Origin of the sequence: Paraburkholderia sp. EB58 (assembly GCF_050436665.1) — a bacterium.
In the GTDB taxonomy this organism is placed as follows: Bacteria; Pseudomonadota; Gammaproteobacteria; order Burkholderiales; family Burkholderiaceae; genus Paraburkholderia.
In genome coordinates, this window is record NZ_JBNDMQ010000006.1 from 284852 (window position 1) to 342522 (window position 57671).

51 protein-coding genes and 1 pseudogene (2 of these 52 running past the window's edge) are annotated in these 57671 nt (G+C 62.5%); 22 read left to right on the forward strand and 30 right to left on the reverse strand.

Translation table 11 applies throughout. From position 1 onward, the window contains the following. From P3T40_RS11870 to P3T40_RS11880, 3 genes are all read right to left on the reverse strand, one after another. Window positions 1-315: the 5' portion of an EAL domain-containing protein gene (locus P3T40_RS11870; RefSeq protein ID WP_429267938.1), read on the reverse strand. The gene continues 960 nt to the left of window position 1, outside the view; only the first 315 of its 1275 coding nucleotides appear in the window; its start codon is at window positions 313-315; its stop codon lies off the left edge, out of view. A 262-nt stretch (window positions 316-577) separates the two neighbouring features. Further along, a complete protein-coding gene (gene mdtD / locus P3T40_RS11875; protein WP_429267877.1) occupies window positions 578-2038 on the reverse strand; it encodes a multidrug transporter subunit MdtD in 1461 nt (486 codons plus the stop codon). Between the two features lie 172 nt (window positions 2039-2210). Beyond that, window positions 2211-3623 carry a PLP-dependent aminotransferase family protein gene (locus P3T40_RS11880; protein ID WP_429267878.1) on the reverse strand — a complete coding sequence of 471 codons (1413 nt, stop codon included), beginning with the start codon at window positions 3621-3623 and terminating at the stop codon, window positions 2211-2213. A 185-nt stretch (window positions 3624-3808) separates the two neighbouring features. On the opposite strand from P3T40_RS11880, the gene P3T40_RS11885 reads away from it, so the two are divergent. Then, a complete protein-coding gene (locus P3T40_RS11885) occupies window positions 3809-4132 on the forward strand; it encodes a DUF2917 domain-containing protein (RefSeq protein WP_429267879.1) in 324 nt (107 codons plus the stop codon). Between the two features lie 14 nt (window positions 4133-4146). Here P3T40_RS11885 and P3T40_RS11890 read toward each other — a convergent pair whose 3' ends face one another. Further along, a complete protein-coding gene (locus P3T40_RS11890) occupies window positions 4147-5391 on the reverse strand; it encodes a citrate synthase family protein (RefSeq protein ID WP_429267880.1) in 1245 nt (414 codons plus the stop codon). A gap of 221 nt (window positions 5392-5612) precedes the next feature. Here P3T40_RS11890 and P3T40_RS11895 point away from each other — a divergent pair, with 221 nt between their 5' ends. Then, complete coding sequence (locus tag P3T40_RS11895; protein ID WP_429267881.1) at window positions 5613-7007, forward strand: CoA transferase; 1395 nt, start codon at window positions 5613-5615, stop codon at window positions 7005-7007. A 94-nt stretch (window positions 7008-7101) separates the two neighbouring features. Here the strand turns inward: P3T40_RS11895 and P3T40_RS11900 are convergent, their stop codons facing one another. Then, a complete protein-coding gene (locus P3T40_RS11900; protein WP_429267882.1) occupies window positions 7102-7848 on the reverse strand; it encodes a GntR family transcriptional regulator in 747 nt (248 codons plus the stop codon). A gap of 158 nt (window positions 7849-8006) precedes the next feature. Between P3T40_RS11900 and P3T40_RS11905 the strand changes: the two genes are divergently transcribed. Beyond that, on the forward strand, window positions 8007-8852 hold the full coding sequence (locus P3T40_RS11905; RefSeq protein ID WP_429267883.1) for an aldo/keto reductase: 846 nt from the start codon (window positions 8007-8009) through the stop codon (window positions 8850-8852). Window positions 8853-8864: 12 nt separating this feature from the next. On the opposite strand, the gene P3T40_RS11910 is transcribed toward P3T40_RS11905, so the two are convergent. From P3T40_RS11910 to P3T40_RS11960, 11 genes are all read right to left on the reverse strand, one after another. Further along, window positions 8865-9329 carry a hypothetical protein gene (locus P3T40_RS11910; protein WP_429267884.1) on the reverse strand — a complete coding sequence of 155 codons (465 nt, stop codon included), beginning with the start codon at window positions 9327-9329 and terminating at the stop codon, window positions 8865-8867. A 259-nt stretch (window positions 9330-9588) separates the two neighbouring features. Next, on the reverse strand, window positions 9589-10368 hold the full coding sequence (locus P3T40_RS11915; protein WP_429267885.1) for a hypothetical protein: 780 nt from the start codon (window positions 10366-10368) through the stop codon (window positions 9589-9591). Window positions 10369-10943: 575 nt separating this feature from the next. Continuing rightward, window positions 10944-13049, reverse strand: coding sequence for an ABC transporter ATP-binding protein (locus P3T40_RS11920; RefSeq protein WP_429267886.1), 2106 nt, complete (start codon window positions 13047-13049; stop codon window positions 10944-10946). Next, window positions 13046-13909, reverse strand: a complete 864-nt coding sequence (locus P3T40_RS11925; protein ID WP_429267887.1) for an ABC transporter permease — start codon at window positions 13907-13909, stop codon at window positions 13046-13048. The genes P3T40_RS11920 and P3T40_RS11925 overlap by 4 nt, the downstream gene beginning before the upstream one ends. Continuing rightward, window positions 13906-14916: an ABC transporter permease gene (locus P3T40_RS11930; protein WP_429267888.1), complete on the reverse strand. Its 1011-nt coding sequence runs from the start codon at window positions 14914-14916 to the stop codon at window positions 13906-13908. Before P3T40_RS11930 ends, P3T40_RS11925 begins: the two co-directional genes overlap by 4 nt. Before the next feature lie 28 nt (window positions 14917-14944). Continuing rightward, complete coding sequence (locus tag P3T40_RS11935) at window positions 14945-16609, reverse strand: ABC transporter substrate-binding protein (protein ID WP_429267889.1); 1665 nt, start codon at window positions 16607-16609, stop codon at window positions 14945-14947. A gap of 259 nt (window positions 16610-16868) precedes the next feature. Beyond that, a complete protein-coding gene (locus tag P3T40_RS11940) occupies window positions 16869-17411 on the reverse strand; it encodes a cupin domain-containing protein (protein ID WP_429267890.1) in 543 nt (180 codons plus the stop codon). Between the two features lie 175 nt (window positions 17412-17586). Next, the gene (gene fusA / locus P3T40_RS11945; protein WP_429267891.1) at window positions 17587-19692 is read right to left on the reverse strand and encodes an elongation factor G; all 2106 of its coding nucleotides are present in this window, start codon (window positions 19690-19692) and stop codon (window positions 17587-17589) included. A 309-nt stretch (window positions 19693-20001) separates the two neighbouring features. Then, complete coding sequence (locus P3T40_RS11950) at window positions 20002-20508, reverse strand: DUF192 domain-containing protein (RefSeq protein WP_429267892.1); 507 nt, start codon at window positions 20506-20508, stop codon at window positions 20002-20004. Window positions 20509-20664: 156 nt separating this feature from the next. Next, on the reverse strand, window positions 20665-20865 hold the full coding sequence (locus P3T40_RS11955; protein WP_429267893.1) for a hypothetical protein: 201 nt from the start codon (window positions 20863-20865) through the stop codon (window positions 20665-20667). Window positions 20866-21248: 383 nt separating this feature from the next. Then, window positions 21249-21818: a pseudouridine synthase gene (locus tag P3T40_RS11960; protein ID WP_429267894.1), complete on the reverse strand. Its 570-nt coding sequence runs from the start codon at window positions 21816-21818 to the stop codon at window positions 21249-21251. 366 nt (window positions 21819-22184) lie between these two features. Between P3T40_RS11960 and icd the strand changes: the two genes are divergently transcribed. The 3 genes from icd (at window position 22185) to P3T40_RS11975 (ending at window position 26480) form a co-directional block, all read left to right on the forward strand. Beyond that, the gene (icd, locus tag P3T40_RS11965; protein WP_429267895.1) at window positions 22185-23441 is read left to right on the forward strand and encodes an NADP-dependent isocitrate dehydrogenase; all 1257 of its coding nucleotides are present in this window, start codon (window positions 22185-22187) and stop codon (window positions 23439-23441) included. 482 nt (window positions 23442-23923) lie between these two features. Beyond that, a complete protein-coding gene (locus P3T40_RS11970) occupies window positions 23924-24733 on the forward strand; it encodes a hypothetical protein (RefSeq protein WP_429267896.1) in 810 nt (269 codons plus the stop codon). A gap of 334 nt (window positions 24734-25067) precedes the next feature. Continuing rightward, window positions 25068-26480 carry a multicopper oxidase family protein gene (locus P3T40_RS11975; RefSeq protein WP_429267897.1) on the forward strand — a complete coding sequence of 471 codons (1413 nt, stop codon included), beginning with the start codon at window positions 25068-25070 and terminating at the stop codon, window positions 26478-26480. A 121-nt stretch (window positions 26481-26601) separates the two neighbouring features. Here P3T40_RS11975 and cspD read toward each other — a convergent pair whose 3' ends face one another. Further along, complete coding sequence (cspD, locus tag P3T40_RS11980) at window positions 26602-26808, reverse strand: cold shock domain-containing protein CspD (RefSeq protein WP_017776809.1); 207 nt, start codon at window positions 26806-26808, stop codon at window positions 26602-26604. A gap of 648 nt (window positions 26809-27456) precedes the next feature. Between cspD and clpS the strand changes: the two genes are divergently transcribed. Both clpS and clpA read left to right on the forward strand, forming a co-directional pair. After that, complete coding sequence (gene clpS, locus P3T40_RS11985) at window positions 27457-27771, forward strand: ATP-dependent Clp protease adapter ClpS (RefSeq protein WP_144163064.1); 315 nt, start codon at window positions 27457-27459, stop codon at window positions 27769-27771. Continuing rightward, a complete protein-coding gene (clpA, locus tag P3T40_RS11990) occupies window positions 27768-30065 on the forward strand; it encodes an ATP-dependent Clp protease ATP-binding subunit ClpA (RefSeq protein ID WP_429267898.1) in 2298 nt (765 codons plus the stop codon). Before clpS ends, clpA begins: the two co-directional genes overlap by 4 nt. A 168-nt stretch (window positions 30066-30233) precedes the next feature. Here clpA and dut read toward each other — a convergent pair whose 3' ends face one another. The 6 genes from dut to P3T40_RS12020 form a co-directional block, all read right to left on the reverse strand. Then, entirely contained in the window at window positions 30234-30680 is a 447-nt protein-coding gene (dut, locus tag P3T40_RS11995) for a dUTP diphosphatase (protein ID WP_429267899.1), read from the reverse strand. Between the two features lie 47 nt (window positions 30681-30727). Beyond that, on the reverse strand, window positions 30728-31729 hold the full coding sequence (locus P3T40_RS12000) for an LLM class flavin-dependent oxidoreductase (RefSeq protein ID WP_429267900.1): 1002 nt from the start codon (window positions 31727-31729) through the stop codon (window positions 30728-30730). 61 nt (window positions 31730-31790) lie between these two features. After that, window positions 31791-33005 carry a bifunctional phosphopantothenoylcysteine decarboxylase/phosphopantothenate--cysteine ligase CoaBC gene (gene coaBC, locus P3T40_RS12005; RefSeq protein ID WP_429267901.1) on the reverse strand — a complete coding sequence of 405 codons (1215 nt, stop codon included), beginning with the start codon at window positions 33003-33005 and terminating at the stop codon, window positions 31791-31793. 62 nt (window positions 33006-33067) lie between these two features. Beyond that, on the reverse strand, window positions 33068-33571 hold the full coding sequence (lspA, locus tag P3T40_RS12010; protein WP_429267902.1) for a signal peptidase II: 504 nt from the start codon (window positions 33569-33571) through the stop codon (window positions 33068-33070). Further along, window positions 33571-36408 (reverse strand): isoleucine--tRNA ligase, encoded by a 2838-nt coding sequence (gene ileS, locus P3T40_RS12015; RefSeq protein WP_429267903.1) that lies wholly within the window; start codon window positions 36406-36408, stop codon window positions 33571-33573. Before ileS ends, lspA begins: the two co-directional genes overlap by 1 nt. Before the next feature lie 165 nt (window positions 36409-36573). Next, window positions 36574-37569, reverse strand: coding sequence for a bifunctional riboflavin kinase/FAD synthetase (locus P3T40_RS12020; RefSeq protein WP_429267904.1), 996 nt, complete (start codon window positions 37567-37569; stop codon window positions 36574-36576). Between the two features lie 142 nt (window positions 37570-37711). Between P3T40_RS12020 and purN the strand changes: the two genes are divergently transcribed. The 6 genes and pseudogenes from purN to P3T40_RS12050 all read left to right on the forward strand — a co-directional run. After that, the gene (gene purN / locus P3T40_RS12025; RefSeq protein ID WP_429267905.1) at window positions 37712-38377 is read left to right on the forward strand and encodes a phosphoribosylglycinamide formyltransferase; all 666 of its coding nucleotides are present in this window, start codon (window positions 37712-37714) and stop codon (window positions 38375-38377) included. Next, window positions 38374-39633 carry an RsmB/NOP family class I SAM-dependent RNA methyltransferase gene (locus P3T40_RS12030; RefSeq protein ID WP_429267906.1) on the forward strand — a complete coding sequence of 420 codons (1260 nt, stop codon included), beginning with the start codon at window positions 38374-38376 and terminating at the stop codon, window positions 39631-39633. The genes purN and P3T40_RS12030 overlap by 4 nt, the downstream gene beginning before the upstream one ends. 64 nt (window positions 39634-39697) lie before the next feature. Beyond that, window positions 39698-41050: a mechanosensitive ion channel family protein gene (locus P3T40_RS12035; protein ID WP_429267907.1), complete on the forward strand. Its 1353-nt coding sequence runs from the start codon at window positions 39698-39700 to the stop codon at window positions 41048-41050. A gap of 239 nt (window positions 41051-41289) precedes the next feature. Beyond that, the gene (locus P3T40_RS12040) at window positions 41290-42486 is read left to right on the forward strand and encodes a DesA family fatty acid desaturase (protein WP_429267908.1); all 1197 of its coding nucleotides are present in this window, start codon (window positions 41290-41292) and stop codon (window positions 42484-42486) included. Between the two features lie 165 nt (window positions 42487-42651). Continuing rightward, complete coding sequence (gene nadA, locus P3T40_RS12045) at window positions 42652-43791, forward strand: quinolinate synthase NadA (protein WP_429267909.1); 1140 nt, start codon at window positions 42652-42654, stop codon at window positions 43789-43791. A gap of 77 nt (window positions 43792-43868) precedes the next feature. Continuing rightward, window positions 43869-43961 (forward strand): annotated as a pseudogene (locus P3T40_RS12050) (nicotinate-nucleotide diphosphorylase (carboxylating)); the annotation flags it as partial. Window positions 43962-44103: 142 nt separating this feature from the next. On the opposite strand, the gene nadB reads toward P3T40_RS12050, so the two are convergent. The 4 genes from nadB to radC all read right to left on the reverse strand — a co-directional run bounded on the left by nadB (window position 44104) and on the right by radC (window position 47396). Continuing rightward, window positions 44104-45702, reverse strand: coding sequence for an L-aspartate oxidase (nadB, locus tag P3T40_RS12055; RefSeq protein WP_429267910.1), 1599 nt, complete (start codon window positions 45700-45702; stop codon window positions 44104-44106). A gap of 282 nt (window positions 45703-45984) precedes the next feature. Beyond that, window positions 45985-46152 carry a 50S ribosomal protein L33 gene (gene rpmG / locus P3T40_RS12060; RefSeq protein ID WP_074263557.1) on the reverse strand — a complete coding sequence of 56 codons (168 nt, stop codon included), beginning with the start codon at window positions 46150-46152 and terminating at the stop codon, window positions 45985-45987. Between the two features lie 10 nt (window positions 46153-46162). Continuing rightward, window positions 46163-46396: a 50S ribosomal protein L28 gene (gene rpmB / locus P3T40_RS12065; protein WP_007180631.1), complete on the reverse strand. Its 234-nt coding sequence runs from the start codon at window positions 46394-46396 to the stop codon at window positions 46163-46165. Between the two features lie 277 nt (window positions 46397-46673). Further along, window positions 46674-47396: a RadC family protein gene (gene radC / locus P3T40_RS12070; RefSeq protein WP_429267939.1), complete on the reverse strand. Its 723-nt coding sequence runs from the start codon at window positions 47394-47396 to the stop codon at window positions 46674-46676. A 398-nt stretch (window positions 47397-47794) separates the two neighbouring features. On the opposite strand from radC, the gene P3T40_RS12075 reads away from it, so the two are divergent. The 7 genes from P3T40_RS12075 (at window position 47795) to P3T40_RS12105 (ending at window position 54375) form a co-directional block, all read left to right on the forward strand. After that, complete coding sequence (locus tag P3T40_RS12075) at window positions 47795-48250, forward strand: FKBP-type peptidyl-prolyl cis-trans isomerase (protein ID WP_429267911.1); 456 nt, start codon at window positions 47795-47797, stop codon at window positions 48248-48250. Between the two features lie 2 nt (window positions 48251-48252). Beyond that, window positions 48253-49212, forward strand: coding sequence for a 4-hydroxy-3-methylbut-2-enyl diphosphate reductase (gene ispH, locus P3T40_RS12080; protein ID WP_429267912.1), 960 nt, complete (start codon window positions 48253-48255; stop codon window positions 49210-49212). A gap of 542 nt (window positions 49213-49754) precedes the next feature. After that, entirely contained in the window at window positions 49755-50504 is a 750-nt protein-coding gene (locus P3T40_RS12085; RefSeq protein ID WP_429267913.1) for a hypothetical protein, read from the forward strand. A 227-nt stretch (window positions 50505-50731) separates the two neighbouring features. Then, a complete protein-coding gene (locus tag P3T40_RS12090) occupies window positions 50732-51682 on the forward strand; it encodes a branched-chain amino acid ABC transporter permease (protein WP_429267914.1) in 951 nt (316 codons plus the stop codon). A gap of 13 nt (window positions 51683-51695) precedes the next feature. Then, window positions 51696-52862: an ABC transporter permease subunit gene (locus tag P3T40_RS12095; RefSeq protein WP_429267915.1), complete on the forward strand. Its 1167-nt coding sequence runs from the start codon at window positions 51696-51698 to the stop codon at window positions 52860-52862. Window positions 52863-52882: 20 nt separating this feature from the next. Beyond that, window positions 52883-53659: an ABC transporter ATP-binding protein gene (locus P3T40_RS12100; RefSeq protein ID WP_429267916.1), complete on the forward strand. Its 777-nt coding sequence runs from the start codon at window positions 52883-52885 to the stop codon at window positions 53657-53659. Beyond that, window positions 53659-54375, forward strand: coding sequence for an ABC transporter ATP-binding protein (locus tag P3T40_RS12105; RefSeq protein WP_429267917.1), 717 nt, complete (start codon window positions 53659-53661; stop codon window positions 54373-54375). The genes P3T40_RS12100 and P3T40_RS12105 overlap by 1 nt, the downstream gene beginning before the upstream one ends. A 151-nt stretch (window positions 54376-54526) precedes the next feature. Here the strand turns inward: P3T40_RS12105 and P3T40_RS12110 are convergent, their stop codons facing one another. From P3T40_RS12110 to P3T40_RS12120, 3 genes are all read right to left on the reverse strand, one after another. Next, window positions 54527-55027: a GNAT family acetyltransferase gene (locus tag P3T40_RS12110; protein WP_429267940.1), complete on the reverse strand. Its 501-nt coding sequence runs from the start codon at window positions 55025-55027 to the stop codon at window positions 54527-54529. A 22-nt stretch (window positions 55028-55049) separates the two neighbouring features. Then, window positions 55050-56234 carry an acetylornithine transaminase gene (locus tag P3T40_RS12115; RefSeq protein ID WP_429267918.1) on the reverse strand — a complete coding sequence of 395 codons (1185 nt, stop codon included), beginning with the start codon at window positions 56232-56234 and terminating at the stop codon, window positions 55050-55052. Window positions 56235-56565: 331 nt separating this feature from the next. Next, window positions 56566-57597 carry a CDP-6-deoxy-delta-3,4-glucoseen reductase gene (locus P3T40_RS12120; protein WP_429267919.1) on the reverse strand — a complete coding sequence of 344 codons (1032 nt, stop codon included), beginning with the start codon at window positions 57595-57597 and terminating at the stop codon, window positions 56566-56568. 67 nt (window positions 57598-57664) lie between these two features. On the opposite strand from P3T40_RS12120, the gene P3T40_RS12125 reads away from it, so the two are divergent. Beyond that, on the forward strand, window positions 57665-57671 hold the start of the coding sequence (locus P3T40_RS12125; RefSeq protein WP_429267920.1) for an NAD-binding protein. The gene runs 1025 nt beyond the window's last position; 7 of the gene's 1032 nt are visible here — the first part of the coding sequence; the start codon lies at window positions 57665-57667; its stop codon lies off the right edge, out of view.

Below are 57671 nucleotides of genomic sequence, written 5' to 3' on the forward strand. Positions count from 1 at the left end.
CCATTCGTCGTGGCTGTCGAACGCATTGAAGTTGCCCAGATGCAGCGATTCCGCAAGCCGCCCGAGTTCCAGCAGGTCGCCGCGCCGTGCGGCCTGGGTGAACACCTCGTGCGACGGCACCTGCAGAGCATGTTCGTCATGGGCACGCAGCGAGGCGTGATAACCGATCGCGCGCCGGTGTGAAACGGAAAACACCGGCTGAAACACGCTGAACACCGTGTAGCCGCCGTACAGGACGGTGCGCCGGGAGCCTTCGTCGCCCGCCATCGGGCGCGGTGGCTGGAAGCCGGGAGGATCGAGTTCGATCATGCTCATCATGTGTCAGTCTTTTGAAGGGTGGCGTAGTAGCTGGCACGCATAAGCGCAAGTTTACAGGATAGACGAGCAAGAACCGTGCGCGCGCCGGAATCGTGCTTCGCGCGTTGTCAACCGCTCATTGTGCGCCGGGATGCGCGCTGCGGCCACGCGGCGCACAGACGTGGTGCGCCGTGCGCCCTGTTGCGGGTCGGACGGGCGGTGCGGCAGGGGTGCTGGGATTTCTGAACAGTGCTGTAGCGACTTATACCAGCTGCAGGTTTCAGGTCCGTTCGGATGGATCGGTTTTCTTCGCCGTGGTGCGGATATCCGCCGACAGTTGCGCGAAGATCCACGCCGAGCAGGCCGTGATGATCCCAACGCACAGGAAGGTCGCATGGAATGCGGGCAGCGAATTGGCTTCCGTCACCTTGTGGATCAGCCCGGTGAAGGTCGTCAGCAAAGCGCCTGCAACGGTGACGCCGAGGCTCATCGAGAGCATCTGCACCAGCGAAAACAGGCTGTTGCCGCTGCTCGCGCCGCCCGTGCCGAGATCTTTCAGCGTGAGCGTGTTCATTGCGGTGAACTGCATCGAGTTCACGCCGCCGAAGAACGCGAGTTGCACGAGCCGCAGCCAGAGCGGCTGGCCCGCACTCGTCAGTGAGAAGCTGGCCATGGCGAGGCCGACCAGCACCGTGTTGGTCACCAGCACGCTGCGATAGCCGTATTTCGTGATCAACCTGGTCGCCAGACGTTTGGAGGTCATGCCGGCCGCGGCCACCGGCAGCATCATCAGTCCGGCTTCGAAGGCGCTGTATCCGAGGCTCACCTGCAGCAGCAGCGGAATCAGATAGGGCATCGCGCCGCTGCCGATGCGCGCGAACAGATTGCCGAGCAGACCGACGCTAAACGTATTGATCTTGAACAGATCGAGCGAGAACAGCGGGTGCGGCTCGCGCACCGCGTGCAGTCCATACGCGACGAAGCAGGCGAGACTCAGAATCAGCAGCACGAGCACGGTGGCTTGCTGGATGCCGAGCTCAGTGCGGCCGTCGAGCGCAAATGAGATCGCCACCATGCCTATCACCAGCAACACATAGCCTTTGAGGTCGAACCTCGCCGTGTCGGGGTCGCGGCTGTCCCGCATGAAGATGAAGGTCGCAATGCAGCCGATGATGCCCACCGGCACGTTGATCAGAAAGATCCAGTGCCACGAGGCGATCTTGACGAGCCAGCCGCCGAGCGTTGGGCCGATCAGCGGTCCGATCAGGCCAGGAATGGCGACGAACGCCAGGGCGGGCAGATAACGTTCGGCTGGGAAGGTCCGCAGGACGGCGAGTCGCCCGACCGGCAGCAGCATGGCTCCGCCCACACCCTGCATTACGCGATACAGCACTAGCTGGGTGAGCGTGTGCGAGTTTGCGCACAGCAGCGAGCCGATTGTGAACACCAGGATCGCGCTGAAGAACACCTTGCGCGTGCCGAGTTTATCCGCGAGCCAGCCGGACACTGGAATCATCACCGCCATCGTCAGCGAGTAGGCAATCACCACCGATTGCATGCGAAGCGGCAGTTCGCCGAGACTCGTCGCCATCGCCGGCAGCGCCGTATTGACGATGGTCGAGTCGAGCGTCTGCATGAAAAAGCCGGTGGCGACGATCCACAGCATCACGGTGAGTGAGCGTGCAGTGGGCTGGGCGGTGGTGGAGGCGGGTGTTGATGCGTCGGTCGGCGGATTGGACATGGAGGGCGGCTGCTCACGCGCACCGGACGGGCTGGGGAGTCCACATTCTAGGGAAATCCCCGTGGCTGTGCAGTGTGGTTTTCACGCCCAAGGCTTGCCTTGCGTTGTGCGACGTCGCGCGTTGGCTTGTGAGAGCGAGCGGTGTACCGGCGATGTTGCGCTGACAGGGCTCTCACGGGGCGAGCTTCGCCGCCGCCTCGAAGAACGCCTGTGCTCGCGGATCGCCGGCATACGCGACGTTGATGCGGATCCACGGGCTGACTTCGGCGTTAGGCCGGAAATAGCTGCCCGGTGCGACAGTGACGCCGAGCGGTACCCCGCATTCGACGAGCCGCGCCGAGTCCTCGATATGCGGCACGCGCGCCCACACGAACTTGCCGCCGAGCGGCGTTTCGAACACCTCCCAGCCGCTCGCTTCGAGTGCCTGGACGGTCGCACCGAGGGCATCGCGCATGCGCCGGCGCAGCCGCTCCAGGTACTTGCGGTAGGTGCCGCGCTCGAGCATGGCCACGGCAACGGCTTCTGCAAAGCGCGATCCGCCGATGCTCGTCAGCATCTTGATGTCGGCCAGATCCTTGATGGTCGCGTGGTCGGCGACCACGATGCCGATCCGCAGAGACGACGACAGCGTCTTCGACAAACCGCCGACATAGATCACGTGTTCGAGCTGGTCGAGGGTCGCAAGGCGGTCGGTGAGCTCGGTCTGGAAGTCGGCATAGATGTCGTCTTCGATGATCTTGAAGTTGTGTTCGCGGGCGAGTTGCAGCAGCCGGAACGCGACGGGCGGCGAGACGATCGTGCCGGTCGGGTTGTGAAACGGCGTGTTGATGAAGAACAGCTTCGGCCGGTGCAGGCGCAATTGAGCCTGCAGCACTTCGAGATCCGGGCCGTTGCGGGTCCGTGGAATGCCCACCAGCTTCACGCCGTGCAGCTTCAGGAGACCAAACAGGTTGTAGTAGCCGGGATCTTCGACAAACATCGTGTCGCCCGCTTTGAGCATGTAGCGCATCAGCAGGTCGAGCCCCTGGCTCGCGCCATTGGTGATGAGGATCTGCGATGCGTCGGCCTCGATGCCGAGTTGCGCGAGGCGGCTTTGCAGGTGTTCGCGCAGGATCGGGTTGCCGTACGGCGTCGTATAGTCGACAAGGCTCGCGGGGTCCGCCCGCGACACGTGGCGGATTGCTTGACCGAGGCCGTCCATGTCGCGCCATGCTTCCGGGATAAAGCCGCTGCCGAGCTTGAGCGTCTCTCCAGGGTGGTTGAACTGCTGCAGGATGTGGACCGCTTCTTCTTCGGCCCGGCGCGGGTCCGAAGTGCCTTGAGCACCGTTCAGGCTGCGATGCCGCTCGGCAACGAAAAATCCCGAGCCGTGGCGCGAATCGAGGTAGCCGAGCGAGACCAGCCGGTCGTACGCCTCGATCACCGGGAAGCGGCTCACACCGTAGTCGGCGGAGAACTGGCGGATCGACGGCAGCTTGGCGCCCGGATGGGCAGCGCGCGAGCGGATCCAGGAGGTCACGCCGGTGACGATCTGCTCGGTCAACGGCACGCCGTTTTCGCGGTTGAGTTCGATATCGAGTTTCATGAGGTCTCCGCCTAAAAGGCCTGCCAACCGCGCCTCTGGGCTACGCCTGGGAATCGCGGTGCGGGCAACTGTCAGGTTTTTCGACTGCACAGTTTCGCAGAAACTGTTCGTAACTGTGCATGGGGTTTACATGATCGCACGGCAATAATGAGTCAACCAGTAAAGCCGTTCAAAGGAGCAATGCGATGCGTGAAATCCGTACTTTCGAACTCGATCATGGCGAGCCGGCCGCCGCATGGCGTGTCACGCAGGCGCTCACTCTGCAGGTGATGGCGGGCGAGGTCTGGCTGACGGTGCAGGGCGACCTGCGCGATTACTGGCTGTCCGCGGGCGAGACGTTCGAGCTGAACCGCGGCGAGCGGGCGTGGGTGAGCGCGGGGCCGGGCGGCGCAAGGCTCGCCCTTGCTTTCGGGAGCGACACGCACGGCGCGCGGGTTCACCCTTCTGCAAAGGGTGTGGGGCAGTCGTCCGTCCGGAACCTGGTGCCGCGTTGGCTGCAGACCATCTGACGCTTATCTGATGCTTATTTGACGGGTAAGGACGGCGGAGCTTCGTACTCCCCAATGTAGCGTGCGCGCGGCCGGATCAAGCGGCCGTCCGCGCTCTGTTCCATCGCATGCGCGATCCAGCCCACCACCCGGCCGACCGCGAACAGCGTAAACGCGGCGCCTGCGGGCAAGCCCAGCACGCGTTCAATGGAGGCCAGCGCGTAGTCCAGATTCGGCTCCGTGCCGGTCGTCTCGCGCACTGAGCGGGCCAGTGCGTGCACCTCCGCAATCGCCGAGCGCGCCGGCGCACATTCCGTCAGCAAATCCAGCAAGACGCGCGCACGTGGATCGCCGTTTGGGTACAGCGGATGTCCGAAGCCGGACAGCACCGCGCCGTAGATGCCATCCTCACCGGAGTTGAGACGGGTTGCCAGATAGCGGTCGAGATCAGGCGCGCGGGCGGCTTCGTCGAGCACGGCGGCGGCGCGGATCGATTCGCCGCCATGACGCGGGCCCGATAACGCCGCGAGACCGCCCACCACGGCGCCAAACAGATGGGTTCCCGTCGACGTAATGCAGCGGACCGTGAAGGTCGACGCGTTCAGTTCATGATCCGCGCAGGCGACCAGCGCTGCGCGCAACACGCCCATTTGCTGCCGGTTGCGGATGCCCCATGCGGCAGCAAGTTGCCGGTGCAGTGGCTCGTTCGATGGCGCTGCCGAGATCAGCGCCGCCGCCAGCAGACGCATCACCGCGCAGGCCGTATCGAGTTGTGCATCGCGGCCTTGCGCCCAGACGCGCGGCATTTGCGCTGCGGCGGCGGGCAGCAGCACGAGCGCCCGGTCGAGCGGCGCGCTGTCGCTCCACAGCTTGAGCCATGCGGACCATTGCGCCGCGCCAAGCGGCGACGGCGCCGCCTCAGTCAGGCGTCGCGGGCTGCATTCCCATAACAGCGTCGCCACTTCCTCGAGCGATGCCGTGCGCGCCAGTTCAACCGCGTCGTGGCCGCGATAGAGCAGACGGCCGTCGGCGATCAGCGTAATGGACGATTCGAGCACCGGTACGCCCCAGTCGAGCACCTTCTGCGCCACCTTGCCGGCGCGCTTGCCGTCTGCCTTGCGGCGCGCGAGCCGCCGCACTTCGGCCGCGTCATACAGCCGGTGCTTGCCGTGCGCATCCGGCGACGAATGCAGCATGCCGCGGCTCACATAGGCATAGAGCGTCGGCACGCTGATGCCGAGCAGGGAGGCCGCTTCGGTGGCGGTGAGATGGGTCGACATGGATATAAGCGCGCGAGAAAACCGGAGAAATCAATATATATTGATTATCTTAATCAAGATTGATTGGGAGCGGTTGGAATTCTAGACTGGCTTGGCAAGACAACAGCCGGGCGGTCCCAGTTTTGCTGTCCTTCCGTTGGCGGTGGATACCGTGCAAGACGCAGCCGATCCACGGATGCCCGGACTCTCTTCACCTTCGTTGCGAAACTTTGCGAATTGCCATGACACCTCAGCTCGCACTCGATCATCTCTGGACCGCGGCCGGATGCGATTCCGCCGCTCTCGACGCCGTTTCGCTGACCGGCGAGGATCCGGGCCTGCCTTCGATCTACCGTGTCGGCACGCTCGCCACCGCCACGATCGCTGCGACGGGCCTCGCTGCCGCCGAATGCTTTCGGCTGCGTACCGGTTGCCGGCAACGCGTCGAGGTGGAGATGCGGCGCGCGCTGGCGGCGTTTCGCAGCGAGCGCTATCTGCGCGTGAACGACGGGCCGCCGCCGGCCTTGCGCGATCCTGTGATGGGCTTCTACGCGACACGCGATGGCCGCTGGATTCAGTTGCACACCAATTTCCCGCATCATCTGGCGGGCATCCTGAAGGTGCTGGGTTGCGCCAACGACCGTGTGGCCGTGGCCGAGGCGATTCGCGGCTGGGACGGCGCGGTGCTCGATCAGACTCTCGCCGATGCGGGTCTGTGCGCGGCGCTGATCCGCTCGCCGCGCGAATGGGCGGCGCTCGAGCAGGCGCGGGCGATTGCCAATCTGCCGCTGTTCGAAATCATCCGAATCGACGCCGCGCCGCCCGAACCCGCCGGGCGCGGCGGCGCCGATCGGCCGCTGGCCGGCGTGAGGGTACTGGACCTGTCGCGGATCATTGCAGGGCCGGTGGCCGGGCGTGCGCTCGCGCAGCACGGTGCGCAGGTGCTGATGATCAATGGCCCGCATCTGCCGAATATCGCGCCGCTCGTGATCGATAACGGCCGCGGCAAGCGCTCGGCGACGCTCGATCTGCGAGACGCCGCGGAGTGCGAGCAGTTGCGCGGGCTGGTGGGCGACGCCGATATCTTCCTGCAGGCCTACCGTCCGGGTGCGCTCGCCGCGCGCGGTTTCTCACCGGAGGCGCTGGCCCAGATTCGCCCCGGAATCGTCTACGTGTCCATTTCTGCGTATGGGCACACCGGGCCGTGGGCACAGCGCCGTGGCTTCGACAGTCTGGTGCAGTCCGCGAGCGGCATTGCGTGGACCGAGAGCCGCGCGGCGCAGAGTGACGAGCCGAAGCATCTGCCGTGTCAGGCACTCGATCACGCCACCGGCTATCTCGCGGCATTCGGTGCGATGGTCGCACTGGCGCGCCGGGCCACCGAAGGCGGTAGCTGGCACGTGCGCGTGTCGTTGGCGCAGACGGGGCGCTGGCTGCAATCGATGGGGCAGATCGAGGACGGTTGGCGCTGGCCCGAGGTCACGTCCGAGGACGTGCAGGATTGCATGGAAACCGTCGATTCGCCGTTCGGGCGGATTCGCGGGACCTTGCCCGCGGAACGTCTGACGGAGACGCCCGCGTTCTACAGCCGGCCACCCGTGCCGATCGGCACTGACGCGGCCGCCTGGGCCGAGTGATCACGGCCGGTATGCAGGAGCAGGGCCGCGCTGCGAGGCTTCGAATCAGCAGTTGCCTGAGCCCCCTGCGCGGCGTGCCCGATGACCGGGCGAACTACTTGCGTAACTCAGCAACGAAATCGTAGTAGTCGTTGCGGCAATAGGTGTCGGTCAATTCGATTGCGCGCTGCTCGGCGGTATAGCCGACACGCGTGATCAGCAACAGTGCCTCGTTCGGCGCAATGCTCATCTGCTGCGCAATCTCGTCGCTCGCATTGACGGCGCGGAAATGCTGCAACGCGCGCACGATCCCGAGGCCACGCTGCTCGAGGTAGCTGTACAGCGAATCGCCGATCGCCTGCGGATCGGGAATCACCGCGGCCGGGAAGGTCGAGTTCTCGACCGCCATCACGATGCCGTCGGCAAGACGCAGGCGCCGCAGTCGGGTCACCGCGGCCGCCGGCGACAAGCCGAGTTGAATGACTTCATCGCGATTGGCGGGCACGATCTCGCGCGAGATCCATTGCGAACTTGGACTGAAGCCGCGCCGCCGCAGCATTTCGCTGAAGCTCGACAGGCGCGAGAGGGGGTCTTCATAGCGCGGCGTGATAAAGCTGCCCGCTCCCTGGGTCCGGCGGATCAAACCCTGTTCGACGAGTAGGGCGATCGCCTTGCGCGCGGTGATCCGCGAAACGCCGAGCGCGTCCGACAGCACGCGTTCGGACGGCAGCGCCTCGCCTGCGTTCCAGCGGTTTTCATGAATCGCGTTGCCGAGCTTGCGAGCGAGTTGCAGATAAAGCGGCGTATCGTTTTCCGGGTCCGGACGCAGGTCGCGCCAGCGGTCTTCCGAGGCAGAGTTCATGTGGCAGACGCAAGAAGGGCAAGCGGCAATTCTATGACATTGGCGCGCGGTGTTATAGCGGGCTTTTGCCTGGGGGCCGATTTGACAATTCGCGAGCGGATAAACTGGAGAGGCAATCGGTTATTGGCCACGGCCATTCGCACCTCAAAGGAGAAACCATGACGACCGCCATCGCCACTGTGAGCTTGCCCGACGGCGAGCGTATTCCGACGCTCGGCCAGGGCACCTGGGAGATGGGTGAGCAGCCCGCGCGCCGCGCCACGGAGATCGCGGCGTTGCGCGCCGGCGTCGAACTCGGCATGACGCTCATCGATACCGCCGAAATGTACGGCGACGGCGCGACCGAATCCCTGCTCGGCGAAGCCCTTGCTGGACTGCGCGAGCGCGTTTTCCTTGTCAGCAAAGTCTATCCGCACAATGCCAGCCGGCGCGGAGTGCAGGCCGCCTGCGAGCAGAGCCTCAAACGCCTGAAGACTGACCGGCTCGACCTGTATCTGCTGCACTGGCGCGGTTCGGTGCCGCTGGAAGAGACGGTCGCAGGCTTCGAGGCCTTGCGGCGGGCGGGCAAAATCCGCCATTGGGGCGTCAGCAACTTCGACACCGACGATATGGAGGAGTTGATCTCCGTGCCAGGCGGCGACGCGTGTGCGACCAATCAGATTCTCTATAACGTCGCGCGGCGTGGTCCGGAGTTCGATCTCTTGCCATGGCTCGCCGAACGGGACATGCCTGCCATGGCGTATAGCCCGGTGGATCACGCGCGCCTACCGAAGCGCTCGCCGCTCGACGATATTGCCGATGCGCGTGGCGTCTCGGTGTTTCAGGTGGCGCTGGCGTGGGTGCTGCGGCAGCCAGGCGTGTTCGCGATTCCGAAAGCAGGTCGCGTCGAGCATGTGCGCGACAATCATCGCGCGCTGGATCTTCAACTGAGTGATGATGAGCGCGCGACTATCGACACTTACTTCAGGCCGCCGCGCAGCAAGCGGCCACTCGAGATGCTCTGATGCGGACCGCGCTCAGGTGCAGGCGTGATGCAGATGGACGGAGCCGAGCACCGCGACTTCGGCGGGCGTGCGCTTGAGCGAATCTTCGCTGACCTGAGCAGCGTCGCCGACGAAGTCATCGACGATCGACGAGACCGGCACATTACGCAGACACAAGGACACGCGCTGGGTTTCGTTGGCCGGCAGCGAGGCGCGCTGACCGAGGAACAGCACGCCGTATTGATAGCCGTGGATGATGCCGCGTACCGCGCCGACGCATTGCGCCTCCGCCACGTTATCGGCTTTCTGCTTGCAGACCTGCATCAGCGACCAGGCGGAAAAGGACGGATCGACGGGAGGGGCGGCCTGCTGTTGCGCGGCTTGTTGTGCCGGCTGGTCGGCCGTCTGCGCGTGTGCCAGTGCGGCGAAGCCGAGTGCTGCTGCCATCAGCAGCCCGGTGGCTGCTCGCGCTGCGGTGCGGGGGACATTTGATCGCATGTTGTGTTGCCCTCATATCGAACGTTGAATCTGATATGAGGGGATTGTCGCTGTTTGGTTCCAGCCGGTTTGGGATGCATCCGGCTTGCGTCAATCTGGATGTACGTTGCTGAGGTTACTGATCGCCATCTGTCCCGGCCCGGGCGGTGACGTTCGACCGGGGGATCGAGACGCCACCGCCTGCTCTTGCCGGGAGGGGCTGCCGCGACGAAGCACGGCGTGCGGAGAGGAACGGCTCGGGGGCGCCGTTCCCGTGGATCTAATGTCCGTTACCGCCGCCGTGACCACCGCCATTGCCGCTTCCACCCTTGCCTCCGTGACCGCCGCTGCCGAAACCGCCGCCAAAGCCGCCAGGACCGCCACCGAAGCCACCGCCAGGACCGCTACCAAAGCCACCACCAGGACCGCTGCCGCAACCGCAGCCGCTGCCCATGCCACCGCCAAACCCGCCGCCGAAACCACCGCCCGGACCGCCGCCCGGACCGCCGCCCGGACCGCCACCGCCAGGGCCACCACCGCCAGGGCCGCCACCGCTAGGACCACCGCCGCTAGGGCCGCCACCGCTAGGACCACCACCGCTAGGACCACCACCGCTAGGACCGCTACCACCGCCCTTACTGCTGCCACTTGGACCGCTGCCGGCACTAGCCGCACCAGCGTTCGACCCTGAGCTGCCCACACCGGCGTTTGCTCCCGCACTCGCAGCGCCTGAACTTGCGCCGCCACGTGGGTGAGGCGTGCAGCTTCCAGACTCGGTGGCATGACATTGCTCAACCGAGAAGATCGTTGCGACATCATCAGCCATGGTGGCTGCATAGGCCGCTTCGCCCGTCGCGGAAGGATCGTCCTGATCGAGTTGGGTCGCGGAGGCCGCGCCACCGGCGGACAACGGAGCGCCCGCTGCAACCACCAGCTTCACGCCGTTATCGGACGAGTCCGCGTACGCCGCATGAGAAGCAAGCAACCACGCGCCAGCGGCCAATACCGCCACTCCCCTGGCAATCCCGTAGCAGTACTGATTTAATCTTCTGGTTTTCATTGCTTCTCTCCCGAGGAGGCGTCAGCTGCTCGTTCGCCGCCGTCTCGCAAGCTGTGTCGTCCGCGAATGGCCTGTCGCGTTGCGGGCCTCATCGCGTCCTTCGTTCGCTTTGCGCGCCGCGTGCCACTACATAACGCACGCGATGTGCGCGGAACGCTGTCACCGTTCTGCCGATCGTTGGTGGTTCCGGCTCGCGTGATTGACTCCCCCTCCCCTCGCGCAGTCCGGCAAACGCCAGTCGACCAGTCGTTTGCCGCGCGCGATGTCGACCGTGCGCGGGGTGCCGCGGCGCTGATCTGATCCGTTCGGATGGCGCTCAGCGCGACGGTTCGCGCACGCGACTGGATCGTTCATCGCGGGCCGGATACCGCTCGTTCTGTAGCGATATCCATGCCATTGCCCGCTGAGGCCCGTCCGATGTGGCCTCTTTGTGGTGGGTGCGGCGCGGAGCGGGGCGAATTGACGGAAAACGTTTCGGACGTGAAACGCACCCGAATTCTTTTGTTAAACCAGCGGCAGTCGTAGCGAGGATCGTCGCGCCGCACGTGGCACCGCGCGTACCGCCGGTCGCCGCGCTACGCGTTGCGCGGCGCGCATTGCAGTGTGCGCAGGTCCTGAATGGGGATGTGGCAGCGGATCCTGTGCCCGTCACCGGCATCGATGAAGGGTGGGTCCTGCTGTTCGCAGACAGCACCGAGCTTGCGCGGACAGCGTGTATGGAACACGCAGCCCGAAGGCGGTGCGGCCGCGCTCGGCACTTCGCCGGACAGGCGGATCCGTTCGCCGTGCGGAGCGGCGTCGAGCGCGGGGGCCGAGGACAGCAGCGCTTCGGTATAGGGGTGATGTGGTCCGTCGAAAACGGCGGCGGCCGGCCCTATCTCGAGCAGGCGTCCCAGGTAGAGCACGGCAATGCGATCGGACAAGTAGCGCACCACGTGCAGATCGTGTGAGATGAACACGTAGCTCGTGCCACGCTCGCGCTGCAGATCGGCGAGCAGGTTGAGGATCGACGCCTGCACCGAGACGTCGAGTGCGGAAGTGGGCTCGTCGCAGACCACCACCCGCGGTTCGCCCGCAAACGCGCGCGCAATCGCGACGCGCTGCTTGAGGCCGCCCGACAATTGCCGTGTGCGTGCGCCCAGATAGCGATTCGGCAGGCGCACTGCCGCAGTGAGCGCGGCGAGCCGTTCATCCTGCGCGGCGCCGCGCAACGCGGCGAGCCGCGACAGCGCCCGGCCGATCAGGCGCTTCACCGAGTGCGACCGGTTGAGCGCCGAGTCGGGATTCTGGAACACGATCTGCAGCGACTTGACCTGCTCGTCGTTGCGCCTTGTGACGCGTGCCGGCAGGGGCATGCCGTCGAGTTCGAGGATACTGCCTGCGTCGGGTGAGAGCAGGCCGAGCATCAGCTTGGCGAGCGTCGTCTTGCCGCTGCCCGATTCGCCGACGAGGCCCAAGGTCTCGCCGGTGGCGAGATCGAGCGAGACGTCGTCGACCGCCTTCAGTGCGACGCCTGAGACGTGGAAGGTCTTCGAGACCCGCTCGGCACGCAGCACGAGTGTGCCCGGGGCGGCGGCCTGCGCGGGCGCGGCGTCGCCGACGCTGGCGCGTGGCGAGGGCGTGTCGGCGGTTGCGCGCGGCAATTCCATCGCACGTTCGTGATAGTGGCAGCGCGACATCTGATCGCCGTGTGCCGCAGCGACCCGGTGCGGCGGCGGCGCATCGCGGCGGCAGCGGTCGTCGGCAAGACGGCAGCGGTCCGCATAGATGCAGCCTTGCGTGATCGAGCCGGGGGCGGGCAGTTGACCTGCTATCGTGTCGAGCCGCTCAAGCGTCTTGCTGCGCCCGGAGGTCGGCAAACAGCGCAGCAGCCCGACGGTGTACGGATGACGCGGCCGCGCAAAGACGTCTTGCGTGGCGCCTTCTTCGACCAGCTTGCCCGCATACAGCACGCCTACGCGTTCGCACATGCGCCCGATCACCGCGAGGTTGTGGCTGATGAACAGCACCGCCGTGCCGAGTTCCTTGCGCAGTTGTGCGACGAGGTCCAGCACTTCGGCTTCGACCGTGGCATCGAGGCCGGTGGTGGGCTCATCGAGAATCAGCAGGGCGGGGTTGGAGGCCAGCGCCATTGCAATGACCACACGCTGCTGCATGCCGCCGGACAATTGATGAGGATAACTGTCCATCACCCGTTCAGGCGCCGCGATTCGAACGCGCCGCAGCATCTCGAGCGTGCGCGTGAGCGCGTCGCTGCGGGTGGCGCCGGCCGCCTCGAAGGCCTCGGCGACCTGGCGCGCAATCGTCATGGACGGATTCAGCGCCCGCCCCGGATCCTGGTAGACCATCGAGATCGCGGTGGCGCGCATGGTGCGCAACGCGTCGGCATCGAGCGCCTGCACGTCCTGTCCGGCGATCAGGATTTTGCCTGCTTTCACCTTGCCGTTGCGCGGCAGGTAGCGCAGCGTCGCCATTGCCATGGTCGACTTGCCGCAACCGGATTCGCCCACGAGTCCATAGGCCTCGCCGCGTCGCACGCGCAATGAGATGTCGTGCAGGACTTCGCGATCGCGTCCGCGAATCCGGTAGGTGACCGTCAGGCCGACGACGGTCAGGGCGTCCGTGCGTTCGCTCTTCGAGACGTCGAAGGCGGGAAACGAGGCGGGCGGCGGGCCGTTCATCGGTCTAGTACGCCTTGTACACTGTCGGCGATCAGGTTCACGCCGACCACCAGCGAAGCGATTGCTACCGCGTCGAAGACGACGGTCCACCACGCACCGCCCGCCATTAGCGTGTACGACTCGGACAACGCCAGACCCCAGTCGGCGGAAGGTGGCTGGATGCCGAAGCCGAGAAACGACAGCGTCGCCACCGCGAAGATCGCGTAACCGAGGCGCACGGTAGCTTCGACGATGATCGGCGGCAGCACGTTCGGCAGGATCTCCACAAACATGATGTACGGCGCCCGTTCGCCGCGTAGTTGAGCCGCGGCAACGTAGTCGAGATGGCGTTCGGCGAACACCGCGGCGCGTACCGTGCGCGCGGTGATTGGCGTGAAGGTGATGCCGATTACGAGGATGACTGTGAAGTTCGACGCACCGACTGCGGCCAACGCCAGCAGCGCGACGATCACGAGGGGCAGCGCCAGCACCGCGTCGATGGCGCGTCCGACCACGTTGTCGACCCAGCCCTCGAAGTAACCCACGACGAGGCCAAGCGCGGTGCCCGCCAAGGTACCGAGCAGCGTGGCGAGCGGCGCAATGGTGAGGATGTCGCGCGCGCCGACAATCACGCGCGAGAACACGTCGCGGCCGAGCTGATCGGTGCCGAACCAGTGCGCATGATCGGGCGGCATCAGCGAATTGAGCGGGTCGGACGCATAGGCATCTTGCGGCGCGATCCACCGTCCGGCAATCGCGCAGGCGACCCACCAGACGACGATCACCACACCGACCACGAAGGTCGGCGAGCGCAGCAGCACGCGCAACTGGTCGAAGCGCGGTTCTCGCGCGACAGGCGTGGCCGGGATAATCGTGCTCATTCGCCGCTCCTTACGCGCAGGCGTGGATTGAGCAGCACCTGCAAGGCGTCGGCGACGAGATTGGCCACCGTATACACGACACCAATCGTCAGCACGCCCGCTTCGAGCATCGGAAAGTCCTTTGCTTTGGCGGCGTTGTAAATCAGCGAGCCGATGCCCTGGTAGTGAAACAGCGTCTCCACCACGACAAGGCCGCCGATCATGTAGCCGAGCTGCGTCGCGGCGACGGTGATGGTGGGCAGCAGCGCATTGCGCAACACGTGTCGCCAGATCACAACGTGTTGCGGCAGGCCCTTGAGAATCGCGGTGCGGGTGTAATCGGAGTCGAGCGCTTCGACGGTGCCGGCCCGCGCCATGCGCGCGATATAGCCGAAGAACACCAGCACGAGCGGCAGCACCGGCAGGATCAGATGCTTCAGTTGTTCGAGTGCACCGGCGCCCGGCGGATAGGTGGCTTCGATGGGCAACCAGCGCAACCACACGCCAAAGATCAGGATCAACGCGATCGACGACACGAATTCCGGCACCACGGTCGCCGACAAACCGGCGATGCTGATCGTGCGGTCAAGCCAGCGTCCCGCATGCATCGCGGCCCACACGCCGCCCGCAATACCTAAAGGTACGACGACGATGAACGCGAGCAGGCCGAGCTTTGCGGAGTGGGCGAGCGCATCGGCGATGAACGGCCCGACCGGCTCACGATACGCGTAGGACAGCCCCATATCGCCGCGCACGAAATGCGTTATCCACTCGACGTATTGCGTCAGAAGCGGCCGGTCCGCGCCGAGCTGATGATTGAGTGCGGCGACCGCGCGCGCATCGGCCAGCGGTCCGAGAATCGAGCGGCCGATGTCGCCGGGCAGCAACTGGCCGCCCGCAAACACGATCACCGACAACAGCCATAGCGTGGTCAGCGACAGCGCAAGACGTGTGGCGAGAAAACGCGCGACCCGTCCCGCGTTGCCGGAAGCAACGCGAGGAGTGGAGGGCGTGAGCGCGGTCGACATGATGGGCGGGTGGCGAACGGTGCCGTAATCAGGCAGCGAGCGTCACGCGGTCAAAATACAACTGCGCAAGCGCAGTAAAGCGCATGCCGTTGACACCCGAACGCATCGCAATCAGTTGATCGTAGAAGAACGGAATGATGATCGGCGTCTCGTCGAGCAGCAGCGTCTGGATCTGACCGGACAGCTTGCGCTGTGAGCCGATGTCGATCGCCGCGACGAACTGCGCGACCAGTTGGTCATACTGAGGATTCTTGAAGTGCGCGGCGTTCCATGTGCCGTTGCTCGTCAGCGGCGCGTTCAGGAACACGTTCGGCACGCCACGATGGCCGTAGTCAGTGATGCCGAGCGGTGAGTCGAGCCAGTCCGATTTGCCAGGCGTGCCCGCGCCGTAATAGAGCGACTGGCTTTCCACCTTCAGATTGATGCGCACGCCGATTGCCTTCGCCGCGTTCTGCACGACCACGGCGAGATCGGGAATCTCCATGTACTTCTCAGTGGTGAGCGTGACGTCGAAACCGTTGGCGACTCCCGCCTGCGCGAGCAGTTGCTTCGCTTTGGCAACGTCGATCTTGCGTTGCGGCACACCCGCGTCCGACGACGGAAACACCGGCGCGAACGGGCTATCGTTGCCGAGTTGCGCCTTGCCACGAAACAGGCCACGCACGATCACATCGCGATCCAGTGACAGCGCCATGGCCTGGCGCACGCACTTGTCCTTGAAGAGCGGATCGTCGTTGCGCATGTGGATCTGGCGATGCGCACTCGACTTCACGGCTATCGTCTTGAACTCGGGGTTGTTCATGAGACCCGCGCCGCCCTGCACGGTGAACGTGCCCATCACGTCAGCCTGACGTCCTTGCAGCGCGAGAATCTGCGCCTGTTCGTCGGCGTAGAACGAAAACTGCACGCGTTGTGGCAACGCTTTTTCGCCCCAGTAGTCGGGATTGCGTACGAACGAGGCGCCGACCTTCGGTGTGTACTTCTCGAGCTTGAACGGACCGGTGCCGATAAAGCTCTTTTCGTAATTGCCCGCATAGTTTGCTGGCAACAGGATGGCGTTGTAATTGTCCGAGGAAACGTAATATGGGAAGTTGCCGTTCGGCGCGTCGAGATGGAATGCCACCGTGTGATCGTCCACGGCCTGGGTGCCGCCCTTGGACAGCACACCCTTCAATACGGAGAGCGCCGCCGAGCCGCTTGCCGGATCGGCGAGGCGGTCGAAGGTGGCAACGACGTCTTTGGCCGTGAACGGCTGGCCGTCGCTGAACTTCACGTTCGGGCGCAGCTTGAAGGTCCAGACGTCGCCCTTGTCGTTCGGCTTCCATGACAGCGCGAGCGCCGGCTTCAGGACCAGGTGTTCGCCGTCGTCGTCGATCAGGAATTCGCCGGTCTGAACCAGCAGCGCGAGACCGCCGGCGTCGGTGACGGTGAGCGGGTCGATCGCGCCGGCGGGCGTCAAATGGGCCACGCGGATGGTGGCGTTGGCTCCGCCCGCTGCGCCCTGCGCGCGCGCTTGCGGCGTGGCGAACAGGCCGCCGCCGGCAAGCGAGAGTCCAATGACGCTTGCGTAGCGCAGCAACTCGCGGCGCGACAGACGGCCGGCGAGGAATTCGTCGATCGCGTGATTGCCGTAGTTATCGGCGCTGCGGCGTGCAGTTTCGAGCGCGAGGAGTCGATCCGCGGAAGTCTTCATCGATGGGGTGTCCAGTCCGTTCTGATTGGTGCCGGGCGGCTGACGCACGGCAGGGGCGACGGTATTGCGATGGCGAAAAGCGGTTTCAGTGTAAGCGATTGCCTACCGATTCGGAACGTTTGCGGCGGCCACGGGCCAGCGAGGCGCGCTTAAAGGGGTCAACCTGTATCGCGCTGACAACGCCCTGCGGGCGCCGTATAACACTTGCCGATGCAGCGGCAGAAGAACCGCCGCGGCGACGACATCTTTACCGGTTGGCTTAGTGCTCGTGCGGATGCTTGTGAATCGGATCGACCCAATACACGGTTTCCGGTGCTTCGACGGCGTCGATGTTCAGATTGACCACGACCGCTTCGTTGTCGCTGCGCACCAGCACGCATTCGAGCGGGTCGTCGGTGCTGGCGTTGATTTCCTGGTGCGGCACGTAGGGCGGCACGAAAATGAAGTCGCCGGGACCGGCCTCCGCGGTGAATTCGAGGTGCTCACCCCAGCGCATGCGTGCCTGGCCACGTACCACGTAGATCACACTTTCGAGCGCGCCGTGATGATGCGCGCCGGTCTTCGCATTCGGATGAATCGTCACCGTGCCCGCCCAGATTTTCTGCGCACCGACGCGCGCCGCATTGATTGCGGCTGCGCGATTCATGCCGGGGGTTTGCGCGGTGTTTGAGTCGAGCTGGTCGCCGCGGATGACCTTGACGCCGTGCTCGCGCCAGTCGATGGGTGCGCTTGCGGCGGAGGGCGCAGCGTCGGATTCATGAGCGTGAGGGTGGTCGTGGTCGTGCGGATGGTCGTGGCTCATGGCGTGTCTCCTTTGGCCAAGGTGGGCATCCCAGGCGGGCCTGTCGCCATTCTTGCATGTTCACGGATTGCGCGCGCAGCGTGTGGGCGTGTGGGAAACGATCGCGGCGCAAATGGTCCGGGCGAAAAAAAGCCCGCTCACATGAACGGGCTTCTTCCACACGAACCTACAGCGCTTACTTCTGCTTCGCGTTGATCACGGCTTCGGCGACGTTGTTCGGCGTTTCAGCGTAGTGCTTGAACTCCATCGTGTAGGTCGCACGGCCTTGAGTTGCCGAACGCAGCGAGGTCGAATAGCCGAACATCTCCGCGAGCGGCACTTCGGCGCGCACCAGCTTGCCGCCGCCACCTGCGATGTCCTCCATGCCTTGCACGAGTCCGCGACGGCTCGACAGGTCGCCCATCACGTTACCCATGAAGTCTTCGGGCGTTTCCACCTCCACGGCCATCATCGGCTCAAGCAGCACCGGCTTGGCCTTGCGCATCGCTTCCTTGAACGCGATCGAACCGGCCATGCGGAACGCGTTTTCGTTCGAATCGACGTCGTGGTACGAACCGAAGGTCAGCGTCACCTTCACGTCGACCACCGGATAGCCCGCCAGCACGCCGGCCTTCAGCGTTTCCACAATACCCTTGTCGACCGCCGGGATGTATTCGCGCGGAATCACGCCGCCCTTGATGGCGTCGACAAATTCGTAGCCCTTGCCTTGCGCCGCCGGCTCCAGCGTGATCACTGCGTGACCGTACTGACCGCGGCCGCCCGATTGCTTGACGAACTTGCCTTCCACATCCTCGACCTTGTTGCGCACCGTTTCGCGGTAAGCAACCTGCGGCTTGCCGACCGTGGCTTCCACGCCGAACTCGCGCTTCATTCGGTCGACCAGAATTTCCAGGTGCAGCTCGCCCATCCCGGAGATGATGGTCTGGCCGGATTCTTCGTCGGTCTGCACGCGGAACGACGGATCTTCCTGGGCGAGGCGATTGAGCGCAATGCCCATCTTTTCCTGGTCGACCTTGGTCTTCGGCTCGACGGCCTGGGAAATCACCGGTTCCGGGAAGATCATCTTTTCAAGGATGATGATGTGGTTCGGATCGCACAGCGTGTCGCCCGTGGTGGCTTCTTTCAGGCCGACTGCCGCGGCAATGTCACCGGCGTAGACTTCCTTGATTTCCTTGCGCTCGTTCGCATGCATCTGCAGGATCCGGCCGAGGCGTTCCTTCTTTTCCTTGGCCGAGTTGTAGACGGTATCGCCCGAATTCACCACGCCCGAATACACGCGGAAGAAAATCAGCTGGCCGACGAACGGGTCGGTCATGATCTTGAAGGCAAGGGCGGAGAAAGGATCGTCGTCCTTCGGATGACGCTCGATTTCGTTATCGTCCTCGTCGTGACCGGTGATCGCGGGAATGTCCAGCGGCGACGGCAGATAGTCGATCACCGCGTCGAGCATCGCCTGCACGCCCTTGTTCTTGAACGCGCTGCCGCATAGCATCGGCACGATCTCGTTGGCAATCGTACGCACACGGATGCCGTGCTTGATTTCCTCTTCGGTCAGCGTTTCGCCGCCCAGATATTTGTCGAGCAATTCCTCGCTCGCTTCAGCGGCGGCCTCGACCATCTTGTCGTGCCATTCCTTCGCGGTATCTGCGAGTTCCGGCGGGATGTCCCGATACTCGAACTTGATGCCCTGGTTCTCTTCATCCCAGTAGATCGCCTTCATCTTGACGAGGTCGACCACGCCCTGGAAATGATCTTCCGCGCCGACCGGAATCTGGATCGGTACCGCGTTGCCCTTCAGGCGGTCGCCAATCTGCCGCTGCACGCGGAAGAAGTCGGCGCCGACCCGGTCCATCTTGTTGACGAACGCGATGCGCGGCACCTTGTACTTGTTCGCCTGGCGCCATACGGTTTCGGACTGCGGCTGCACGCCGCCGACCGAGTCGTACACCATGCACGCGCCGTCGAGCACGCGCATCGAGCGCTCAACTTCAATAGTGAAGTCGACGTGACCCGGGGTGTCGATGATGTTGATGCGGTGTTCCGGATAGTTGCCGGCCATGCCTTTCCAGAAAGCGGTCGTGGCAGCCGATGTGATCGTGATGCCGCGCTCCTGCTCCTGCTCCATCCAGTCCATCGTCGCCGCACCGTCGTGAACTTCACCGATCTTGTGAGTCACGCCGGTGTAGAACAGGATGCGTTCGGTGGTGGTAGTTTTGCCGGCATCGATGTGAGCGCTAATGCCGATGTTCCGGTAGCGCTCGATGGGAGTCTTGCGGGGCACGTGAACCTCCTTGGAGTGTTTCTCTCGCCGGTGACGGGCGTCGCGCGGCGCGCGACGCCGCCCGGACGATCTCGGTGCTGCTGTAAGACTATAAGCATAGCGCGTGACACCCGCTTTTGCAGGAATCTTGCCAGGCGGGCGTAACGGCCAGCCAGTGGGCGTTGCAGCGGCGTGTGCAGGTGCAAAAAAGCCGGTGGCCTCGGGAGGGCACCGGCTTCGCGGGATGTGGGGACTGTAAGACGGGAAGCCGGTGGCCGCTGGTCCGGCGACCGCATACCACTATAGCTTACCGCTGGCGCACGCTCGCGCTTATTGCGCCGCCGGCAACCCCTGCATCACCATCCCCGGCTTGATGCCCTTCGACTCGAACCAGTTCTTGCTCATTTCCAGCGCATACACACCGTTGTTGCGCGGGCAATGGTTGTTGGTCGTCTCGGCATCCATTTCGTCGATGTCGGTGATCGTGCCGTCGGCGCGCATGAAGGCGATCGACAGCGGGATCAGCGTATTCTTCATCCAGAAGCAGTGCACGGCGTTCTCGCCGAACACGAACAGCATGCCTTCGTTCGGCGCGAGCTGCGTGCGATACATCAGACCTTGCTCACGATCCGCATCGGTGCTGGCGACGGCGGCGTCGATGACGAACATGCCGACCGTCAGCTTGGTGCGCGGGAAGTCGCCGGGCTGCTTCGCGCCGGGCGGCATCTGTTGTGCGTAGGCGTTGTGAACAGGGGCAAGCGTGAACGAGGCGGCAGCCAACGGCAACGCAACGGCAATCGCAAAACGCGCAAACAATGAGCGCAGGGAAATTCGCACGGCAAGACTCCAGGCAGGAAATTAACCCGCGCATGTTACGCGAGCGCGTCAGAGCACGTCAAAAACAAAAAGGCAGATCGCCTTGCGGTGATCTGCCTTTCAACGCCGTAAGAACGGCAAGTGCTGCTTGTTCTTGACTGCGTTTTTACGACAAACTTACTCCGAAGCGCCCGAAGCTGCAGCAGCTGCTGCTGCCTTCTTCTTCGATGCCTTCTTGTGCGTTGCCTTCTTCGTGGTCTTCTTTGCCGACGAAGCTGCTGCCATCGGAGCTGCCGAAGCTGCGACCGGTGCCGAAGCTTGTGCGAATGCTGCCGTTGCGAAGAGGCCAGCGACCAGAGCGGCGATCAGTTTGTTCATTTTGTGAATCCTCAGCTTTAGTTAATTAACCAAATGACCCGGTTATGTATGAGTCATGTCGGTAAACGTGCCATCCACCTTTCGGTTGACAGCCGCATCAACAAATTTTCGTGACGCGTCTGCTAGCGCTCGGGCTCCCTGCACTGACCGCAAGAACGGCTTGTACAAAGGCCCTCAAGGCTGAATGCCGGATAGCTTCGGGCGGCATCTGCGTCGAATAACGCGTGAGCTTGCGACGCGGTTGACGTAAATTTTCGGGAATATTTATTCCGGCGTTATGAAAAGGCCAAAGGCCCTTGGCGAATTGCGGCAATGAATATTCACTGCATAAAAAACGCTTGCGGATACAACGGTTTAGCTGGCGTTTGCTTAAACCTTGAGCATCATCGGATACCGTCCCACGGTGCGCGTGGAGAGAGTTCGAGCGAGGCGCCCGGTTCGAGTCCCAGCGAAAAAATATCTAGCGCGCCGATGCCTACGCGCACGAGGCGCAGGGTAGGGAAGCCGACTGCCGCCGTCATGCGGCGCACCTGCCGGTTCTTGCCTTCGGTGATGAACAGTTCGACCCATGCCGTGGGGATCGCCGCACGATATCGAATGGGCGGATTGCGCGGCCACAGGGTCTCGGGTGGTTCGATTAGTTGCGCGTGACACGGGCGTGTCACATAGTCGCCAAGATCGACGCCGCTTGCGAGCCTCGTGATTGCTGCGTGATCCGGTGCGCCTTCGACCTGCGCCCAGTAACGTTTGACGAGCTTGTGGCGCGGTTCGGCGATGCGCGCCTGCAGCGTGCCGTCATCGGTGAGCAGCAGCAGGCCTTCGCTATCCGAATCGAGGCGGCCGGCCGGGTAGACGCCGGGCACCTTGACCCAATCGGCCAGCGATGCGCGCGTTTCGTGCGGTGAGAACTGGCAGATGGTGCCGAACGGCTTATTGAGAGCAAGGAGGCGCATGCGGAATCCGGCGAACACCGGCCTTTATGGGCGCTTGAGCCGGCGCCGGTTGGCACCCGCTCGACGCCCGGCTGGACAAGTTCTGTGGCAAACGGCGGGATAATAATGCATAATCCATCGCAGCAGATCTTATGTCTTATATAAGACATAAGACGCGCATGTGATTGCCCGAAGCGGCAAGATACTGCCACCATTGCTTTGCCCTCCCGCAAAACCCGCGCCCGGTTGCCGGCGCTGCGAGGTTCAGCGTGGGCTAGAATAACCGCTCGACCGCTCGCAGGCGTTCGGCATTGCGCGTAGCGAGGAGCGCCCGGTTTCGCAGTCCCCATCTGCTTCAACCAGAACAGCCATCACTGGAGTCCGATCATGCCGTATCAGCACATTAAGGTTCCGACGGGCGGAGACAAGATTACTGTCAACGCAGACTACTCGCTCAACGTTTCTGACCAGCCGATCATTCCGTACATCGAAGGTGACGGTACGGGTACCGACATCACGCCGGTCATGATCAAGGTGGTCGACGCGGCGGTCGAGAAAGCCTACGCGGGCAAGAAGAAGATCCATTGGATGGAAGTCTTTGCTGGCGAGAAGGCGACCAAGGTCTATGGTCCGGACGTGTGGCTGCCGGAAGAAACGCTGGCGGTGGTGAAGGAATATGTCGTCTCGATCAAGGGGCCGCTGACAACCCCGGTGGGCGGCGGCATCCGTTCGCTGAACGTGGCGCTGCGCCAGGAGCTCGATCTCTACGTCTGCCTGCGCCCTGTGCAGTACTTCAAGGGCGTGCCCTCGCCGGTGCGTGAACCGGACAAGACCAACATGGTGATCTTCCGCGAGAACTCGGAAGACATCTACGCCGGTATCGAATGGGAAGCAGGCTCGGAACAGGCGAAGAAGGTCATCAAGTTCCTGCGCGAAGAAATGGGCGTGAAGAAGATCCGCTTTCCCGAGACGTCGGCGATCGGCATCAAGCCGGTGTCGAAGGAAGGCACGGAACGTCTGGTGCGCAAGGCGCTGCAGTATGCGATCGACAACGATCGCCGCTCGCTCACGCTGGTGCACAAGGGCAACATCATGAAGTTCACCGAAGGCGCTTTCCGTGACTGGGGCTATGCGCTGGCGCAGAAGGAATTCGGCGCGCAACTGGTGGACGGCGGCCCGTGGATGAAGTTCAAGAACCCGAAGACGGGTAGCGACATCGTCGTCAAGGACGTCATTGCCGACGCGTTCCTGCAGCAGATCCTGCTGCGTCCGGCTGAATACGACGTGATCGCCACGCTGAACCTGAACGGCGACTACATTTCGGATGCGCTGGCTGCGCAGGTGGGCGGCATCGGTATCGCACCGGGCGCCAACCTGTCGGATTCGGTGGCCATGTTCGAAGCCACCCACGGCACGGCGCCGAAATACGCGGGCAAGGACTATGTGAATCCGGGCTCGGAAATTCTGTCGGCAGAGATGATGCTGCGTCACCTCGGCTGGACCGAAGCGGCGGACATCATCATCAAGTCGATGGAAGCGTCGATTCTGCAAAAGCGCGTCACCTACGACTTCGCGCGTCTGATGGAAGGCGCGACGCAAGTCTCGTGTTCGGGCTTTGGTCAGGTGCTGATCGAGAATATGTGAGCGTGAAGTTCGGCCCGCCCCGGGCTGAATTAAAAACCCCGGTCGATTGATGGTCGCCGGGGTTTTGCGTTTTTGGGCTCAGGTGTTGTGCTGGCCGGCGGTGGGGCGCGCTAATGCGCGTGATTCCAGCCGGTATGTTGCTTGCGACGAATTGTCGCACCGAGGGTCCGTTCTTGTATCTCGCAAATGTGCTTCGGATATCCGATAACGGTCGCCCGGCTTCAGTTGTTGCTTCAGGATCAGCGTCTCAATACGCTGTACGAAAACAAAAATAATTCGTTATTCTGAATTTATCGTATCAAGTCCGATAGGGCGGACTACAACATTGTCAGTCATCTTGAAAAGGCCTCCTGATAAATGGCCAGGCGTCAGTCCATCTGGTTCGAAGTCACCCCCTCTGATATAAGTTCGCCGCTTTGGCAAGCGCGTCGTCGGCACAGGTTTGGCCGAACGATGACGCGCTCGATATTCGAGGGGAGAAAATGACCGACGAGAAGATTCGCGCGAATGTTTATGTAGCGACACCCAGCTACGGCTCGGTTGTCGCAACGGACTATGTCCTTGGCCTCCTTGATTTGTACGAAGCCTCTGCGCGTTATGGGTTCGGTCTGCGGACGAACTTCAACAGCTTTGACAGCCTCATCACCCGCGCCCGCAACATCATGGTCGCCGAGTTTCTCGCGGACAGCCGTTTCACGCATCTGATGTGGATTGACGGAGACATCGGTTTCAAGGGCGACGATGTAGTGCGACTTCTGAAGGCGGACCGGCCAGTGGTGGCGGGCGTGTACCCGCTGAAATCCGACGGCTGGCCGCGAGCGGGTTTGTCCGAGCCCTTGGCGGCCGGAACTACCAAAGCTGATTTTCAGGCGCGTTTCGCGACTTACCCTGCGGTGGCACGCGCCGGTAAGCTGGAGCCCGATGCAGACGGTTTTCTGGATGTCCTCTATGCGCCCACCGGATTCATGCTGATCAAGCGAGAAGTGTTTCGCGCTCTGATCCAGCGCTTTCCAGAGTTGCACTGCCGCACGCGCATGCAAGGCCGCGAGGACGAGGAGATGGGCGTGGCGGCATCCCTGCATTATTCATTCTTCGACACGATGATCGATCCACAAACACGCGTGTACCTATCTGAGGACTACGCGTTCTGCCGGCGTATCGAGAGTATTGGCATTACGCCGGCGGTGGATACGCGCTCGAACTTTACGCATCAGGGTGTGGCCGTGTTTCAGGGCGATCTGGCGCGCAGTCTGAAACTGCAACGCTCGGCAAGCCGTCTCGATGCGAAGTAAAAGGCGGCTCTTGTAAATCGCAAATTGACACCCCGGCGCCGCAAGATGGCCGGGGTTGTTCATTTTGTCGCGGCAGGCAACGATCACCAGCAAGCGATGCCCTCTGCGCTATGATGCATCGACCGATTACCCGCACACGCGATACGCGCGAACTGTTCCGCAATGATCTGTCTCAGGCGCTTCCTCATCGTGCTTTCGCTTGCTTTGCTAGCCATACAAGGCGCGTTCGCGCACGAGCGCATCATGCCCATGCGGGGCGATGGCGCGCCGTGCAGATGCGAGGAGTCACCGGTGATGTGAGCGCACCGTACGTCGCGTCCAGCTTGCGTTCGCATTGCGAAACGACGGCCGCAGCAGAGCCACCCGTGCAATCACGACCGCGACCGCACTGCAAGGCCAGGTTGTGGGGCCGCTGATCGAAGTGCGCGAGGGCGACACGGTCGAAATCCGTTTCGTGAATCGCTTGCCGCAACCGTCGACGATCCATTGGCACGGCTTGCCGGTGCCGCCAGACCAGGGCGGTAATCCGTCCGATCCTGTCGCACCGGGCGCCTCGCGCGTCTACCGCTTTACGCTGCCGCCGGGTAGCGTCGGCACTTATTGGTACCACCCGCATCCGCACATGATGTCGGCGGAGCAGGTGTTTCGGGGACTCGCGGGCCCAATCGTGGTACGCGCTGCTGCCGATCCGCTCGCCGGCTGGCCCGAGCGCCACCTGTTCTTCTCCGATCTGAAGCTCGCGAGCGACGGCACGATCGCGCCCAACGATATGGTGGACTGGATGAACGGCCGCGAAGGACAGTTCGTGCTGGTCAACGGCGCGCGTCGTCCGCTCATCGTGATGGCGGCGGACGAACGGTGGCGGGTGTGGAATGCCTGCAATGCCCGCTATTTGAGATTGTCGCTGGGAAACGGACGCACCTTTGCCCAGGTTGGCGCGGATGGTGGCCTGCTGCAGCAGCCACGCGAAGGGCTGACGGAGCTATTGCTGGCACCTGGCGAACGTGCGGAGCTTATTGTCCGCGTCGGGGGAGGAGTGCCAGGGGCCGCGCAATCGTCACAATCTGCGCCATCTGCACCGCCTGCATCATCCGGCCGATCCACCCAATCGGCGCAATCCACCCAGTCGGCACAGCCCACGCGCGCGGTCCTGACCGCCGAGGTGTACGACCGCCGCAAGATGGCGGTGTCACACGACAGTCTGCCGCCCGATTCCGCGCACCCGCTTGCCGACGTGCAGTTCGGACCGCACACCCCGGACGCCCCCGGCCTCGCCCCGGCGATTGCCGCAACGCTGCGTGAAATCTCAGCGCTCGGAGCGCCGGTCAGTCAAAAGTCCGTGGTGTTTTCGGAGCGAATGGACATGGCCGCGATGCACCGCAGCGGCGCATCCCACAGCGGCGTGCCCGCCGGCATGGCTTTCCTGATCAAAGGTGCGAGCTTCGATCCACAGCGCATCACGATGACGAGCCGTCGTGGCGAGGTCGAACGCTGGTCGATTGAAAACTGTGCGGACATGGATCACCCGTTCCATCTGCACGGCACGCAATTTCAGGTGCTCGAGCGGGAACAAGGCGGCGTCGCGACGCCCGAGCCTTATCTGGCGTGGCGCGACACGGTCAACGTACAGCCAGGGGAGATAGTACGGATCGCCTCAGTTCAGCAGCAGGCGGGGGATAGGATGTTCCACTGCCATATCCTTGAGCACGAGGATCTCGGCATGATGGGCACGCTCAGAGTGGTGTGACGGCGGGTATGACGCGCTGACCTGAGTGTTAGGCGAGGCGCCGCGGGACGCGCAAACCGCGTCCCAGAATGAAGAAACCCGGCACGAAGCCGGGTTTCCAGGGTACGGGTATCGAACAGACTCAGGCGGCGGCCTGGATGTTCGATGCCTGCTTGCCTTTGGGGCCTTGCACGACCTCAAAGCTGACCTTTTGACCTTCCTTCAGGGTTTTGAACCCATTCATCTGGATGGCCGAAAAGTGTGCAAACAGATCCTCACCGCCTTCGTCGGGCGTAATGAATCCGAAACCTTTCGCGTCATTGAACCATTTGACCGTACCAGTTGCCATACCTACTTCCCCTGTAACTCATGACACCACCACGAGCCCTCGAAAAGCTTAACGGCCGCATGCGGCCGCTCCCTCCTCACAAGCTCACCATCGGCATTTTTTCGAATTTGTGGCTGACTGAAAAAAGTGCCAGCTTGATTGTTGGGGCTCTTTATTCGAGTGTCAAGAAAATTTTGAGACGGTTCCCGGGCCGTTGCAAACACCCCATTTCCAGGGTTTTTCCCGCTTTTCTTATGTGCGGTCGCGCAAGCGTCCCGTCTTGAAAAGTCGCATAATCGACTCACATGCTGTTCTGCGGGTCGGTGCTCCCGCAAGACTTACCGGGTTAGGACCAAGTGATGTGCAAGCGCCCCAACCTGGCGCATCGCGCGAGGCCTTTCGGGGCAGCAAACTCGGGGTGTCCCGGGTTTTCCCCAGAGCCGTCGCGCACGCGCTCAGCTTGCTGCGGCAGGTTGTGCGATACTCGATCCAACTGCACTGCAACAGCAGAAGCAACGACATTCTTGGAGGGCCGGCTCCGCAATCGGCTCCGTGCAAGGCGCACGCGTGACAGGCAGTGCCGTCATGTGGAGGCGAAACAAGATCACCGGCCAGCCGGTCGGGTTTTGACAGGATTGCGGGCCTGTCCGAGTTGTTTAGAATGGGTGTATGGCAATTATCCCGGACAAGCAGGACGGCACCGTACTGGAGCGGCAGGAAAAAAAGCTGAAGCCGCCGGCCATGTATAAGGTGGTGCTGTTGAACGACGACTTCACGCCAATGGAATTTGTCGTGATGGTCGTGCAGGAATACTTCAATAAAGATCGTGAAACCGCAACGCAGATTATGCTGAAGGTGCATCGCGAAGGCAGGGGAGTTTGTGGGGTCTATACGCGGGACATCGCGTCGACCAAAGTCGAGCAAGTCGTTACCCACGCACGGCAGGCCGGGCATCCGCTGCAGTGTGTGATGGAGGAAGCATGATTGCCCAGGAACTGGAAGTCAGCTTGCACATGGCGTTCATGGAAGCACGCCAGGCGCGGCACGAGTTCATTACGGTCGAACATCTTTTACTGGCCCTGTTGGACAATCCGACGGCCGCAGAGGTGTTGCGCGCATGCGCGGCCAACATCGAGGATCTGCGCCAGAACCTGCGCAACTTCATTCATGACAACACGCCAACCGTGCCTGGCACGGATGACGTCGACACGCAGCCCACGCTGGGTTTCCAGCGCGTGATCCAGCGTGCCATCATGCATGTGCAGTCCACCTCGAATGGCAAGAAGGAAGTGACCGGAGCGAACGTGCTGGTCGCGATCTTCGGCGAAAAGGATTCGCACGCTGTCTACTACCTGCAACAGCAGGGTGTGACGCGCCTGGACGTGGTGAACTTCATCTCGCACGGCATTGCCAAGACCAGCAGCACCGACGCCGCCAAGGCGAGCGATGCGAACGCCGAGTCTGACGAAGCTGCCGCGCAGAAAGAAACGCCGCTCGCGCAATTCACGCAGAACCTGAACCAGATGGCGAAAGACGGCCGCATCGACCCGTTGATCGGGCGCGAGTCGGAAGTCGAGCGCGTGGTGCAGGTGCTGTGCCGCCGCCGCAAGAACAATCCGCTACTGGTCGGTGAGGCTGGTGTCGGTAAAACCGCGATTGCCGAAGGGCTTGCGTGGCGCATTACGCGCGGCGAAGTGCCGGATATCCTGGCGGATGCGCAGGTGTACTCGCTGGATATGGGCGCGCTGCTCGCCGGTACCAAATACCGCGGCGATTTCGAACAGCGCCTGAAGACGGTCCTCAAGGAATTGAAGGAACGTCCGCATGCCATTCTGTTCATCGACGAAATTCATACGCTGATCGGCGCAGGTGCCGCATCGGGCGGTACGCTGGACGCGTCGAATCTGCTGAAGCCGGCGCTGTCGTCGGGCACGCTCAAGTGCATCGGCGCCACGACGTTCACCGAATACCGCGGCATCTTCGAAAAAGATGCAGCTCTGTCGCGCCGCTTCCAGAAAGTGGATGTGACCGAGCCGACCGTCGAACAGACCGTGGCGATCCTGCGTGGCCTGAAGTCGCGTTTCGAAGAGCATCACGGCGTGAAGTACTCGTCGGGTGCGCTGTCGGCGGCGGCTGAACTGTCGGCACGCTTCATCACGGATCGTCATCTGCCGGACAAGGCAATTGACGTGATCGACGAAGCGGGCGCAGCGCAACGCATCCTGCCGAAGTCGAAGCAGAAGAAGACCATCGGCAAGGGCGAGATCGAGGAAATCATCTCGAAGATCGCGCGTGTCCCGCCGCAAAGCGTATCGCAGGACGACCGCAGCAAGCTGCAAACGCTGGATCGTGACCTGAAGAGCGTGGTGTTCGGGCAAGACCCGGCCATCGACGCGCTGTCGGCCGCGATCAAGATGGCGCGTGCGGGTCTCGGCAAGCTGGACAAGCCGATCGGCGCGTTCCTGTTCTCCGGTCCGACTGGCGTCGGCAAGACGGAAGTGGCGAAGCAACTGGCGTTCACGCTGGGTATCGAGCTGATCCGTTTCGACATGTCGGAGTACATGGAGCGTCATGCGGTGAGCCGGCTGATCGGCGCGCCGCCGGGCTATGTCGGTTTCGATCAGGGCGGTCTGCTGACCGAAGCCGTGACGAAGAAGCCGCATTGCGTGCTGCTGCTCGACGAAATCGAAAAGGCGCATCCGGACATCTACAACGTGCTGCTGCAGGTGATGGACCACGGCACGCTGACGGATAACAACGGGCGCAAGGCCGACTTCCGCAACGTCATCATCATCATGACGACGAACGCGGGTGCCGAGGCAATGGGCAAATCGGTCATCGGCTTTACGACGCGCCGCGAAACCGGCGACGAAATGGTCGATATCAAGCGCATGTTCACGCCGGAGTTCCGTAACCGTCTGGACGCAACCATCAGCTTCCGCTCGCTCGATGAGGAAATCATCATGCGCGTGGTCGACAAGTTCCTGATGCAGCTGGAAGACCAGTTGCATGAGAAGAAGGTCGATGCGCTCTTCACCGACGCGCTGCGCAAGCATCTGGCGAAGCACGGTTTCGATCCGCTGATGGGCGCACGTCCAATGCAGCGTCTGATCCAGGACACGATCCGTCGTGCGTTGGCGGACGAACTGCTGTTCGGCAAGCTGATGAGCGGCGGCCGCGTGACGGTCGACGTGGATGCGGAAGACAAGGTGCAGCTCACGTTCGACGAAACGCCTGCGCCGCGCAATCCGAATCCGGAAGCGGTCGAAGTCGAGTAAGCGTTCAGCTCTTCGTAGCTAGCAAAGCAAAACGGCGCGGGCCTCAAAGCCCGCGCCGTTTTTTTATTGCGCCTCGCCTCGCCTCGCCTCACCTTGTCACGTAACCGCACCGCCGTTCGTGCCAGCGCGCGCACGCCACGGTTTGCACGAGCGCTTTAGAAGAAAATCTCAGTGCTTGCCGGTGCTGCCGAAACCACCCGCGCCACGTTCGCTCTGCTCGAAATCGTCGACGATATTGAATTCCGCCTGCACGACCGGCACGATCACCAGTTGAGCGAGCCGCTCCATCGGATTCAGCGTGAACGTGGTCTGCCCGCGATTCCATGTCGAGATCATCAGTTGCCCTTGATAATCCGAATCGATCAACCCCACCAGATTCCCCAGCACGATGCCGTGCTTATGTCCCAGGCCCGAGCGCGGCAGGATCAACGCCGCAAAGCCCGAATCGCCAACGTGGATCGCCAGACCCGTCGGTATCAGCGCCGTTTGGCCCGGCTCCAGCGTCAGCGGTTCGTCGAGGCACGCGCGCAGATCGAGGCCAGCGCTGCCAGTCGTGGCGTAGGCCGGGAGTTGTTCGCGCATACGCGCGTCGAGAATCTTCAGGTCAAGTTTCATGCAGTTCGAATGAATGGGTGGGTGGAGGTGAAAAGGTCGGCGTTGTCTTAGTGTCCGAGCTGGAACGCGTCGGCGAGAAGTTCGTATGAGCGAAGCCGCGCGCGGTAACTTCCCGCCACGGTCAGCACTACCAGCTCATCGGCCTGGAATTGCTCCTGCAGGGCGAGCATGCGTTCGGTCACCTGCTCAGGCGTGCCGATGATGCTGCGCGGTTTCTCGCGGTCGATCACCAGTTGCTCGCGCTCGCCGTATTCCTGAGCGAGGCCCTGTTCGATATTCGGAATCGGCGCGTTCAGACCATAGGCCATCTGCACGCGGCGCAGGTCGACGGCTTTTTCCAGGTCGGCCGCTTCCTGTTCGGTGTCCGCGCAGATCACAAACACCGCGGCGGCCAGATAGGGCTGCGCTTCGTTGCCGGCCTTGAAGCGCTCGCGATAAGCGTGGGCAACCTGATGGCCGAAATGCGCGTTGATGAAATGCGCGAACGCGAAGCGGATACCGAGTTGCGCGGCCAGCAGGCCGCCGAACTCGCTTGAACCGAGCACCCATAACTGCGGCCGGGTCTCGACCTGCGGCTGCAGCAACACGCCCTGCGCGATGTGATCGACCGGCAGCGTGCCCTTCATCACTCCGACCAGATCGGCGACCTGCTGCGGGAAAATGTCGCCGCGGTTGTAGTCGCCGGCAGCGACGGCCTGTGCGGTGCGCATATCGCCGCCCGGCGCGCGGCCGACGCCGAGGTCGATGCGGTTTGGAAACAGCGCTTCGAGCATCATGAACTGCTCGGCGACCTTGAACGGACTGTAGTACGGCAGCATCACGCCGCCTGAGCCGAGACGAATCCGTCGGGTCACGCTGCCAAGGCGCGCCAGCATCACCTCGGGGCAGGGATTCGACACGCCGCGCAGGCCGTGATGCTCGGCGCACCAGTAGCGCGTGTAGCCGAGATCGTCGGCGAGTTGCGCGAGTTCAATGGTGGCGGCGATCGCGTCCGCCACTGAGTGCCCGTCGATCACGGGCGTTTGATCGAGCACGGAAAGTAGCGTCATGACAGTACTGCTCCAAGGTGACTCAAGGTTCCGGCACGAGGACCGCTCAGTTGCCTGAGCGTTACCGGATCAGGCTCGTATCGGGCAGGCGCTTCGCGATTTCGGCAATCAATGCGCTTGCGAGCGCCTGCTTGTCCGCACGCGGCAGCTTCGTCGCACCGCTTGCTTCGAACAGGACTACTTCGTTGTCGTCGAGGCCGAAGGTCAGCGGGCCAAGATTGCCGATCAGAAGCGGCACATTCTTGCGCACGCGCTTTTCTTCGCCGTGTACATCCAGGTTGCCGCTCTCCGCCGCAAAACCGACGCAGAAGGGCGGGTGAGGCAGCTTCGCCACCGCAGCGAGAATGTCCGGATTTTCAACGAAGCTGAAAGTGGGCAAGGCACGCTCAGCGGTCTTCTTGATCTTGTGTTCGCTTACATGATCGACGCGCCAGTCGGCCACCGCCGCGACGCCGATAAAGATATCGTAGTCGGACACCGCGCTCATCACGGCGTCGTGCATCTGCTGCGCCGTTTGCACGTCTTCGCGGAAGACGCCCCACGGCGTTTCGAGTGCCACCGGACCGGCCACCAGATGCACGTCCGCGCCGGCCTGTTGGGCCGCGCGCGCAAGCGCAAAGCCCATCTTGCCGCTCGAGCGGTTGGTGATGCCGCGCACCGGATCCAGCGGCTCGAAGGTCGGGCCGGCGGTCAGCAGCACGCGGCGGCCGGCGAGGATCTTCGGCTGGAAGAACGAAGCAATGGCTTCGTAGGTGGCGGCGGCTTCCAACATACGGCCGTCGCCGACCTCGCCGCACGCCTGCGGGCCGGAATCCGGGCCGAGCACCTCGATGCCGTCGGCGCGCAGTTGCGCGACGTTGCGCTGTGTGGCCGGGTTTTGCCACATCTGGCGGTTCATCGCCGGTACGACCAGCAACGGGCAATCGCGCGCAACGCACAGCGTCGACAGCAGGTCGTCGGCCATGCCATGAGCCAGCTTGGCGAGGAAATCGGTCGAAGCCGGCGCAATCACGATCGCATCGGCTTCACGCGACAGATCGATGTGCGCCATGTTGTTCGGCACGCGCCCGTCCCACTGGCTGCTGAAGACCGGACGGCCTGACAGTGCCTGCATGGTGACGGGAGTGATGAATTGCGTCGCCGCTTCGGTCATGACGACCTGCACGCTCGCGCCTGCCTTGGTCAGCAGGCGCGTGAGTTCGGCGATCTTGTAGCAGGCAATCCCGCCGGAGAGGCCGAGGACGAGATGTTTTCCTGCGAGTTCTGCGGTTGCCAACGAAAGCCTCCGACACAAAGCATGATGGCCGGCCAGGCACGCCGGCCCCGAAACTCACGGCGTTAGCGCGAGCCGCGCACGCGCCGCAATTCGTCGAGCACGAGCAGTATCGCGCCGATCGTAATCGCGCTGTCGGCGAGGTTGAACGCCGGCCAGTGCCAGCTGCCCACGTGGAAATCGAGGAAGTCGATCACGTGGCCGTATGCCAGCCGGTCGATCACGTTGCCGAGCGCCCCGCCGAGAATCAGCGCGAGAGCGCTGCAGAACAGCTTCTGCCCGCCGTGGCGCTTGAGCAGATAGCAAATCACCAGCGCCGCGACTACGCCAAGGCCCGTGAAGGCCCAGCGCTGCCAGCCACCCGCCATGGCGAGGAAACTAAAGGCGGCACCGCGGTTGTACACCAGAATGAGGTTGAAAAACGGCGCAACCGCATGCGGCACACCGTATGCAAACACTTTCTGTACGGCGATTTTCGTGAGCTGATCGAACAGGATGACAATCAGCGCCACGCCAAGCCACGGTGCCAGCGAACCGCTGCTGGCGGGTTTCGACAGGGTTCTTGCCATTATGCCGCGCTCCTCGATTCGCCGCTTCCGTACAGATTGCTAAAGCACCGGCCGCATAGCGTCGGGTGTTCGGCGTTCTCGCCGACATCCGCGCGGTAGTGCCAGCAGCGTTCGCATTTGAGGTATTTCGAGGCGAGCACTTCGACGCTTTCGTCCGCCTCGCTCTCGACCTTCACGACCGTGGCGGAGGAGGTGATCAGGACGAACTTCAGATCGGCGCCGAGGCTCGCCAGCGCGTCGTGACGCGCGCCGCTCGCGCGGATTTCGACTTCCGCCTGCAGCGACGAGCCGATCAGGTTCGCGACGCGGGCTTCTTCCAATGCCTTGGTCACGTCGCTGCGCACGGCGCGCAGCAGGGTCCATTTGTCGAGCAATGCGGCGGCATCAGCCACTTCCGGATACGCGTGATATGTCTCCGTGAAGATGGTTTCGCTGTTCGGCTGGAACACCTTCCACGCTTCTTCCGCGGTGAACGACAGGAACGGCGCCATGATGCGCAACAGACCTTGGGCGATGTGATACAGCGCGGTCTGCGCGGCGCGGCGGGCGACGGAGTCGGGCGCCGTGGTGTACAGCCGGTCCTTTAGCACGTCGAGATAGAAGCCGCCCAAGTCTTCCGAGCAGAACGTCTGCAGCTTGGCCACGACCGGGTGGAACTCGTACTTGTCGTAGTGCGCGAGGATGTCCGTTTGCAAATTGGCCGAGAGGGCGACCGCATAACGGTCGATCTCGAGCCAGTCTTCCACCGGACGCGCGTTCTTCTCGAAGTCGAAGTCCGACAGATTCGCGAGCAGGAAGCGCAGCGTATTGCGGATGCGGCGGTAGCCTTCCGTCACGCGCTTCAGGATTTCCTCGGAGATGGCCAGCTCGCCCGAGTAATCGGTCGAAGCGATCCACAGACGGATGATTTCCGCGCCGAGGCGGTTCGCCACTTCATGCGGATCGATGCCGTTGCCGAGCGACTTGCTCATCTTGCGGCCTTCGCCGTCGACGGTGAAGCCGTGCGTGAGCAGCGCGTTGTACGGCGGCCGGCCGTCGAGCATGGAGGCGGTCAAGAGCGACGAATGGAACCAGCCGCGATGCTGGTCCGAGCCTTCCAGATACAGATCAGCCGGGAACTGCAGTTCGTCCTTGTGCGAGCCGCGTAGCACGTGCCAGTGCGTCGTGCCCGAATCGAACCACACGTCGAGCGTGTCGCGGTTCTTTTCGTACATGTTGGCGTCGTCGCCGATCAGCTCACGCGGATCGAGCGTTTGCCATGCCTCGATGCCGGCCTTCTCGACGCGTTGCGCGACTTCTTCGAGCAATTCAAGCGTGCGCGGATGCAGCTCGCCGGTTTCCTTGTGCACGAAGAAGGCCATCGGCACGCCCCATTGGCGTTGGCGCGACAGCGTCCAGTCCGGGCGGTTGGCGATCATGCTGAACAAACGCTGCTTGCCCCACGACGGGTAGAACGCCGTGTTCTCGATGCCTTCGAGCGCGGTTTCGCGCAGCGTCTTGTCGGTGTCGTTCGGCTTCACGTCCATGCCGGCGAACCATTGCGAGGTCGCGCGATAGATGATCGGCGTCTTGTGGCGCCAGCAGTGCATGTAGCTGTGCGTGTACTTTTCCGTGCGCAGCAGCGAGCCGGCCGCGTCGAGCGCTTCGACGATCTTCGGATTGGCAGCCCAGATGGACAGGCCGCCGAACAGCGCGAGCGATTCGATATAACGGCCATCACCCATCACCGGACTGATGATGTCCGAATCGGCCATGCCATGCGCCTTGCACGACACGAAGTCTTCCACGCCATAAGCGGGCGACGAGTGAACGATGCCGGTACCGGTTTCCGTCGTCACGTAGTCGCCGAGATACACCGGCGCCGTACGCTTGTAGCTCGGGTGCGCAGACGCGAGCGGGTGATGGAAGCGCAGATTCGCGAGCTTGGCGCCCGCGGCGGTGGCGACGACATTGCCTTCGAGGCCGTATTGCTTCAGGCACGCTTCGACGCGTTCTTCCGCGAGGATCAGCAGGCCGCGCGGCGTATCCACGAGTGCATAGACGATCTCCGGATGGACGTTGAGCGCCTGGTTGGCAGGGATCGTCCACGGTGTCGTGGTCCAGATCACGATGCCGCCTTCGCTGCGCGGCAGCGCAGCAAGGCCGAACGCCTGAGCGGTCTTTTCCGGCTCGGCGAAGGAGAACAGCACGTCGATGGTCGGATCGGTCTTGTCCTTGTATTCGACTTCCGCCTCAGCCAGCGCCGAGCCGCAGTCGAAACACCAGTTCACCGGCTTCAGGCCGCGGAACACGTAGCCCTTTTCCAGGATCTTCGCGAGCGCGCGGATTTCACCGGCTTCGTTCGTGAAGTTCATGGTCTTGTACGGGTTGTCCCATTCTCCGAGTACGCCCAGACGCCGGAAGCCGAGCTTCTGCTTCTCGATCTGCTCGGTTGCGTAGGCGCGCGCCTTCTGCATGACCTCAGCAGCGGGCAGCGATTTGCCGAACTGCTTTTCGATCTGGATTTCGATCGGCATGCCGTGGCAGTCCCAGCCTGGCACGTAGGCCGCGTCGAAGCCCGCCATGTTGCGCGCCTTCACGACCATGTCCTTGAGGATCTTGTTCACCGCGTGGCCAAGGTGGATGTCACCGTTGGCATACGGGGGGCCGTCGTGCAGGATGAACTTTTTGCGTCCCTTGGAGGCCGCGCGGATCGTTTCGTAGACTTTGCGCTCCTGCCATTCCTTGACCCATTGCGGCTCGCGCTTGGGCAGGTCGCCACGCATCGGGAACGGCGTGTCGAGCAGGTTGACCGGGTATCGGGACTGCGGTTTCGAATCGGCTTTCTTGTTACTCATGGTGTGGTCGCGGTGAATTCTTTCGATGCGCGGTAAGGGCGCGATATGCGCACGATGCGCGGGGCGTTGCGCGCCCGGCAGGCATGTCGCGTGATCCACGGACGCCCTTCGATGCGCGCGGCGAGGGGTACGTGTTGTGCCTGACGCTCACACGTACCGCGGCGGCTATCTAATTCGGTCGGTGGCTGAAGTGGCAAAGCCCGTGGAGCGGCTGCCCGGCGTGCCGGTGCCGACCGCCGCGAACCACGCACGCGCATTGGCGACGTCGCGCGCGATGGCCGCCGTCAGCGTTTCGAGGTCGACGTACTTCTCCTCGTCACGCAGCTTCTTCAGAAATTCGACGCGCACGAGTTTGCCATACGCGTCACCGTGCCAGTCGAGCAGGTGGACTTCGAGCAGCACGCGGCCGGAATCGTCGACGGTGGGGCGCAAGCCGAGGCTGGCGACGCCCGGTACCGGTTCCGCTTCGATGCCGTGCACGCGAACCACAAAAATTCCCGCCAGCGCCGGGCGCTTGTGGGCGATTGGCAGGTTCAGCGTGGGAAAGCCGAGATCGCGGCCAAGCTTCATGCCATGGACGACGTGGCCGCTGATCAGATAATCGCGGCCGAGCGAGGCGCGCGCCGAGTCGAGATCGCCAGCAATCAGCGCCGTGCGCACGCCGGAACTGGAGATGCGCGCGCCGGACGGATCCGCGACGGTGGCCATCTGTTCGACTTCAAAACCGTGTTGCAAGCCCGCGGCCTTGAGCGAGTCGAAATCGCCTGCGCGCTTCGAGCCGTAGCGGAAATCGTCGCCGATCATCACCCAGCGCGCATGCAGGCCGTTGACGATAATCCGTTCGACAAACGCATCCGGCGACTGGCTCGCAAAGGTTTGGTTGAAATGCTCGACCACCACCCGGTCGACACCATTGGTGCGCAGCGCCTCGAGCTTGTCGCGCAGCATGGCGATACGCGGCGGGGCGCCGGCCGGGTTGAAGAATTCACGCGGGTGCGGCTCGAAGGTCATCACGCAAACGGGCAGGCCGCGGGCATCGGCGGCGGCCCGCACATGGGCGAGCAAAGCCTGATGGCCGCGGTGGACACCGTCGAAGTTGCCGATGGTCAGTGCGCAGGGCGCACGGCTCTCGGCATTGGGAAGACCGCGGAAGACTCTCACAATAGCGTGTTGGGCGACGTTGAGTGTGGGGACGGCCGGCAGGGACGGACCGGACTCCGCAAAACACACGATTATAAACGCTCAGGGCAAGACACGGCGGCGCAGCGCCGTTCCGGCGTCCCCCGAATGATAAAATCCGCGGATGAAAAAACTTGTCATCCTGATTTCCGGGCGGGGCAGCAACATGGAAGCCATCGTTCGCGCTTGTTCGCGCGAAGGCTGGCCGGCGCGAGTCGCCGCCGTGATTGCCAACCGTCCAGACGCTGCGGGCCTTGAGTTCGCCGCGTCACATGGTATTGCCACGGCGGTGGTCGACCACCGCCAGTTTCCCGACCGCGAGAGCTTCGACGCGGCGCTGGCGGGCGAAATCGACGCTTTCGCGCCCGATCTGGTTGCGCTCGCCGGCTTCATGCGGGTGCTGACGCCCGGCTTCGTTGACCGCTACGCGGGGCGCATGCTGAACGTCCATCCGTCGCTGCTGCCGAGCTTTGCCGGCCTCAAAACGCATCAGCAGGCGCTTGACGCCGGCGTGCGGCTGCACGGCGCATCCGTTCATTTTGTCACGTCGCAGCTCGATCATGGGCCTATCGTGGTCCAGTCCGCCGTGCCGGTGCTGCAAGGCGACGACGCCGTGGCGCTGGCCGGGCGCGTACTCGAAACCGAACACATTATTTACCCACGCGCGGTGCGCTGGTTCGTTGAAGGGCGCCTCGCGCTCGACGGACTGCGCGTCACGCTGACGCCGCCGGAGCCGCAATGGCTCTTTGCCGACATCAATAGCAACAAGATCGCCGGAGAGGGCGTATGAGACTGCATGGATTTTTGATTGGACAAACCGAAACGCTGCTCGCGGACGTGCTGAAGCTTGCCGGCCCCGCCGATGCTGCCACCAGCCGCTTTTTCCGCGCCCACCCGAAACTCGGGCACGGCGAGCGCGGCGTGATCGCCGAAGCGGTCTTCGCAGTGCTGCGGCGCCGGATGGAGTTCGCCCATCTGGCCGAAAGCGGCACTGGTAGCCCAGCGCGCCGGATGGCCTTGCTGGGCCTGATGCAGACGGCAGGGCGCTCGGCGTTGAAGCCGTTTCTCTCCGACACGGAGTCCAACTGGCTCGAACACGTCGCGAAGATCGACCCGGAGAGCCTGCCGCTGCGGATTCGCATGAATCTGCCTGACTGGATCTATCAGGCGCTGTCGAAGCGCTTCGAGGCCGACGAACTGGCGCAACTCGCCGCCGCACTGAACTACCCGGCGCCACTGGATCTGCGTGCCAACCCGATCAAGGCGAGCCGCGACGACGTGCTCGGCGCGCTGTCGAAGGCCGGCATCGAGGCCGGCGCCACGCCGTTCGCGCCGTTTGGCGTGCGGGTGGTCGGCAAGCCGCCGCTCACCAAGCTCGACGCGTTCCAGAACGGCTGGGTCGAAGTGCAGGATGAGGGCAGCCAGTTGCTATGCTCGCTGGTGGCGCCCAAGCGCGGCGAAATGATCGTCGATTTCTGCGCCGGCGCGGGCGGCAAGACCCTCGCACTGGGCGCGATGATGCGCTCCACGGGCCGCCTGTACGCGTTCGACATCTCCGAGCGGCGCCTCGCCAAGCTCAAGCCGCGCCTTGCGCGCAGCGGGCTGTCGAACGTCAATCCGGTGCTGATCGACAGCGAGCACGATGCGAAGATCAAGCGCCTCGCGGGCAAGATCGACCGCGTGCTGGTGGACGCGCCGTGCAGCGGCCTCGGTACGCTGCGGCGCAATCCGGATCTGAAATGGCGCCAGTCGCCGGAATCCATCGCCGAACTCGCGCCCAAGCAGTTGTCCATCCTGACGAGCGCCGCGCGTCTCGTGAAGGTGGGCGGCCGGCTCGTCTACGCGACCTGCAGCATTCTGGAAGCCGAAAACGAAACCATCGTCGAGCAATTCCTCGCCAATCACCCGAACTTCGCCGTGGTCCCGGCGCGTGACGTGCTGGCCGAACAGCGCGTCGAGCTGGAGATGGGAGACTACCTGTCGCTGTGGCCGCACCGCCACGCCACCGACGGTTTCTTCGCCGCCGTGCTGGAGCGCCGCTCCTAAGCGGCTTTGCCGCGCCGGCCGCCGTCCGAGGTAGTGGCGGCGCGCTGGATGCGCATACCCAACCATGCAGAATCGGATCTTCTCCCACCTGTTCGGCGACGTCGCCCACGACTTCGGTCAGCCGGTGATGCTTTGGCAGGTGGGCTTGCTGCTCGGCACGCTCGTGCTCGCGTGGGGGCTAGCCTGGCTGCTGCGCCGCACGGTCGACCTGCGGCGGCAGACGCACTATCAGGCGCTGCGCTTCGGCGCGGAAAGCCTCAACCGCGCGTTTTTCCCGCTGATCGGCGCGGCGCTGGTCTGGATCGCGCAGGCGATCGCCTCGCCTTTCATGCATACGGCGCTGCTCGATCTGGCGCTGGTGCCGCTGTTCGGAATCGGGCTGATCTACGTGATGTTCTTCTTCGCCCGGCGGGTCTTTGGCAGCGATGGTGAAGCCCATACGCTGCTGTTCTTCGTCGAAAAGGTGGTCTCGCTGATCGTCTGGGTCGGCATGGTGCTGACCGTGATGGGCATTCAGGACGACGCGCTCGAGTGGATGGCCAGCGTGCGCTTTCGCGTGGCCAACGCGCACATGACGCTGTTGTCCCTGTCGACGGGACTGCTGTGGGTCTGTGTGACGATGGTGGTAGCGATGTGGCTGGGCTCCGCGTTCGAAGAACGGCTGATACGCGCTCGCACGCTCGACGCGAACCTGAAAGTGGTGGTGGCGCGGGTCGGGCGCGCGCTGTTCATGCTGGCCGCGGTGCTGATCAGCCTGTCGCTGGTGGGTATCGATATTACGGTGCTGGGCGTATTCGGTGGCGCACTGGGGGTCGGGCTCGGCTTCGGCTTGCAGAAGATCGCCAGCAACTATGTATCGGGCTTCATCATCCTGATCGACCGCTCGTTGCGGATCGGCGACACGATCAACACCGGCGGCCTGCAGGGCATGGTCACGCAGATCCGCACACGCTACACGGTCGTGCGTGGCCTCGACGGCATCGAAACGCTGATTCCGAACGAAAAGCTGATTACCGATGTCGTACAGAACCAGTCGTCCTATCTGACGCGTGGCTACGCCAAGCTCGCAGTTCAGGTGACGTACACGTCAGACCTCGACCAGGCCATGGAACTGCTCGCGCAGGCCACGCAGGGCGTGGACCGGGTCCTGCTCGACCCCGCGCCGACGCCTTACCTGGTCGGATTTGGACCCGACGGTCTCAACCTCGAACTGGGTTTCTGGATCGAAGACGCGGCGACGGGTACGTCCGGCGTGCGCTCGGCGGTTAACCGCAATATCTGGCGCCTGTTCGGCGAGCACGGCATTTCGATCCCCTACGCGCAACGCGAAGTGCGAATAGTCGGCGCGAGCGACATACTGTCGCGACCGGTAAATCTGACCGGTGAGGCAGCCAGCGAGCCCGGCAGCGCCGCCTGACGCGGCAGGGCGGCTCCATGAGCACGCCAAAAATACCGCATCAGCGTGTTTGCCCTAGGTTGATACGCCACAAAAAATCCCCAATTGTTACAAACACTTGGAACGGTTCGCGTAGAATAACGTCCAATCTATTCGTATGCTTTCACTTTCTTGACGCCGCGTTTTTGGTTAGTCTCTCGGTTACTCTGTACGTGTTGTCTTTTGGTGTCCTGTCACTCTCGTTCCACAGGTAAATTGCCTTGTTGAATTCCTTGCTTGATTTTCTTGCCCACGGTCTGCTGCGCTTCTCGTGGTGGCAACTCGTGGTGTACACGGCCGTGGTGACGCACATCACGATCATTGGCGTGACGGTGTATCTGCACCGCTGCCAGGCGCACCGCGCACTCGACCTGCATCCCGCGGTCAGTCATTTTTTCCGCTTCTGGCTGTGGATGACCACAGGCATGCTGACCGGCCAATGGGCCGCGATTCACCGTAAGCACCACGCCAAGTGCGAGACCGAAGAAGATCCGCACAGCCCGCAGACGCGCGGCATCTGGAAGGTGCTGCTGGAAGGCGCCGAACTCTATCGCACCGAAGCGAAGAACGAAGAAACCATGCGCAAGTTCAGTCATGGCACGCCCAACGACTGGATGGAACGCAACGTCTACACGAAGTATCCGATTCTCGGCGTGAGCCTGATGATGGTGCTCAACGTCGCGCTGTTCGGCCTTGTCGGTCTGACGGTCTGGGCTGTGCAGATGATCTGGATTCCGTTCTGGGCGGCCGGCGTGGTCAATGGCCTCGCGCACTTCTGGGGCTATCGCAACTTCAACTCGTCGGATGCGAGCACCAACATTTTCCCGTGGGGCATCCTGATCGGCGGCGAAGAACTGCATAACAACCACCATACGTATGCGACGTCGGCCAAGCTGTCGAACAAGTGGTATGAGTTCGATATCGGCTGGATGTACATCCGCATCATGTCGGCCTTCCGTCTGGCCAAGGTGAAGAAGGTTGCGCCTACGCCGCGTCTGACTACCGGCAAGCTCGTGCTCGACCAGGATACCTTGCAAGCCGTGCTGGCAAACCGCTACGAAGTCATGGCTCGCTACGGTAAGGCCCTTAAGCGTGCATACCGCCAGGAGCTGGCGCACCTGAAGGAAGTGGGCGCGCGCGAAAAGTATCAACTGATGCGCGGTGCACGTAGCTGGTTCCACAAGGAAGAAGCCGGCCTCGACGAACCGCAGAAGCGTCAATTGCCGCAAATCTTCGCGGACAGCCAGAAGCTGCGTACCTATATTGAGTTGCGCAATGAGCTCGCGGCTATGTGGGAGCGTTCGAACGCTTCGCGCGAACAACTGCTCGTGCAATTGCAGGATTGGTGCCATCGCGCGGAACAAAGTGGTATCAAGGCACTTCAGGAGTTTGCGATGCGCCTGCGTCGCTATGCTTGAGTGACAAAACTGAGCACGGAAAGTAAGCGCAAAATCTATTAAAATTTGAGCACGTCACAAAACCCCGCGTTTGGCGGGGTTTTGCTTTTCTAGGCCGCACAAAACGTCGGATGCTACGTACACGACGCACGGCGATGAGCGGCGCATCAGCAGGCAGAGGGGATCATGAATCAGCAGGCGATCAGGAGCGTCGAATACGACCGGCCGCAGGCGCAGGGCTTGACCTGTGGCATCGGGCAGGCGTGGGCCAACGTGCCCGACGTGCCGTCGGCAGAAGAGAAGCTCGCGCTGAAGGCGCGTATCCGCGCATTGCTTGCGCGTGAGAAGGCGGTGCTCGTCGCGCACTATTACGTCGATGCCGAACTGCAGGAGCTCGCCGACGAGACTGGTGGCTGCGTGGCGGACTCGCTCGAGATGGCGCGTTTCGGCCGCGATCACGAGGCGCGGACGCTGGTCGTGGCCGGTGTGCGATTTATGGGCGAGACCTCAAAAATTCTCAGTCCCGACAAGCGCGTGCTGATGCCGGATCTGGATGCGACCTGCTCCCTCGATCTGGGCTGCCCCGTTGACGAGTTTTCGGCATTCTGTGACGCGCATCCGGATCGCACGGTGGTGGTCTACGCGAACACCAGCGCAGCTGTGAAAGCGCGGGCGGACTGGATGGTGACTTCGTCGATCGGCCTTGAGATCGTCGCCGACCTGCATGCGCACGGCGAAAAGATTATCTGGGCGCCGGACCGGCATCTCGGCAGCTACATCCAGAAGAAGACCGGCGCGGACATGCTGCTATGGCAGGGCTCGTGCCTCGTCCACGACGAATTCAAGGGTATTGAACTCGATCTGCTGCGTGCGCAGTATCCGGACGCGAAGGTGCTCGTGCATCCCGAGTCGCCGGAAAGCGTGGTGGCGCTAGCCGATGTCGTGGGTTCGACGACTCAACTGATCGATGCCGCGCAACGGCTCGATGCAAAGCACTTTATCGTGGCGACGGATCTGGGCATTCTGTACAAGATGCGCCTGGCCGCTCCTGGCAAGACTTTCATCGAAGCGCCCACGGCTGGTAATAGCGCGACCTGCAAGAGCTGCGCGCATTGCCCGTGGATGGCGATGAACGGACTGGCGAATCTGGCCGACGTGCTGGAGCATGGTCACAACGAGATCTTGGTCGATCGCGCGGTGGGCGAACGGGCACGGTTGCCGATCGACCGTATGCTCGACTTTGCAGCCCGTCACAAGAAGCGTGTGCAGGCGAGCGGCGATCTCGCAAAGGACACGTCGCTGTTTTCGAACGTGGGGGCGGCGTAACGGGGGGCGGTCGAGCAGATCCACTTACGCTCTGAGTTTGATGCAGTCTCACTACTGTATGCAGAAGTCCGCGCCCAATAAGTACGATCGCAGAAACCGGCGTCGAACGCATTTCGATTGGCGCGTTGACGAAGAACGTGCGCGCAACGGACTTCTCGATGCGGATCGTCAGAGTCTTCCGCTTCGCTTCGAACGTGCGGTGTATATCAGCGCCGCTGCAGCAAAAAGGCTATCGCACGCGAGACGAGCGATGGCCTTTTTGCTTTTACACGGGTCCCGATCGGGACGATGTCCCGCACGATAAGTCGCGCGTCAGACGTTGCGATTACGCACATGTTCGGGTGACAGCACGGTAGGCAATGCCTTCGGCAGTGCGGCGGGCCAGTCGCGGCTGAAATGGAGCCCGCGGCTTTCACGCCTGGAACGGGCGCTGTCGACAATCAGCGACGCAACGTCCACCAGATTGCGCAGTTCCAGCAGATCGCGGCTCACCTTGAAGTTCGCGTAATACTCGTGGATTTCGTCGCGCAGCAGCGCAAGACGATGTTTGGCTCGCGCAAGCCGCTTGTCGGTTCGCACGATGCCGACGTAATTCCACATCAGGCGGCGCAATTCGTCCCAGTTGTGCGCAACCACGACTTCTTCGTCTGGGTCGGACACGCGGCTCTCGTCCCAGTCAGGCAGCGGCGCGTGGACGGCGGCGCCGAAACCTTCGGCTTCGATGGCGGCTGCCGCGGAACGGCCGATCACGAGGCACTCAAGCAGCGAATTGCTGGCGAGGCGGTTAGCGCCGTGCAGTCCCGTGCAAGAGGTCTCGCCGACCGCATAGAGGCCCGACAGGTCGGTGCGGCCGGCCAGATCCGTGACGACGCCGCCGCAGGTGTAGTGCGCCGCCGGTACGACCGGAATGGGTTCCTTGGTGATGTCGATGCCGAACTCGAGGCAGCGCGCAAGGATGGTCGGAAAGTGTTCTTGCAGGAACGAAGCCGGCTGGTGGCTGATATCGAGGTACACGCAGTCGATGCCGCGCTTCTTGATCTCGAAGTCGATCGCGCGCGCGACGATGTCGCGCGGCGCGAGTTCGGCGCGTTCGTCGTGCTGGGGCATGAAGCGTGTGCCATCGGGCAGCTTCAGAATGCCACCTTCGCCGCGCACAGCTTCCGAGATCAGGAATGATTTGGCGTAGGGATGGAACAGGCAGGTCGGGTGGAACTGGATGAATTCCATGTTCGACACGCGACAACCGGCGCGCCAGGCCATGGCGATGCCGTCGCCTGTCGCGGTGTCCGGGTTCGTGGTGTAGAGATATACCTTGCCCGCGCCACCTGTGGCGAGCACCGTATGCGGCGCCTCGATGGTGACGGTGCGGCCGCCTTCCAGGTCGAGCGCATACAGCCCGTGGCAGCGCCGCCCCGGCAGGCCCAGGCGGTCCGACGTGATCAGGTCGATTGCATAGTGGTTTTCGAGCAGCGTGATGTTCGGATGGCGACGTACACGCTCGCTGAGCGTGGCGACCACGGCGTGTCCGGTTGCGTCCGCCGCGTGAATGATCCGGCGATGGCTGTGGCCGCCTTCGCGCGTGAGGTGAAAGCCGAGCTCGGCGGCATCGTCTTTGGTGAACGGGACGCCTTGGGCGATCAACCATTCGATGGCCTCGCGCCCATGCTCGACGATGAAACGCGTGGCTGCTTCGTCGCACAGGCCGCCGCCGGCAATCAGCGTGTCGCTGACATGGTTTTCGATGCTGTCGGCCGAGTCCAGCACCGCGGCAATGCCACCTTGTGCCCAGTCGCTCGCGCCTTCTGTCATCGAAACCTTGGCAATCACTGCGACCCGCCGGGTCTCCGCCAGATTCAGTGCAACACTCAGACCCGCCAGACCTGTACCGACAATTGCCACATCAAAATTCATTTCCTGCGTCTCCATCGCTTGATCAGCCGTTGCGACTCGTGTCGCCGCTCACCGATAAACGAGAGAGGATACGCGTCGCGCGACTCGAGGGAAAGCTGGCCGGATGGCCGATGATGCAAGCAGAGGAAAACGCGCGGGATAACGGGCCGAAAAGTACCGACAGGCCGAAAGCCGAGGTGAAGAGCGGGGCTGAAAAACGCGGCCCAAAAACACGGGCCAAAAACAAAAAGCCCCGCACGAGTGCAGGGCTTTCGTCTTCGTCAACAAACCGGAAGCAAGACCTTATTTGATCTTGGTTTCCTTGTACGGCACATGCTTGCGGACGACGGGATCAAACTTGCTGATCTCCATCTTTTCCGGCATGTTGCGCTTGTTTTTCGTCGTGGTGTAGAAGTGACCCGTGCCTGCGGTCGATTCCAGCTTGATCTTGTCGCGTGCGCCTTTTGCCATCATTTACTCCTTAGGCTTCACCGCGTGCGCGCAGATCTGCGAGCACAGCGTCGATACCGTTCTTGTCGATCAGACGCAGGCCGGCGTTCGAAACGCGCAGACGCACCCAACGGTTTTCGCTTTCCACCCAAATACGGCGGTTTTGCAGGTTCGGCAGGAACCGGCGCTTGGTTTTGTTGTTCGCGTGGGAAACGTTGTTGCCGCTCATCGGCGCTTTCCCAGTTACTTGGCATACGCGTGCCATATGAGAGCACTCCTAATACGCTAATTCTGAGTTCGGACGCCGTGAAAGTTTCCCGGAAGGGTCGCGATGATTACTCAGTCGCTTATCCCCCGGAAGTCCTTTGATGGCTTCGGAACAGGGTTGGAAACAGGCAAACCGGAAGTTTAGCAGAAAAAAAGCCGATAAATCAAACCTTATTTGCGACAGGCCATGCGGGGCAACCGCAGGACAACTGCACGACAGCGTGAGGGTGCCGCCGGGATACGGCGGGCGCCTCGGCGCTGTGGCCCCCGGATATTCACGACCATCCGGCCCGTGCAAACGAGAACGTCTCGTGCGTGCCGATCACGAGATGATCGACCAGTTGGACATCGATCAGCGCAAGCGTGTCGCGCAGCACCTGCGTCAGGCGCCGGTCGCTCGCGCTGGGTTTGACCGCGCCGGAGGGGTGATTATGCGCCACGATCATGCTGGCAGCATTCGCAGACAGTGCGCGGCGGACGATCTCACGCGGATAGACCGCCATGCGCGTGAGCGAACCCCGCGAACTCTCTTCGGTGCTGATCAGGCGGTGCCGGGCGTCGAGAAAGAGGCACACGAACACTTCATGCGGCCGCGAGCCGATCAGCAGGCGTAAATAGTCCTCGACCGCTTCGGGCGAATCGATCAGCGGCTTTTCGCGCATTTTTTCGACGAGCGAGCGCCGCGCCAGTTCGAGGATGGCGAGCAACTGCGCGGTCTTTGCCGGACCGACACCCGGTAGGCCATCGAAATCCGCCGGCGTGGCGTCGAGCATCGCACGCAGCGAGCCAAAGCGCTTCAGCAGGGAGTGGGCGATGCCGAACACATTGTGTCCCGGCAGTCCCGAACCGAGCACCAGTGCGACCAATTCGGCATCCGTCAGCGTGCCGGGCCCGAAATCGAGTAAGCGCTCGCGCGGCATGTCGCGTTTGCCGTGCGAGCGCTTGCGGCCAGCGCGTCGAGGCGGGGTCGAACCCGGTGAAGCTAACCGAGGCGCGATGGCCTCACGCTGCCCGATTCCTGGTTCGACCGGGTTGGGACCGGCCGCCTTGGGCTTGCCCAACCCGAGCGTGGCCACTGTGCTCCGCCGCTTAAGCGCGGCCGATCCGCCTGCCGCCGCCTTGGGCCCGGCGAGTCGAGGCAGTGCCAACACACCGCTGTCCTCCGTAGGATTAGCCGTCGCGTCCACGCAGGCGTAATAGTCCATGTCATTGTTCTCCGGTTAGAAGGCGAGAAAGTCCTCACCCATGGCGGCAGTGCATACGACGCACCCAAGCCGCCGCTTGATATGTGGCTTACAATAGAGCCTTTGCGCACGGCACCACGACGGCTTGCCACCCGCACAGGCTGCGCCTTGGGCGCACGCGTGCAGCGCGTCCCGACTGAACGAGTTACTGCATGAGCATCATCGACATCTCTGAAGTGAAACCCGGTTCGCACGTCACGCTCCATTACCGGCTTTCGCTTGCCGATGGCGCCGAAGTCATCAACACCTTCAACGAAAGGCCGGCCACGCTGCTGCTGGGTGCCGGCCAACTGGCGCCGCCGCTGGAAGACATTTTGCTGGGATTGAAGGTCGGCCACCATTCGACCTTTCAGCTAGCGCCGGGGCAGGCTTTCGGCCCGCGCAATCCGGAGCTGATTCAGCGGGTGTCGCTTGCCACGCTGCGTGAAAACAGCATGATTGGTGAGAATTTTTCGCCGGGCGATCTGATCGAATTCAACGCACCGGGTGGTGGACGTTACGCAGGGGTGTTGAAGGAAGTGGGCGAAACGTCCGCGCTGTTCGATTTCAATCACCCGCTCGCCGGCCAGGCGCTGGCGTTCGAAGTGAAAATCATCGGGATTCTGTAAACATGAGCACCACGGATACGACTCTGGTTGAAGCCGAGATCCTGCTGGCGCAGCCGCGTGGTTTTTGCGCGGGTGTCGATCGGGCCATCGAAATCGTCGAACGCGCGATCAAGCTGCACGGTTCACCCATCTATGTGCGCCACGAAATTGTCCACAACGCCTATGTCGTCGAGGATCTGCGCAAGAAGGGCGCTATCTTCATCGAGCAGTTAGAGGAAGTCCCGGCCGGCAATACGGTGATCTTCAGCGCGCACGGCGTCTCGAAGGACGTGCGGGCGGAAGCCGAGTCGCGCGGTTTGCGGGTCTATGACGCCACCTGTCCGCTCGTCACCAAGGTGCATATCGAAGTGGCGAAGATGCGGCAGGAGGGCTTCGACATTGTCATGATTGGCCACAAGGGGCACCCCGAGGTCGAAGGGACAATGGGGCAGGCGGCCGAGGGCATGTATCTCGTCGAAGATATTGAGGATGTGCAGGCGCTGCAGCTCGCCGACCCGGATCGGATTGCGTTCGTCACGCAAACCACCCTGTCGGTCGACGATGCAGCCGAGATCATCGCTGCGCTCAAGTCCAAGTATCCGGCTATTAAGGAGCCGAAAAAGCAGGACATCTGTTACGCCACGCAGAACCGCCAGGATGCGGTCAAGTTCATGGCGCCGCAGTGTGACGTGGTGATCGTGGTGGGCAGCCCGAACAGTTCTAATTCGAACCGCTTGCGCGAAGTCGCCGAGAAGCGCGGGATTCCTTCTTATATGGTGGACTCGCCCGACCAGATCGATCCGGCCTGGATCGTCGGCAAGCGTCGCATTGGCGTGACCGCCGGCGCCTCGGCTCCCGAGGTGCTCGCGCAGGCCGTGATCGCTCGTTTGCGCGAACTGGGTGTGCGTAATGTGCGTGCGCTCGAAGGCATCGAGGAAAACATCGCGTTTCCGTTGCCGCGCGGTCTGGGCTTGCCAGCCTGACATTTCGCTGACGTTTCTGTAAGAAAGCGCGCCTTGGGCGCGCTTTTTTTATGCCCTTCGCCAAGGGACGCGAGCCCTGTTAATAAGTGTCAAATCACCGAAACAGATGTGTTTTCAGTACCTGCCACACAAAAATTTTGTGTCTCGGCGATTTTATTTTATCGCTCGACCAATGGTCGATCCCCATTTGATGCATTGATATTGGCCACTGCCGATTTTTGATGCACTAACATTGTGCGCGCAGATCGACGGATATAGAAACGTAGTACCTATCGCTGAACTCAATGAAATCAGGGAATGCCCGCGATCGCTGCAACACTTGATGCTGTTGAGTTCTACGATGGTGCAACTGATGCACGAAAAAATGTCGCAACCGGGTTGCGCCTAATGTGCGTTATTGCTCACAAAATGCGGTTGCAATGCAGGAAAACCCTGCCGTTTCAACAATATTGCCCGTCGCATAATTGGAGTTACAATGCGCGCGTTCTCAAGGCTTCCGGGTCTCGAGCAATGAATTTAGCAAGGCGCTGGAGACCCACTTAATGCGAGTCACGTTTGCTTACGCCGTGCCTGCTCCGGCCGCGGTTGAGATGCTGACCGCGTGCAGCAAGAAGAGCGATGGCGAGGCGGGGACAGACGAAAAGGTCGCCGCTGACCATGCGGCCCCATTAATGGGAAGAATTGCCTATGCAGGCAAACACAACGAAAACGGGGCGCAATTGGCGGTCGAGCAAATCACCACCGAAGGGCGGGCGAACGGCCTCCAGCGCAACGAGGCCTCGGATACCCAGGCCACTATCACGACGATCAACAGTGTTCAGCCGGACGTGAGCAAGCCCGGCGGAATGGACACGACGGGCGGGCCGCGTCCGAAGCAGGCGGCCACGTTCGGAATCAGGGCAAAAATCCTTGGCGGCGACGGCGTGTGTACCGACAAGGTGGGTGAGCTGGCGGGATCCGCCATGCGCAACCCGGTCTGCTCGAAGGCGGAAGTCGCGCTTTCGACCATGACCCCGGGAGTGGACTTCGAACAGCAGGGCGAAGACCGTTCCCACACGCCGGTGCAGATTGACGCGCCGTTCACGTATGAGGCGCTGTGCGTGATCGTCGATGCAATGAAGCGCGCCAATTCATTCGACGCGCCCAAGGTGCTGGCTGCGATGCCGTCCACCGGTTACGGGGTAACCGGCCACATCGCATTCGACCACAAGGGTGATTTGAAAGAAGGCGCCATTACGCTTTACGACTTCAGGGACAGCGAACGAGCGGTCCTCGACGCCGTAGAGATGTGATGACGGGAGTACAGCCTGACGGCACCTGGCCCACCCAATGGTGTCGTTTTTGCATCCGGTTCCGACGAAGCGGCGACTGCATCCCGGTCGCATGACGAGTTGGCGGCGGATAACCCTTACCGGTCTTTTACATCAGTACCCGCAGTGCCGTTGCGATTCCGAACAGCATGACCGCCCACCGGTTGATGCAGGACGCGAATCCAGTCGCACGGGCTAAGGAGCATTAAATGGATATCTTCATCCAGCAGATCCTCAACGGACTGGTGCTTGGCAGCGTTTACGCCATCATCGCACTAGGCTACACGATGGTTTACGGCATCTTGGGCATCATCAACTTCGCACACGGCGATGTGTTGATGGTGGGCGCGATGGTTGCGCTCTCTGCCATAGGCGTGCTTCAGAACCACTTCCCGGGGCTAGGCAATGTGCCGACGCTCATCATTGCGTTGATCATCGCAGCGGTAGTGTGCTCGGTGGTCGGCTATACGATCGAGCGCGTGGCCTACCGGCCGTTGCGCCGTGCGCCGCGTCTGGCGCCGCTGATCACCGCCATCGGCGTGTCGATTCTGCTGCAGACGCTCGCGATGATGATCTGGTCGCGCAATCCGCTGCCGTTCCCGCAACTGCTGCCTACCGATCCGATCAACGTGATCAAGTCCGGGCCCAACAATCCGGGCGCCGTGATCTCGATGACTGAAATCGTGATCATCGTGGTGGCGTTCCTCGTGATGGGCGGCCTGCTGCTGCTCGTGCACAAAACGAAGCTCGGCCGTGCGATGCGCGCGATTGCCGAGAATCCGAATGTGGCGAGTCTGATGGGCGTGAACCCGAACTTTGTGATCTCCGCGACCTTCATGATCGGCTCGGCGCTGGCTGCTCTCGCCGGTGTGATGATCGCGTCGGAATACGGCAATGCCCACTTTTATATGGGCTTCATCCCCGGCATGAAGGCCTTTACCGCGGCAGTGCTGGGCGGTATCGGCAATCTCGGCGGGGCGATGGTGGGCGGCGTGCTGCTCGGCCTGATCGAACAGCTTGGGGCGGGCTATATCGGCAACCTCACGGGCGGGGTATTCGGCAGTAACTACCAGGACGTGTTCGCATTCATTGTGCTGATCATCGTGCTGGTGTTCCGTCCGTCGGGCCTCTTGGGCGAACGTGTTGCGGATCGCGCGTAAGGAGTAATTAGACATGACCTCAATTCAACCGATCGAGCCGTCCACGACGCTCATCCCCGAGAAGAACATGACGAAGACCCTGACGGTCGGCGTCATCACTGCAATCCTCGTCGTCGCCGCGCCGATGATCATCGGCGCGCTGGGCGGCAACTACTGGGTGCGCGTGCTCGACTTCGCAATGCTGTACGTGATGCTCGCGCTAGGCCTCAATGTGGTGGTGGGCTTTGCCGGCCTGCTGGATTTGGGCTACATCGCGTTCTATGCGGTGGGCGCCTATGTGGCAGCGCTGTTGTCTTCGCCGCACCTGATGAGCTTCGCCTGGATCGCACACCTGTTTCCGGGCGGCTTGCATGCGCCGATCTGGATCATCGTGCCATGCGCGATGGGTCTCGCGGCCCTGTTCGGGATCCTGCTCGGTGCGCCGACGCTGCGTCTGCGTGGCGATTACCTCGCCATCGTGACGTTGGGCTTCGGGGAAATCGTGCGGATCTTCATGAACAACCTCGACCGTCCGGTGAACATCACCAACGGGCCGCAGGGGATCACGGGTATCGACCCGGTGAAGATCGCCGGTTTCAACCTCTCGCAGACCCACAACTTCCTCGGCTTCCAGTTCACCACGGTGTACATGTATTACTACATGTTCGTGCTGTGCGCTTTGCTGGTGATCTGGGTGTGTACGCGTCTGCAGCATTCGCGTATTGGCCGTGCGTGGGCCGCCATCCGCGAAGACGAAATCGCCGCCAAAGCAATGGGCATCAACACTCGTAACGTGAAGCTGCTGGCGTTCGCGATGGGCGCCTCTTTCGGCGGCCTGTCGGGTGCGATGTTTGCGGGCTTCCAGGGCTTCGTGTCGCCTGAATCGTTCACCTTCTGGGAATCGGTCGTGGTGCTGGCCTGCGTGGTGCTGGGCGGTATGGGCCACATCCCGGGCGTGATTCTCGGCGCGGTGCTGCTCGCCGTGTTCCCGGAATTCCTGCGCTCGACCATGGGCCCGCTGCAGAACATGATCTTCGGCCATGAAATTGTCGATACCGAAGTGATCCGTCAGTTGCTGTACGGTCTCGCGATGGTCCTCATCATGCTGTACCGCTCGGAAGGCCTGTGGCCGTCGCCGAAGCATGAGGACAAGATTGCGAAAATCGCGAAGCGCAACAGCAAGAAGCCGGTGCGCGCCTGAGGCCTGATTGGAGAAATTCTATGAGCGATAAACAAATCCGTCTGTCCGTGAAGGGCGTGAACAAGCGCTTCGGCGGTCTGCAGGCGCTGTCCGACGTGGGCCTGGAAATCAAGTCTGGTGAGATCTACGGCCTGATCGGTCCGAACGGTGCCGGCAAGACCACGTTCTTCAACGTGATCACGGGCCTGTACACGCCGGACTCGGGTGACTTCAAGCTCGACAACGTGAACTACACGCCGACCGCGGTGTACCAGGTCGCGAAGGCCGGTATCGCCCGTACGTTCCAGAACATCCGCCTGTTCGGCGGCATGACCGCGCTGGAAAACGTGATGGTGGGGCGTCACGTGCGCACCAAACATGGTTTGTTTGGCGCAGTGTTCCAGACGCCATCGGAGCGCAAGGAAGAGCGCGAGATCAAGGAACGGGCGCTGGAGTTGCTGGAGTACGTCGGCGTGCTGCAATACGCGGACTACACCTCGCGCAACCTGTCGTATGGTCACCAGCGCCGGCTCGAAATTGCTCGCGCCCTGGCAACGGATCCGAAGCTGCTGGCGCTCGACGAACCGGCTGCAGGCATGAACGCAACGGAGAAGGTTGAGCTCACGAAGCTGCTCGACAAGATCCGCGCGGACGGCAAGACGATCCTGCTGATCGAGCACGACGTGAAACTGGTGATGGGCCTGTGCAATCAGATGACAGTGCTCGATTACGGCAAGGTGATCGCCCAGGGTCTGCCGCAAGACGTGCAGAAGGACCCGAAGGTGATTGAGGCATATCTGGGTGCGGGGGTCCACTGATGGCTACGGCAATGTTGAAAATCAAGGGCCTGCAGGTCAATTACGGCGGCATTCAGGCAGTCAAGGGCATCGACCTGGAAGTTGCGCAGGGCGAGCTGGTCACGCTGATCGGCGCGAACGGCGCGGGCAAGACCACGACGATGAAGGCGATCACGGGTCTGAAGGCGTACGGCGCGGGCGATATCGAGTACATGGGCCAGTCGATCAAGGGCCTGCCTGCGCACGAGTTGCTCAAGCGCGGTCTGGCGATGGTGCCGGAAGGCCGCGGTATCTTCGCGCGCATGTCGATCGTCGAGAACATGCAGATGGGTGCGTATCTGCGCAACGACACGGACGCGATCAAGGCGGACGTGGATCGCATGTTTGGCTTCTTCCCGCGTCTGAAGGAGCGGGCCTCGCAGTACGCTGGCACGTTGTCGGGCGGCGAGCAGCAGATGCTGGCAATGGCGCGCGCGATCATTAGCAAGCCGAAGCTGTTGCTGCTGGACGAGCCCTCGATGGGTCTGTCGCCGATCATGGTCGAGAAGATCTTCGAAGTGGTGCGGGCGATCTCTGCTGAAGGCATGACGGTGCTGCTGGTCGAGCAGAACGCGCGTCTGGCGCTGCAGGCGGCGAATCGTGGCTACGTGATGGACTCGGGTCTGGTGACGATGTCCGGCGACGCGAAGCAGATGCTCGATGATCCGAAGGTGCGGGCTGCTTACTTGGGCGAATGAGTGGGTGAATAAGCTCGGTGAATGAGTGGCTAAACCGGTCACTCTGACCTGTGCAAGAAAAAAGGCCGCATGCGTCGTTTAAGCATGCGGTCTTTACCATTTCCGACGCGCCTCACGTAACGAGGTAACGAGGGCGATCAAGCAACCAGCATTACGCAGCGGAAGGTGCGCTTGTTGTTTCAACCGCGGCAGGCGCGGCGTCCGCGTATTTACCAAGCCGCTTGCCCAGACTGATCACCGCATCTGCGCGATACCCAAGCGCTTCATAAAAAGCGCGGATATCTTCCTTCGCCGAGAGCACCTGCAGATTCACCTTCGGGCAGCCACGCGCAGTCAGCGCCGCCTCCGCATGTGCGACCAGCTGCTTGCCGATGCCGAGCCGCCGATACGCCGTGTCCACCGCGAGCGAATACATCCAGCCGCGATGCCCGTCATAGCCCGACATCACCGTGCCGACCACAGGTCCATCGAGTTCAGCGACAAAGAACAGCTCCGGCTGCGTCGCCATCTTGTTGGCGATCGATAGATGCGGGTTGCGCTGCGGCCGCGTGACGTCCCGGTACTCGGGAAACGCCTCTTGCCACAACGCGACCACGGCATCGGTGTCGCTGGCTTCGAAGCAGCGGATCGAGAGCGGTGTGGTCGTCGTCATCGTCATGTTTGCTCCAGGCGGATTACAGTGTGTCGAGAATTGACTGCAGCATGGCCATCATCTGATCGATTTCTTCGTTCGTCACGTTCAGGGCCGGCATGAAGCGCAGCAGGTTCGGGCGTGCCGCGTTCAGCAGCAAACCGTCCGGCTGCAGGTTGCGCGCCTTTTCGACGATCTGGTTGCCGATGTCCTTGCCGAGCAGCAGCGCGCGCAGCAGCCCTTCGCCGCGCTCGCCCTTGAAGCCGCGTTCTTCCGACAGTTCCAGCAGCTTCGCGCGCAGATACTCGCCGCGAGCCCGCACGCCTTCGAGAAAGCCCGGCGCGGTCAGTTGCGAGATCACCGAGTAGCCCACCGCCGTCATCAGCGGATTGCCGTTGTAGGTGCCGCCCTGATCGCCGGCTTCGAACACTTCGACCGCGGCCTTGCATAGCAGCGCCGCGAGCGGCACGCCGCCGCCGATGCCCTTGCCGAGCGTCATGATGTCCGGCTCGATGCCCGACAGCTCATACGCGAACAGCGTGCCGGCGCGACCGCAGCCGCTTTGCACTTCGTCGACGATCAAGAGGATGTTGTGCTTCTGTGTCAGCGCGCGCAGTTGCTGCATGAATTCGCGCGTTGCCGGGATCACGCCGCCTTCGCCCTGGATCGGCTCGAGCATCACGGCGACGGTCTTGCCGTTGATGAGCTTTTCGACCGACGCGATGTCGTTCAGGTCGGCCTTCGGGAAGCCCGGCACTTGCGGAGCGTAGATCGTGTCCCAGCCCGGCTTGCCGCTTGCCGACATGGTGGCGAGCGTACGGCCGTGGAAGCTGTGGTCGAACGTGATGATCTCGTAGGCGCCGTCCTTGTGCTTCTTGCCCCACTTGCGCGCGAGCTTGATGGCGCCTTCGTTCGCTTCGGCGCCGCTGTTCGCGAAGAACACCTTGTCGAAGCAGCTATGTTGCGTGAGCAGGCCCGCGAGCTGCGCCATCGGCGCGTTGTAGAAGGCCGGCGACGGATTGATCAGCAACTCCGCCTGCTTGTTCAGCGCTTCGATCATGCCTTCGTTGCAATGCCCGAGGCTATTGACCGCCCACCCCTGGATGAAGTCGAGATATCGCTTGCCGGTATTGTCGTAAATCCACGAACCCTTGCCGTGCGTGAAAACGATCTCGGGCCGGTTGGTGATGTACATCAGCGACTCGACGGGGTACTCATTGAAATTCATGGCGGCAGGCTCCGGGCGTTGCGGGGTGAAGGATCAGTAAAAAGGGACGGAAAAAACAAAAAAGCCACGGCATGCCGTGGCTTTCGTGATTCGAACAACATGCGCCTCATCGGCGCGAATCCGTGACAAAGCCGGCGGCGTCCCTAAGGGAGCAGCGAGCGGCGACGTCGGAGTTCGGACTGGATGCGGTTCATGCGCGAAAGAATACGACAACGCGAGCGCCGGTGTAAACCATGAATTTCGTCTACGGCGGATTTTTCGGGTCCGCCGCGCAGGCTTTCAGAGCTTACGGTGGCGCATGCACGGTTACACGGCGGGTTATGCCGGCGAGTTACACCGGATTGGCGAGGTCAGCTGCGCTTGTGAAGGAATCCGCATAGAACTCGTCTTCCGGCAAGCCATGGTGCTGCGTGAAATCACGCTGCGCCGACTCGACCATCACGGGTGCGCCGCAGGCGTACACCTGATACCCCGACAAGTCTGGCAGGTCTTCGATGACGCTACGATGAACAAAGCCGGTGCGGCCGGTCCATGCGTCGGCCGGGTCCGGCTCGGACAGGACGGGCACGAACTTGAAGTTCGGGATTTCGCGCGCCCATTGCTCGGCCAGCTCCAGCAGATACAGGTCTTTTTTGCGACGCGCGCCCCAATACAGCGTCATCGGCCGCTCGAGGTTCTTGAACACCGCATGTTCGACGATGGCCTTCAGCGGCGCGAAGCCGGTGCCGGAGGCGAGCAGCACGATCGGCTTGTCCGAATCTTCGCGCAGGAAGAACGTGCCGAGCGGTGCTTCGAAGCGCAGGATATCGCGCTCCTTCATGGTGTTGAAGACGTGATCGGTGAACGCGCCGCCGGGCATATGGCGGATGTGCAGTTCGATCGGGCCTTCGACATGCGGCGCATTCGCCATCGAGTAGCTACGGCGCTTGCCGTCCTTCAGGATGAATTCGAGGTACTGACCGGCGAGGTATTGGAGGCGCTCGTTGGCGGGCAACTGCAGTTTCAGCACGATGACGTCGTCGGCCTTGCGTTCGATCGCGTTCACGCGGCACGGCAGTTTCTTGACCTGTACATCGCCCACACCGGCCACTTCGCGGATGTCGATCTCGAGATCGGTACTCGGCGTCGCACAGCAGAAGAGCGCCATGCCGCGGGTTTTTTCGTCGTTCGACAGCGCCGACGACGAGTGCGGGCGCTGCTCGACTTCGCCGCTCAGCACGGTACCCTTGCACGAACCGCAGGCGCCGTTCTTGCAGCCATACGGCAGGCCGATACCCTGGCGCAGGGCGGCGGTCAGGACCGGTTCATCGGGTTCTACTTGAAACTGCCGGCCGCTTTGCCGGAGGGTTACATTAAATGCCATAGCGTGTTCGAGTTCGAAGAGTCGGTAATCGGTGCGAGCCGTCCTTGACGGCTACAATGCGTCCACCATGAAAG

Bases quoted from the DNA above. Each gene is read 5' to 3' on its own strand.
- P3T40_RS12120 (WP_429267919.1), bottom strand. From the start codon at position 57,597: ATGGCATTTAATGTAACCCTCCGGCAAAGCGGCCGGCAGTTTCAAGTA.
- P3T40_RS11910 (WP_429267884.1), bottom strand. From the start codon at position 9,329: ATGCGATCAAATGTCCCCCGCACCGCAGCGCGAGCAGCCACCGGGCTG.
- P3T40_RS12000 (WP_429267900.1), bottom strand. From the start codon at position 31,729: ATGACGCTACTTTCCGTGCTCGATCAAACGCCCGTGATCGACGGGCAC.
- P3T40_RS11885 (WP_429267879.1), top strand. From the start codon at position 3,809: ATGCGTGAAATCCGTACTTTCGAACTCGATCATGGCGAGCCGGCCGCC.
- P3T40_RS11920 (WP_429267886.1), bottom strand. From the start codon at position 13,049: ATGAACGGCCCGCCGCCCGCCTCGTTTCCCGCCTTCGACGTCTCGAAG.
- P3T40_RS11880 (WP_429267878.1), bottom strand. From the start codon at position 3,623: ATGAAACTCGATATCGAACTCAACCGCGAAAACGGCGTGCCGTTGACC.
- P3T40_RS12100 (WP_429267916.1), top strand. From the start codon at position 52,883: ATGAGCGATAAACAAATCCGTCTGTCCGTGAAGGGCGTGAACAAGCGC.
- nadB (WP_429267910.1), bottom strand. From the start codon at position 45,702: ATGAATTTTGATGTGGCAATTGTCGGTACAGGTCTGGCGGGTCTGAGT.
- lspA (WP_429267902.1), bottom strand. From the start codon at position 33,571: ATGGCAAGAACCCTGTCGAAACCCGCCAGCAGCGGTTCGCTGGCACCG.
- P3T40_RS11970 (WP_429267896.1), top strand. From the start codon at position 23,924: ATGACCGACGAGAAGATTCGCGCGAATGTTTATGTAGCGACACCCAGC.
- P3T40_RS12105 (WP_429267917.1), top strand. From the start codon at position 53,659: ATGGCTACGGCAATGTTGAAAATCAAGGGCCTGCAGGTCAATTACGGC.
- P3T40_RS11905 (WP_429267883.1), top strand. From the start codon at position 8,007: ATGACGACCGCCATCGCCACTGTGAGCTTGCCCGACGGCGAGCGTATT.
- rpmG (WP_074263557.1), bottom strand. From the start codon at position 46,152: ATGGCAAAAGGCGCACGCGACAAGATCAAGCTGGAATCGACCGCAGGC.
- P3T40_RS11955 (WP_429267893.1), bottom strand. From the start codon at position 20,865: ATGAACAAACTGATCGCCGCTCTGGTCGCTGGCCTCTTCGCAACGGCA.
- P3T40_RS11930 (WP_429267888.1), bottom strand. From the start codon at position 14,916: ATGTCGACCGCGCTCACGCCCTCCACTCCTCGCGTTGCTTCCGGCAAC.
- icd (WP_429267895.1), top strand. From the start codon at position 22,185: ATGCCGTATCAGCACATTAAGGTTCCGACGGGCGGAGACAAGATTACT.
- clpS (WP_144163064.1), top strand. From the start codon at position 27,457: ATGGCAATTATCCCGGACAAGCAGGACGGCACCGTACTGGAGCGGCAG.
- dut (WP_429267899.1), bottom strand. From the start codon at position 30,680: ATGAAACTTGACCTGAAGATTCTCGACGCGCGTATGCGCGAACAACTC.
- P3T40_RS12090 (WP_429267914.1), top strand. From the start codon at position 50,732: ATGGATATCTTCATCCAGCAGATCCTCAACGGACTGGTGCTTGGCAGC.
- P3T40_RS11895 (WP_429267881.1), top strand. From the start codon at position 5,613: ATGACACCTCAGCTCGCACTCGATCATCTCTGGACCGCGGCCGGATGC.
- cspD (WP_017776809.1), bottom strand. From the start codon at position 26,808: ATGGCAACTGGTACGGTCAAATGGTTCAATGACGCGAAAGGTTTCGGA.
- rpmB (WP_007180631.1), bottom strand. From the start codon at position 46,396: ATGGCACGCGTATGCCAAGTAACTGGGAAAGCGCCGATGAGCGGCAAC.
- P3T40_RS12115 (WP_429267918.1), bottom strand. From the start codon at position 56,234: ATGAATTTCAATGAGTACCCCGTCGAGTCGCTGATGTACATCACCAAC.
- P3T40_RS12110 (WP_429267940.1), bottom strand. From the start codon at position 55,027: ATGACGACGACCACACCGCTCTCGATCCGCTGCTTCGAAGCCAGCGAC.
- ispH (WP_429267912.1), top strand. From the start codon at position 48,253: ATGAGCACCACGGATACGACTCTGGTTGAAGCCGAGATCCTGCTGGCG.
- clpA (WP_429267898.1), top strand. From the start codon at position 27,768: ATGATTGCCCAGGAACTGGAAGTCAGCTTGCACATGGCGTTCATGGAA.
- nadA (WP_429267909.1), top strand. From the start codon at position 42,652: ATGAATCAGCAGGCGATCAGGAGCGTCGAATACGACCGGCCGCAGGCG.
- P3T40_RS11925 (WP_429267887.1), bottom strand. From the start codon at position 13,909: ATGAGCACGATTATCCCGGCCACGCCTGTCGCGCGAGAACCGCGCTTC.
- P3T40_RS12085 (WP_429267913.1), top strand. From the start codon at position 49,755: ATGCGAGTCACGTTTGCTTACGCCGTGCCTGCTCCGGCCGCGGTTGAG.
- P3T40_RS12035 (WP_429267907.1), top strand. From the start codon at position 39,698: ATGCAGAATCGGATCTTCTCCCACCTGTTCGGCGACGTCGCCCACGAC.
- P3T40_RS12095 (WP_429267915.1), top strand. From the start codon at position 51,696: ATGACCTCAATTCAACCGATCGAGCCGTCCACGACGCTCATCCCCGAG.
- P3T40_RS12075 (WP_429267911.1), top strand. From the start codon at position 47,795: ATGAGCATCATCGACATCTCTGAAGTGAAACCCGGTTCGCACGTCACG.
- P3T40_RS11890 (WP_429267880.1), bottom strand. From the start codon at position 5,391: ATGTCGACCCATCTCACCGCCACCGAAGCGGCCTCCCTGCTCGGCATC.
- ileS (WP_429267903.1), bottom strand. From the start codon at position 36,408: ATGAGTAACAAGAAAGCCGATTCGAAACCGCAGTCCCGATACCCGGTC.
- mdtD (WP_429267877.1), bottom strand. From the start codon at position 2,038: ATGTCCAATCCGCCGACCGACGCATCAACACCCGCCTCCACCACCGCC.
- P3T40_RS11940 (WP_429267890.1), bottom strand. From the start codon at position 17,411: ATGAGCCACGACCATCCGCACGACCACGACCACCCTCACGCTCATGAA.
- P3T40_RS11900 (WP_429267882.1), bottom strand. From the start codon at position 7,848: ATGAACTCTGCCTCGGAAGACCGCTGGCGCGACCTGCGTCCGGACCCG.
- P3T40_RS11960 (WP_429267894.1), bottom strand. From the start codon at position 21,818: ATGCGCCTCCTTGCTCTCAATAAGCCGTTCGGCACCATCTGCCAGTTC.
- purN (WP_429267905.1), top strand. From the start codon at position 37,712: ATGAAAAAACTTGTCATCCTGATTTCCGGGCGGGGCAGCAACATGGAA.
- P3T40_RS11915 (WP_429267885.1), bottom strand. From the start codon at position 10,368: ATGAAAACCAGAAGATTAAATCAGTACTGCTACGGGATTGCCAGGGGA.
- P3T40_RS11935 (WP_429267889.1), bottom strand. From the start codon at position 16,609: ATGAAGACTTCCGCGGATCGACTCCTCGCGCTCGAAACTGCACGCCGC.
- P3T40_RS12030 (WP_429267906.1), top strand. From the start codon at position 38,374: ATGAGACTGCATGGATTTTTGATTGGACAAACCGAAACGCTGCTCGCG.